51 protein-coding genes, 2 pseudogenes and 1 riboswitch (1 of these 54 running past the window's edge) are annotated in these 57,170 nt (G+C 62.8%); of the genes and pseudogenes, 18 read left to right on the top strand and 35 right to left on the bottom strand.

Translation table 11 applies throughout. The annotated features are described in order from the left end of the window. The 4 genes from HV770_RS33880 to HV770_RS33865 form a co-directional block, all read right to left on the bottom strand. A protein-coding gene (locus tag HV770_RS33880; RefSeq protein ID WP_175165833.1) for a two-partner secretion domain-containing protein crosses the window boundary here: on the bottom strand, positions 1-1,972 show its 5' portion. It extends 515 nt beyond the left edge of the window; only the first 1,972 of its 2,487 coding nucleotides appear in the window; the start codon lies at positions 1,970-1,972; the stop codon falls past the left edge of the window. A gap of 355 nt (positions 1,973-2,327) precedes the next feature. Then, entirely contained in the window at positions 2,328-2,564 is a 237-nt protein-coding gene (locus HV770_RS33875; RefSeq protein ID WP_175165832.1) for a hypothetical protein, read from the bottom strand. A 272-nt stretch (positions 2,565-2,836) separates the two neighbouring features. Further along, positions 2,837-3,595 (bottom strand): SDR family oxidoreductase, encoded by a 759-nt coding sequence (locus tag HV770_RS33870; RefSeq protein ID WP_175165831.1) that lies wholly within the window; start codon positions 3,593-3,595, stop codon positions 2,837-2,839. A gap of 84 nt (positions 3,596-3,679) precedes the next feature. Beyond that, the gene (locus HV770_RS33865) at positions 3,680-4,429 is read right to left on the bottom strand and encodes an SDR family oxidoreductase (RefSeq protein ID WP_175165830.1); all 750 of its coding nucleotides are present in this window, start codon (positions 4,427-4,429) and stop codon (positions 3,680-3,682) included. A 93-nt stretch (positions 4,430-4,522) separates the two neighbouring features. On the opposite strand from HV770_RS33865, the gene HV770_RS33860 reads away from it, so the two are divergent. Then, complete coding sequence (locus HV770_RS33860; protein ID WP_175165829.1) at positions 4,523-5,440, top strand: AraC family transcriptional regulator; 918 nt, start codon at positions 4,523-4,525, stop codon at positions 5,438-5,440. Positions 5,441-5,557: 117 nt separating this feature from the next. On the opposite strand, the pseudogene HV770_RS33855 reads toward HV770_RS33860, so the two are convergent. Further along, a pseudogene (locus tag HV770_RS33855) lies at positions 5,558-5,980 on the bottom strand (LysR family transcriptional regulator); the annotation flags it as partial. Between the two features lie 16 nt (positions 5,981-5,996). Further along, a complete protein-coding gene (locus HV770_RS33850) occupies positions 5,997-6,890 on the bottom strand; it encodes a LysR family transcriptional regulator (RefSeq protein ID WP_175165856.1) in 894 nt (297 codons plus the stop codon). A 248-nt stretch (positions 6,891-7,138) separates the two neighbouring features. On the opposite strand from HV770_RS33850, the gene HV770_RS33845 reads away from it, so the two are divergent. Continuing rightward, positions 7,139-7,903, top strand: coding sequence for an SDR family NAD(P)-dependent oxidoreductase (locus HV770_RS33845; RefSeq protein WP_175165828.1), 765 nt, complete (start codon positions 7,139-7,141; stop codon positions 7,901-7,903). Between the two features lie 480 nt (positions 7,904-8,383). Here HV770_RS33845 and HV770_RS33840 read toward each other — a convergent pair whose 3' ends face one another. The 4 genes from HV770_RS33840 to HV770_RS33825 all read right to left on the bottom strand — a co-directional run bounded on the left by HV770_RS33840 (position 8,384) and on the right by HV770_RS33825 (position 12,122). Beyond that, entirely contained in the window at positions 8,384-9,616 is a 1,233-nt protein-coding gene (locus HV770_RS33840) for a YncE family protein (protein ID WP_175165827.1), read from the bottom strand. 444 nt (positions 9,617-10,060) lie between these two features. After that, the gene (locus HV770_RS33835) at positions 10,061-10,327 is read right to left on the bottom strand and encodes a hypothetical protein (protein ID WP_175165826.1); all 267 of its coding nucleotides are present in this window, start codon (positions 10,325-10,327) and stop codon (positions 10,061-10,063) included. 549 nt (positions 10,328-10,876) lie between these two features. Then, a complete protein-coding gene (locus HV770_RS39495; RefSeq protein ID WP_175165825.1) occupies positions 10,877-11,179 on the bottom strand; it encodes a VF_A0006 family four-cysteine protein in 303 nt (100 codons plus the stop codon). Between the two features lie 235 nt (positions 11,180-11,414). Then, the gene (locus HV770_RS33825) at positions 11,415-12,122 is read right to left on the bottom strand and encodes a LysR family transcriptional regulator (RefSeq protein ID WP_175165824.1); all 708 of its coding nucleotides are present in this window, start codon (positions 12,120-12,122) and stop codon (positions 11,415-11,417) included. A gap of 146 nt (positions 12,123-12,268) precedes the next feature. Here HV770_RS33825 and HV770_RS33820 point away from each other — a divergent pair, with 146 nt between their 5' ends. Further along, positions 12,269-13,723 carry an amidase gene (locus HV770_RS33820; protein WP_175165823.1) on the top strand — a complete coding sequence of 485 codons (1,455 nt, stop codon included), beginning with the start codon at positions 12,269-12,271 and terminating at the stop codon, positions 13,721-13,723. Between the two features lie 746 nt (positions 13,724-14,469). Here HV770_RS33820 and HV770_RS33815 read toward each other — a convergent pair. Continuing rightward, the gene (locus HV770_RS33815) at positions 14,470-14,895 is read right to left on the bottom strand and encodes an OsmC family protein (protein ID WP_175165822.1); all 426 of its coding nucleotides are present in this window, start codon (positions 14,893-14,895) and stop codon (positions 14,470-14,472) included. 375 nt (positions 14,896-15,270) lie between these two features. Between HV770_RS33815 and HV770_RS33810 the strand changes: the two genes are divergently transcribed. After that, entirely contained in the window at positions 15,271-15,573 is a 303-nt protein-coding gene (locus HV770_RS33810) for a DUF4148 domain-containing protein (RefSeq protein WP_175165821.1), read from the top strand. A gap of 147 nt (positions 15,574-15,720) precedes the next feature. On the opposite strand, the gene HV770_RS33805 is transcribed toward HV770_RS33810, so the two are convergent. The 5 genes from HV770_RS33805 to HV770_RS33785 all read right to left on the bottom strand — a co-directional run bounded on the left by HV770_RS33805 (position 15,721) and on the right by HV770_RS33785 (position 20,737). After that, the gene (locus tag HV770_RS33805) at positions 15,721-16,275 is read right to left on the bottom strand and encodes a carboxymuconolactone decarboxylase family protein (protein ID WP_121322791.1); all 555 of its coding nucleotides are present in this window, start codon (positions 16,273-16,275) and stop codon (positions 15,721-15,723) included. A gap of 35 nt (positions 16,276-16,310) precedes the next feature. After that, entirely contained in the window at positions 16,311-17,639 is a 1,329-nt protein-coding gene (locus tag HV770_RS33800) for an aspartate aminotransferase family protein (RefSeq protein WP_175165820.1), read from the bottom strand. Between the two features lie 5 nt (positions 17,640-17,644). Continuing rightward, positions 17,645-18,694 (bottom strand): C45 family autoproteolytic acyltransferase/hydrolase, encoded by a 1,050-nt coding sequence (locus tag HV770_RS33795; protein ID WP_246291453.1) that lies wholly within the window; start codon positions 18,692-18,694, stop codon positions 17,645-17,647. A 132-nt stretch (positions 18,695-18,826) separates the two neighbouring features. After that, complete coding sequence (locus HV770_RS33790) at positions 18,827-19,681, bottom strand: MurR/RpiR family transcriptional regulator (RefSeq protein WP_175165819.1); 855 nt, start codon at positions 19,679-19,681, stop codon at positions 18,827-18,829. Between the two features lie 351 nt (positions 19,682-20,032). Beyond that, positions 20,033-20,737, bottom strand: coding sequence for a DUF2968 domain-containing protein (locus HV770_RS33785; RefSeq protein WP_175165818.1), 705 nt, complete (start codon positions 20,735-20,737; stop codon positions 20,033-20,035). 444 nt (positions 20,738-21,181) lie between these two features. On the opposite strand from HV770_RS33785, the gene HV770_RS33780 reads away from it, so the two are divergent. Further along, positions 21,182-21,475, top strand: coding sequence for a hypothetical protein (locus HV770_RS33780; protein ID WP_217468672.1), 294 nt, complete (start codon positions 21,182-21,184; stop codon positions 21,473-21,475). Between the two features lie 87 nt (positions 21,476-21,562). Here the strand turns inward: HV770_RS33780 and HV770_RS33775 are convergent, their stop codons facing one another. The 9 genes from HV770_RS33775 to HV770_RS33735 form a co-directional block, all read right to left on the bottom strand. Continuing rightward, entirely contained in the window at positions 21,563-22,387 is an 825-nt protein-coding gene (locus HV770_RS33775) for an ABC transporter ATP-binding protein (RefSeq protein ID WP_246291451.1), read from the bottom strand. An 8-nt stretch (positions 22,388-22,395) separates the two neighbouring features. Next, complete coding sequence (locus HV770_RS33770) at positions 22,396-23,253, bottom strand: ABC transporter permease (RefSeq protein ID WP_121322863.1); 858 nt, start codon at positions 23,251-23,253, stop codon at positions 22,396-22,398. 58 nt (positions 23,254-23,311) lie between these two features. Further along, positions 23,312-24,190, bottom strand: coding sequence for a hypothetical protein (locus HV770_RS33765; RefSeq protein ID WP_175165815.1), 879 nt, complete (start codon positions 24,188-24,190; stop codon positions 23,312-23,314). Next, the gene (locus tag HV770_RS33760) at positions 24,178-24,960 is read right to left on the bottom strand and encodes an N-acyl homoserine lactonase family protein (protein ID WP_168664265.1); all 783 of its coding nucleotides are present in this window, start codon (positions 24,958-24,960) and stop codon (positions 24,178-24,180) included. Before HV770_RS33760 ends, HV770_RS33765 begins: the two co-directional genes overlap by 13 nt. A gap of 35 nt (positions 24,961-24,995) precedes the next feature. Next, positions 24,996-25,778 (bottom strand): creatininase, encoded by a 783-nt coding sequence (locus HV770_RS33755; protein WP_175165814.1) that lies wholly within the window; start codon positions 25,776-25,778, stop codon positions 24,996-24,998. A gap of 75 nt (positions 25,779-25,853) precedes the next feature. After that, a complete protein-coding gene (locus HV770_RS33750) occupies positions 25,854-26,606 on the bottom strand; it encodes an SDR family NAD(P)-dependent oxidoreductase (protein ID WP_175165813.1) in 753 nt (250 codons plus the stop codon). A 10-nt stretch (positions 26,607-26,616) separates the two neighbouring features. Further along, positions 26,617-27,627, bottom strand: a complete 1,011-nt coding sequence (locus HV770_RS33745) for a fatty acid desaturase family protein (protein ID WP_217468671.1) — start codon at positions 27,625-27,627, stop codon at positions 26,617-26,619. A 5-nt stretch (positions 27,628-27,632) separates the two neighbouring features. Then, positions 27,633-28,637, bottom strand: a complete 1,005-nt coding sequence (locus HV770_RS33740) for an ABC transporter substrate-binding protein (protein ID WP_217468670.1) — start codon at positions 28,635-28,637, stop codon at positions 27,633-27,635. A 54-nt stretch (positions 28,638-28,691) separates the two neighbouring features. Then, a riboswitch (guanidine-I (ykkC/yxkD leader) is annotated at positions 28,692-28,802 on the bottom strand. Positions 28,803-28,985: 183 nt separating this feature from the next. Further along, positions 28,986-29,543: a MarR family winged helix-turn-helix transcriptional regulator gene (locus HV770_RS33735; protein ID WP_175165811.1), complete on the bottom strand. Its 558-nt coding sequence runs from the start codon at positions 29,541-29,543 to the stop codon at positions 28,986-28,988. Between the two features lie 332 nt (positions 29,544-29,875). On the opposite strand from HV770_RS33735, the gene HV770_RS33730 reads away from it, so the two are divergent. Genes HV770_RS33730 through HV770_RS33705 form a run of 6 tightly spaced genes read left to right on the top strand, consistent with a single transcriptional unit; the run spans position 29,876 to position 36,907 of the window. After that, a complete protein-coding gene (locus HV770_RS33730; protein ID WP_175165810.1) occupies positions 29,876-31,138 on the top strand; it encodes an amidohydrolase/deacetylase family metallohydrolase in 1,263 nt (420 codons plus the stop codon). A 22-nt stretch (positions 31,139-31,160) separates the two neighbouring features. After that, positions 31,161-33,560, top strand: coding sequence for a xanthine dehydrogenase family protein molybdopterin-binding subunit (locus HV770_RS33725; protein ID WP_175165809.1), 2,400 nt, complete (start codon positions 31,161-31,163; stop codon positions 33,558-33,560). Continuing rightward, positions 33,557-34,384: an FAD binding domain-containing protein gene (locus HV770_RS33720; RefSeq protein WP_175165808.1), complete on the top strand. Its 828-nt coding sequence runs from the start codon at positions 33,557-33,559 to the stop codon at positions 34,382-34,384. Before HV770_RS33725 ends, HV770_RS33720 begins: the two co-directional genes overlap by 4 nt. After that, positions 34,381-34,908: a (2Fe-2S)-binding protein gene (locus HV770_RS33715; RefSeq protein ID WP_246291449.1), complete on the top strand. Its 528-nt coding sequence runs from the start codon at positions 34,381-34,383 to the stop codon at positions 34,906-34,908. Before HV770_RS33720 ends, HV770_RS33715 begins: the two co-directional genes overlap by 4 nt. 35 nt (positions 34,909-34,943) lie before the next feature. Next, complete coding sequence (locus tag HV770_RS33710) at positions 34,944-35,735, top strand: SRPBCC domain-containing protein (RefSeq protein ID WP_175165807.1); 792 nt, start codon at positions 34,944-34,946, stop codon at positions 35,733-35,735. Further along, a complete protein-coding gene (locus tag HV770_RS33705; RefSeq protein WP_175165806.1) occupies positions 35,732-36,907 on the top strand; it encodes an oxamate carbamoyltransferase subunit AllG family protein in 1,176 nt (391 codons plus the stop codon). Before HV770_RS33710 ends, HV770_RS33705 begins: the two co-directional genes overlap by 4 nt. A 132-nt stretch (positions 36,908-37,039) precedes the next feature. Here HV770_RS33705 and HV770_RS33700 read toward each other — a convergent pair whose 3' ends face one another. Both HV770_RS33700 and HV770_RS33695 read right to left on the bottom strand, forming a co-directional pair. Beyond that, a complete protein-coding gene (locus HV770_RS33700) occupies positions 37,040-37,588 on the bottom strand; it encodes a MarR family winged helix-turn-helix transcriptional regulator (protein ID WP_175165805.1) in 549 nt (182 codons plus the stop codon). A 40-nt stretch (positions 37,589-37,628) separates the two neighbouring features. Beyond that, entirely contained in the window at positions 37,629-38,255 is a 627-nt protein-coding gene (locus HV770_RS33695) for a DUF1989 domain-containing protein (protein ID WP_175165804.1), read from the bottom strand. A gap of 436 nt (positions 38,256-38,691) precedes the next feature. Here HV770_RS33695 and HV770_RS33690 point away from each other — a divergent pair, with 436 nt between their 5' ends. From HV770_RS33690 to HV770_RS33675, 4 genes are read left to right on the top strand one after another with little or no spacing between them, the layout of a single operon-like run. Continuing rightward, entirely contained in the window at positions 38,692-39,573 is an 882-nt protein-coding gene (locus HV770_RS33690) for a transporter substrate-binding domain-containing protein (protein ID WP_175165803.1), read from the top strand. Between the two features lie 21 nt (positions 39,574-39,594). Continuing rightward, positions 39,595-40,239: an amino acid ABC transporter permease gene (locus HV770_RS33685; protein WP_175165802.1), complete on the top strand. Its 645-nt coding sequence runs from the start codon at positions 39,595-39,597 to the stop codon at positions 40,237-40,239. Further along, on the top strand, positions 40,236-40,895 hold the full coding sequence (locus HV770_RS33680; RefSeq protein ID WP_175165801.1) for an amino acid ABC transporter permease: 660 nt from the start codon (positions 40,236-40,238) through the stop codon (positions 40,893-40,895). Before HV770_RS33685 ends, HV770_RS33680 begins: the two co-directional genes overlap by 4 nt. Positions 40,896-40,903: 8 nt before the next feature. Then, a complete protein-coding gene (locus HV770_RS33675; protein ID WP_281366292.1) occupies positions 40,904-41,737 on the top strand; it encodes an amino acid ABC transporter ATP-binding protein in 834 nt (277 codons plus the stop codon). Positions 41,738-41,811: 74 nt separating this feature from the next. On the opposite strand, the gene HV770_RS33670 is transcribed toward HV770_RS33675, so the two are convergent. The 3 genes from HV770_RS33670 to gltA form a co-directional block, all read right to left on the bottom strand. After that, entirely contained in the window at positions 41,812-43,086 is a 1,275-nt protein-coding gene (locus HV770_RS33670; protein ID WP_175165800.1) for a hypothetical protein, read from the bottom strand. Between the two features lie 584 nt (positions 43,087-43,670). Further along, a complete protein-coding gene (locus HV770_RS33665) occupies positions 43,671-45,950 on the bottom strand; it encodes an amylo-alpha-1,6-glucosidase (protein WP_175165799.1) in 2,280 nt (759 codons plus the stop codon). 317 nt (positions 45,951-46,267) lie between these two features. Then, entirely contained in the window at positions 46,268-47,566 is a 1,299-nt protein-coding gene (gene gltA, locus HV770_RS33660; protein WP_175165798.1) for a citrate synthase, read from the bottom strand. Between the two features lie 419 nt (positions 47,567-47,985). On the opposite strand from gltA, the gene HV770_RS33655 reads away from it, so the two are divergent. After that, positions 47,986-48,387: a hypothetical protein gene (locus tag HV770_RS33655; protein WP_175165797.1), complete on the top strand. Its 402-nt coding sequence runs from the start codon at positions 47,986-47,988 to the stop codon at positions 48,385-48,387. A 102-nt stretch (positions 48,388-48,489) separates the two neighbouring features. Here the strand turns inward: HV770_RS33655 and HV770_RS33650 are convergent, their stop codons facing one another. The 3 genes from HV770_RS33650 to HV770_RS33640 form a co-directional block, all read right to left on the bottom strand. Next, positions 48,490-49,278, bottom strand: a complete 789-nt coding sequence (locus HV770_RS33650; protein ID WP_175165852.1) for an alpha/beta fold hydrolase — start codon at positions 49,276-49,278, stop codon at positions 48,490-48,492. 319 nt (positions 49,279-49,597) lie between these two features. Further along, positions 49,598-50,650 (bottom strand): rod shape-determining protein, encoded by a 1,053-nt coding sequence (gene mreB / locus HV770_RS33645; RefSeq protein WP_175165796.1) that lies wholly within the window; start codon positions 50,648-50,650, stop codon positions 49,598-49,600. 189 nt (positions 50,651-50,839) lie between these two features. Beyond that, on the bottom strand, positions 50,840-51,499 hold the full coding sequence (locus HV770_RS33640; RefSeq protein WP_175165795.1) for an alpha/beta hydrolase: 660 nt from the start codon (positions 51,497-51,499) through the stop codon (positions 50,840-50,842). A 331-nt stretch (positions 51,500-51,830) separates the two neighbouring features. On the opposite strand from HV770_RS33640, the gene HV770_RS33635 reads away from it, so the two are divergent. Continuing rightward, the gene (locus tag HV770_RS33635; protein ID WP_175165794.1) at positions 51,831-53,408 is read left to right on the top strand and encodes a DHA2 family efflux MFS transporter permease subunit; all 1,578 of its coding nucleotides are present in this window, start codon (positions 51,831-51,833) and stop codon (positions 53,406-53,408) included. A 109-nt stretch (positions 53,409-53,517) separates the two neighbouring features. Here HV770_RS33635 and HV770_RS33630 read toward each other — a convergent pair whose 3' ends face one another. Both HV770_RS33630 and HV770_RS33625 read right to left on the bottom strand, forming a co-directional pair. Next, on the bottom strand, positions 53,518-54,267 hold the full coding sequence (locus tag HV770_RS33630; protein ID WP_175165793.1) for an AraC family transcriptional regulator: 750 nt from the start codon (positions 54,265-54,267) through the stop codon (positions 53,518-53,520). A gap of 158 nt (positions 54,268-54,425) precedes the next feature. Next, positions 54,426-55,295, bottom strand: coding sequence for an NmrA family NAD(P)-binding protein (locus HV770_RS33625; RefSeq protein WP_175165792.1), 870 nt, complete (start codon positions 55,293-55,295; stop codon positions 54,426-54,428). A gap of 1,296 nt (positions 55,296-56,591) precedes the next feature. On the opposite strand from HV770_RS33625, the pseudogene HV770_RS33620 reads away from it, so the two are divergent. Continuing rightward, positions 56,592-57,170, top strand: a pseudogene (locus HV770_RS33620) (hypothetical protein); the annotation flags it as partial.

Genomic DNA, 57,170 nt, shown 5'->3' with positions numbered 1-57,170 from the left:
CGAGTTCGTTATCGCCGACGAGTCCCCCGGGCAAGCCTTCTGCATAAACGCCGACGCTGCTTGACGAGCGCGCGACCGTGCCGAGGTTCATTCCCACGAGTCCGCCGGACGATGCATCGTAAGCGCTACCGACCAGGCTGATCGAACCTGAACTGGCACCGCGCACGATGGTCCCTTCATTCACGCCAGCAAGGATGCCGAAGCCGCCATATGTGCCATATGAGTTGATTGAGCCATTCACTGCGATGTTGCGCACGACACCAGCGCTGCCGATCACACCGAATAGGCCTTCTGCCTGCAACGTAAAGGGGGGCTGGCTAACGCCCCCGTCCACGGACTGCGCGAGCCTGAGCGACTGGATCTGGTGCCCTCGCCCGTCGAACTGCCCCGAAAACGGCGTGCTGTAATTGCCCAAGGGGACGAACCCGCTGTTCGTGCTGGCGCTCGCGTCGATGTCCTTGCCGATCGCATAGTTGCCCGCAAGATCAGCCGACACGCTTTGAAGATCGGTCAGCGAATTGACGAGCCGATAAGCTGTAATCTGGGTGACGAGGCCGCTATTTGGCGGGACCGACCATGCGGCGTTACTGAGGAGCGTGCCCGGCGTAAAGCTCCCGCCGTATGCGCCCATATCGTAGAGCGCGGTCACGATGCCTGTGCTTTTGGACCAGTCGACGGTCCCAAGATTGGTCACGCTGCCGCCGTTGCCGAGCGCCAATGCATCGCCGTTCAACGTGAGGTTGCCACCGCCGCTGTTGCTGAGGGTCGTATTCGGGGCAATTGTGAGGTTGTGATAAGCGGCCAGCGACAGCGATGCCGGGCCTTGCCAGTGGATATTCGACGCGACGTTCAGATCGCCGCTACTACCATGAGCGCCGGTAGTCGCCAGATCGATTGAAGTGCCGGCATTCAGGCTGCGCGACATTGCACCGGAAGCGGCGTCGTTGACCGTGAAAGTCGCGGCGGAAATGTTCCACAGAGCCGCCGTGACGAACGGTTTGTGAAAGTAGCCGCTTCTGTCGCCGTTACCGAACGATACGTTTTGCGCGGTCGTGTCGACCGTGCCGCCTTGACCGTCGGCATTGGTGGCGCGAATGGCACCAGACTGGGTGACGGTCCCGCTGTCGGCAACCAGCCAGACGTGTCCGTCGCGCGTCGCAGTGCCGCTCGCGCGGATCACGTTATGCTTGCCCGCCAACGCATAGACGTTCCCGTCCGCGGCCTGCAGACTGATCTGCGCGGCGGTTATTTCCCCCTTGTTGACGACCCTGCCTTGACTGCCCGTCTGCACGAATACCTGCCTGCTGCCGGCCGAGTCCTGCAGTAGCATCTGTTCGCCCGCGGCCAGTTCCGCGGTGCCATTGGGCACTGCCACGGTACCGGCGTTGATGACTGCGTGTCGCGCAATCAGAAACACGTCGCCGCCGCTCGAACTGATCTTGCCAAGATTGATCACCGCTGCGTTCGAGCTGCCCGACAGCGTCAGCGAGCCGCTACCCTGCATGAACGCGTCGTTGCAGATGTCGAGCGTTGACGCGACGAAACGACCGCTGGTTGTAATAGTGCCCGATGGCCCGACGACGATGCCCTGCGGATTGATCACGTACAGGCTGCCCGTTGCACTGAGGCTGCCGAGGATGGCAGATGGTGAACCACCCGTCACCCGGTTCAGCGTCGCGCCGGCGCCGTTGTTGAAGGTCACGCTGTTGGTTTTACCGATCGAAAAGCTGTTCCACTCGATCACTCCGCGCGTCGCCCCAGGTTGGGTAATCACGAGGCCGTTGCCCTGGCTTGCTATCGTGCCGGTGCCGGTCACGTATGTGCCGCCTCGTGGAAGGAGGCCAGCCGCGAGCGTCACGGTTGTCAGGGAAAGTCCAGTCAGCGAAATACCGATGGCCAGCAAGAAGCCTGCGTTTGATTGCTGACGTCGCAGTGCGCGTCGCGCAGGCTGAGGTAGTTTGGGACGTGACATACACCCCCCTTTTCCGCGTGCATGCCGAAGGGCTGCCGATGACCAGCAGAGTCGAGCGCAAATGCAATGGTCGCAGCGTCTGAAGAATAGCTGTTGGCCCCTGCGTATGCCTGCCGATGTCTCTGCGTTTTGCGCCTTATTGTTCTGTGCGGTTGCGACCGCTGTTTGTGTGGCGCCCTCACCTGATGCGTCCAGGAAATCAATGTGAAACTGTTAAAGGTCGCGAAAGGCCCGGGACCGGTTACAGTGCGGAGCCGACGTCTGAACGTCTGTCCAAGGGGAGGGGTGAACGACGCTTGATGGCCGGGAGTCGCCTCAGCCGGATCTTGAGGCATGTGCCGCGCCTCACAGCGATCTAGCGCTTCTGTCTGAGTAAGTCAAATTGGCGCTGTTGTCTCAGCGAATCCAGTTCGCGCTGTTGTTTCAGTAATTGGAGTTGTTCGTTCTGGAGTTCGATCTGTTGCTTCTGGGCTTCCAATTGCGCTCGATAGGCCCCCATGCTTTGATCAGCCAGCGCTCCCTGCGGGTAAGTTTGCGCGTAGGTGACGGAACAGCCAGCCGCCAATGTCGCAGCAACGATAAGTGCTTTCATGATGCCCTTCGCACGGATCTCCTTTGAAATATCTTAGGCCGGAAAAGCCGGGCATCGGCGGGACCAGCGTGGCTATCGGCGTCGTGCCTGGATCGGTGATTGCGTATGTCGAGCGAGCGGCGTGCTTTTCGCAGTGGCAACGAGAGGCCGGATCCGCCAGCGGAAACCTGCCGCACCAAGATCACGCTCAAGAGGCCGTTGATGGCCGCGAACGGCCGATTTGCGTTCGCCCTGGCCTAATCCATCAATCCCTTCGATCGCCCGCGACTCCTTCACCACGGGATCGTTTCATTCTCCCAGCGCGTGAACGTCCCTGTTGGGCTGTCCGGGCCCAGCAGCGCGACGCGCACCGCTTCGCGAGCGCCTTCCTCGACGGTCTCGGTGCCCGAATAGCCGTTGAGGTTCGTTTTGGTAAAGCCCGGGGAGACAGCGTTGACCTTGATCCCGTCCGGTTCCAGCTCGATCGACATGGCGACCGTCAAGGCGTTGAGAGCCGTTTTGGACGCAGGATAGACGGGGCCGAAGATCGCACGGTAGGCGAAGGCCGGGTCCGAGTTCGTCGTTAGCGACCCAAGGCCGCTCGACACGTTGACGATGCGAGCGCCCGGCGTCGCGCGCAGAAGCGGCAGCATCGCCTGATAAACGGCGAGCACGCCGAACACGTTGGTGTCCCACACCGCGCGCATCTCATCGAGGGACACGTTGCTCGGGCGGGTCGTCTTCGCGTACTCCTCGACGGACTGACCGGACCGCTTTTTCGTGTTCGAAATGGCGGCGTTCTGGATGAGCACGTCGAGGCGGCCGAACTCGTTGCTTACGCGCTCCGCCGCGGCTGTGACCGAAGCCTGGTCTGTCACGTCGAGCTGGAGCGCGTGGCCGTGCGGCCCCAACTCCTTGGCCGCGGCCTCGCCGCGCTCGAGATTGCGCGACCCGACCAGCACAGTGAAACCGTGTGCCGCGAGATCCTTGGCGATCTGAAGGCCGATGCCTTGATTGGCCCCGGTGACCAGGGCGACGGGTTTGTCCTGCATGGCAATCTCCTTGTGGTGTTGCGCTGTAGCGCGCAAAAGCCAGTTCCGTTTTTCAGTTCAGCTCAGGGCGATGCCGCTGGCTGGTTAGTGAGCATCGGCCGCCCAGGCTTCGGCGTCGGCGCCGGCCGGAATGCGCATCGGCGCTGACGGGTCGGTCGCCGCGCGCCACACCGCTTCGGCGACGTCCTGTGCCCGGGTGATCGGGGCAGACGTATCCCCCAGCCGCGCGAAGACCTCCTTGACGAGATCGGCATAGGCTTCGTGGTCGAGGCCGTGCATGTGGGCGCGCGCGTTGTCTCCGAAGCGGGTGTCGGGCGCACGCCCCGGCAGTACCAGGCGCACCCGTACGTCGAACTGCTCAAGTTCCAGCGCCATCGACTCCGTAAACGCGTTCACGGCCGCCTTGCTCGCACGGTACGCGGCAATCAGGGGCAGGGCCCTCAGCGTCACGCTCGATGTGACGTTCACGATCACGCCGGCCCTGCGCTGGCGAAACTGGGGCAGCACCGCTTGCGCCACCGCGATCGTGCCGAAGGTGTTGGTTTCGAAGATTTCGCGCACAGTTGCGACCGGGACGAACTCCGCCGGTGACGCCGCGCCGAACCCCGCGTTGTTGACGAGGACGTCGATCGGGCCTGCGGCCTCGACGGTCTCGCGAATGCTGTCCGGATTCGTGACGTCGAGCGCCAACACGCGCAGACGATCGGAAGGCGGCAGCGCGTCGGCACGTGGCGTGCGCATCGTGGCGACGACCTGCCAGTCGCGCGCCAGGAAGTAGCGCGCGATCTCGAGGCCGAATCCGGAAGAGCAACCGGTGATCAACACGGTTTTCATAGGAACTCCTGTGGGCATGTGTCCGTACGATAGAGCGCCGGGGTCGTACTTGCTACAATCCACAATCCGAATTTCATTTGCAGGAGTCCGGCGATGATCGATCCGTTGGCCGAAGTCGTGACACTGCTGCAGCCGGGAGCCCGGTTCTCGAAGCTCGTCCACGGCGCTAGCCCTTGGCGCGTCAGCCGCTCGGACGCCGGCCAGCCGTTCTATTGCGTGATCCTCGCGGGCGGGTGTCGAATCGCGATCGACGGACATGAGCCCATCGAACTCCTGTCAGGTGACTTCGTCCTGATTCCTGCGGCCTACGGTGTCGCGATGTCGAGCCTCGAACCGCCACCGCCGGGTGTCGAGACGCTCGCCCCCAACGCGCTGGGCAACGGTGAATTCAGAATCGGCGACCCTGATAGCCCCATCGACACGCGCATGGTGGCCGGCCACTGCAGCTTCGGCTCACCGGACGCGTCCCTGCTGATCTCACTGCTGCCGCAGATCGTGCACGTCCGCGGCGAACAGCGGCTGGCCACGCTCGTGCAACTGGTGCGAGAGGAAACACGCGAGCAGCGGCCTGCGCGCGAGGTCGTGCTGTCACGACTGCTGGAAGTGCTGCTGATCGAAGCGCTGCGGTCCGCGCCACAGACCAATGCGTCGCCGGGCCTGGTGCGCGGCCTTTCCGACGTCCGCCTCGCGGCCGCGATCCGCGGGATGCACGAACACCTGACACGCGCATGGACCGTTGCTGAGCTTGCGAAGGAGGCCGCGCTCTCGCGCTCGACCTTTTTCGAGCGCTTCAGTCGCACGGTCGGCATCTCGCCGATGGAATATCTGCTCGCCTGGCGCATGGCACTCGCGAAGGACCTACTGCGTCGCAATGAAGTCCGCATCGCTGAGATTGCGCAGCGCGTCGGCTACAGTTCAGCCAGCACCTTCAGCGTGGCCTTCACCCGGCACGTCGGTCGGCCGCCCACGCAGTATGCGCGCGAGGTGCAGGCGGTTGCGAACGGCGCATGAGGCGGCTCAAATAGGCTGCTCTCAGATCTGGACGCGCGTCCCTATGCGGATCCGCACCCAAGAATGTCCGTTATCGAGACCGCTACAGCCATTGAATATCTGGCGTCTACGGCCGATGAAGCGCTCAGCCACAATGTCGGTCAGTCCCGGCTCGATCGCCACCTCGATGTTGATCTGGGGATACTTCCGTTGAAACTTGGACAGCTTGGGCCAAAGGATCGTGTTCACCGCGAAATCAGGGGCCGTGATGCGTACCCTTCCAGCAGGTTTGTCGCGTAGCTCATCGAAAGCCGCCAGTTCCTCGGCGATCGCTTCGAATCGAGGGGCTACCTTCTGGATCACGCGCTCTCCCGCCTCCGTCGGCGCGACGCTTCGCGTCGTGCGTGTCAATAAACGCAGCCCCAGCCGCGTTTCCAGTGCTCGAATGGTATGGCTGAGCGCTGACTGAGAGACGCCCAACCGAGCGGCTGCAAGGGTAAAGCTACGTTCCCGTGCAACTTCGAGAAAAGCCCGGATGTCGCTAATGTGGTCGCCAGACATGCGAGGTACTCCGCTGTTAGGGTCTGTAGCGCAAGGCTTCGACAAGCAAGGTCATCGCGCGTGAAGTCTGTCGCCGGTTCGGATAGTAGAGGTGGAGTCCGGGCCACAGCGGGCACCAGTCCTCCAGTACTGAGACGAGCTGCCCATTCGAGACCCACGATCGGACCATATCCTCTGGCAGGTAGGCCAGCCCGAAGCCCGCCTTGGCCGCCTCGAAGATGTCATAGGCGTTGTTGAATGTGACCGTTCCCTCCACCCGCGCTTTCATCCTGCGCTTTCCCTTGGAGAACTCCCACTCGTAGAGGCCACCATAGGTGGACGTGCGCAGATTAATGCAGGCGTGCTCTGTGAGATCGCCGGGTGTCCTGGGTCGCGGCCGCCCTGCCAAGTAGGACTTCGATCCCACCACCACGTTGCGAACGTCCGGGCCGATCTGCACTGAAATCATGTCCTGTGCCAGTTCCTGGCCGAACCGCACACCGGCGTCGTAACCGCGCGCGACAATATCGACACGCTCATATTCGTTGACCAATTCAACCTTGATCCTGGGAAATCTTGGGAGGAACGTCGCCAGCCTGGGCCAAAGCGTGCTCCTGATGGCGTAGTCGATGGCGGTGATCCGGATCGTGCCCATGGGCTCGTCCCGAAGGTCCGCAAGTGATTGGATCTCGGCCTCGATCTCGTCGAATTCGGGAGCCAGACGATTCAGGAGGCGTTGACCTGCCTCGGTCGGCGAGACGCCGCGCGTACTCCGGATGAGTAGACTAACGCCCAGCCTTTCTTCCAACGCCCGAATCGTGTAGCTCAAGGCTGGTTGCGACACTCGAAGCTGGGCCGCCGCACGCGTAAAGCTGCGCGCCCGGGCAACGGCGATGAAGGCCACAAGATCGCTGAATTTGTCGCGCGGCATTGGTGAGACGCCTTTATAGAGCTTCACGGATTTTACGGATCTCGATCAGCTTACTGCAATTCATGAATCGATTTTATGGCGCCATGCGGATTCTGCCGTCTACTTCATATTGAAGCGGCCATCTAAAGTCCTCGATATGCCGGGTACGGCAAATCATCTGCCCATAGCCTCCCAAGCAAGGTTCCAAAAATGGGCCTTACAGTGGACCTCGGCATCAAGACTATTTTTTCCACCAGGGAAATGACATCATGAAAATCTTCTTCGAGAACCAGGTCGCGCTGGTGACAGGCGCCGCGTCCGGCATTGGCCTGGCGACTGCCAAGGCATTCGCGCAGGCCGGGGCTGCAGTCGCTTTGGCGGATGTGAACAAAGACGGCGCGCGCGCAGCCGCCGATGAGATCGTCGCCGCCGGATACAAGGCCATCGGTATGGGTTGCAACGTGGCAGATCTTGAACAGGTCGAGGCGATGGTCAAGGAAACGGTGTTCGCGTTCGGTCGCCTTGATCTTGCATTCAACAACGCTGGTATCCAGAATGCCCTCGCGGAAACCGCTGACGCCACGCCCGAAGATTTCGACCGCGTGAACTCCGTCAATCTGCGCGGTGTCTGGGCCTGTATGAAGCACGAGCTGATACAGATGCGTCAGCAGGGAAGCGGCGCCATCGTCAATTGCTCTTCGCTCGGCGGGCTGGTGGGCGGTGCGCAACGAGGCACTTATCACGCAGCCAAGCATGGCGTTCTCGGTCTGACCAAGAGTGCCGCGCTTGAGTACGCTACGCGGGGCATTCGGGTCAACGCCGTGTGCCCTGGCCTGATCTGGACCCCGATGGTGCAACAAATGGCCGACTCCGGCCAGAAGGGGGAACTGGACGCAATGGTGGAAGGCATCCCGATGCACCGACATGGTCGGCCGGATGAAATTGCCGACGCCGTGCTGTGGCTGTGCAGCTCGGCGGCAAGCTATGTGACGGGGCAATCGATATCGGTGGATGGGGGGCTCATCATGCGCTGAAGCGCGCAGGCGTCGGGCTGATGTCTAACCCTTCTGGAACGGATCAAGCAGGTGGTCACTGACCAAACCGTGGCCTCGCCGACTTTTTGCGTCGCGGACGCTTGAACGTCGGCTATAGAGTGCACGGCGGCCTGTCAGACGTCGCGCAGTCAACGTCAACGAACGGCAATCTCGCCAGGCTGCCATCGGCAGCACGCGACATATAACCGACGGCGAGCTCCAGCATCGCCGTCAGGCATTCATTTACGTCGACGAGAAAAGCTCAGGGTGCATATCGCGACGCGTAGCTCGCAGCACGCGCAGCCACCTGTGCTTGTCGTTCCGCCGCAGTAACCTACTTTGTCGCCGTGGGGAGAACAGTCCGAACGTACGCGTATTCGTCGAGTGGGCAATCGAACTTCTCAGGGCAAGCGAACCCGCCTGATTCTTCGCGTCGTTACGCTTCGCGCGGCGTCGGCCTGGTCGACGCGGATCTGCGCCTCACTTAGCGGCGAATACCGACACCCCACCGTTGACGAACCCGTTTGCCGCGCAACTCGGACACCCCGCCGGCGATGTCGCCGAAGAGTATGGAACGAAGATGAGTCCGGTCGCCGGGTCGACCGCAACCGAATGTGCGTTATTCCCCGTGTTCAGGCGGGTAACGACACTGCGGTTGCTGGCGTCGACGATAGTCAACACGGGTGTGCATGCAGATGCCGCCGAGCAGGCACCGTTCGTCGACGCATTGCCAGAAGACGTCCAACGACTCGCCGCGTTGTAATAGCGATTGGTGGACGGATCATATTCGAGTTGATCGCCGCCGCCTGCGTTCAGGGACGCCAGAAGCGCGCCGTTCGAACGGTCAAGAATCTGCATGAGCAAGGGCGCGCCAGTCGTGCCTTCCCTGCAGCCAACCGCGATATCGTTTCCCGGTCCGAGTGCCAGCCCAGTAGGATCGCAATTGCCTTCGGGGTACATCGCGACGCCCGCAAGGGTCGTGTAGTTCTGCGTGCCGGCGTTCGGTATCGCGCGAATGGATGCCCCGGGCAATTTCACCAGTTCGCCATGAGGATTCGCGGTGCTTCCGTCGACGTTCACATAGAAGTTGTCGCTGGCGGCATCGTACCGGCAGGCTTCGAGGCCCGCGGTGGGCTTGCCCGCGCTGTCGGTGAACGTCACTTTGGCGACGACGGCCTGCGTCGCTGTGTTGATGAATGTGGCGAACGGGGGCGTCTCTTCGGGGCTCGATATCATAAAGATGCCGTGCGTAGGATCCAGACACCCTTCATCTGCGCGCACGCCCGTCGTGCTGACCGTGATTTTGCTCGTCACGACGCCAGCAGCGGGATCGACCACCTTCACCGAGTTCACGTCGCCCGCGTAGATGAGGTTGCCCACAGGAGTCGCGCCGTCCGGACCGGCCTGCGAGTTCGGCCCGGGTCCAAGCCCCGTGAACGCGAGAGGACCGCTTCCCTGGATGGTCTTGACGAAGGTCTTCGACGGTATGTCGATTTCATCCAGAGATGCGTTATTCCTGTCGGTGAAAAAGTATCGGCTGCCCGAAACGGCACCGATATCGAATGAGAAGTTGACGCCTGCCGCGATGTTCGGGACGGCGATGTCCGCTACGTGATGCGCACCGCTAACGTCGAGATGATCTCCACCACCACAACCTGCAATCGCGATAGCCGCAGATGTCGCCAATGCATTCGTCCACATGTGTCTTGGCATCGTACACCTCCCCTCATCGTCGTCGGAATAGACCTACCTCGAGCGCGTGCCGGAAGAAATAATGGACACTGCTATAGCTTAGGCATTTCGTTAAACAGTGATCCTTATCGTTTTCCCAGGTAGCAGTTGTCGTTCTTCAGATTTCCATAAGATTCGACAGTGGAAGCATCCTCATCTACGCGGAAATGCACAGCATCTCTAACGTAGGTTCCTGGCAGCCAACCGCTGCCTTTTTGAAAATTCACAGTAACGCGAACGAATTGCAACGCGATCATGCCAGCCTCGGACTGCATGGGCAGAACTGCGCTACAGCCAGCAAGCCATGTACCCGGCCGATCCATTCCCGAAACGGCACGAAGGCGCCCTGTGGCCATTGCTGATCACCCTGCAAGCCACAACTGCGCGTCGCGACGAGCCGTCCCCGGTCTGACGTTTAATCGCACGTTATGGCCTTCGCGTCGGCACGTTGCCGGGCACGCCTCGATTGTCTGGCTGTGACTGGACTCCCGGACGGTTTGCCCCACGATCCTGGCGCGCACTGTTGTCGCCCGAAGCGTTCTTCTTCGTCGGCGCGCTCTCCGATGCGAGACGATTCAAGGTTTGCAATTGCAGCAGCTTTAAAGCCCGGTCGTTTGTTGCTGCATTGCCCGTACCGGCCAGGCCGCATCCACATACCAAGCCAATCGTCAGCGTCCATCTGATCAGAGTCATTGTCCTCTCCATCGGTCCAATACTGGAGGCCCACATTACGTGTGGTTCGATGCCTCTTCCTGTCTCGATGCTGCAGACGCAGCAATAAAGCGGGCCGGTCCGTGGGCAAATATCTACCGCTGGGCTATCTAAAGTTACTTGCGATGTCCGCCCCGAGAGCGAATATCGCCAATCGTCTGACCAGCAGTTTCACCTCCAACCTGTTAGAGAGATAAGGAAAGGCCTTTGTTCAACACTGGGGCGGCGCACTGTAGCGAGGCATCGGTGCCAAAGGCTCCGAAGTGCGAAGTCGCGGACTGGATTCGGGAGCATTCAGCGACTGAGGCATGCCGTCACCTGAACGTCGGATCTGTGGCGCCGGCGAGCGGCGCTTCGTGGGCGATCACTGCGGAATTGCAATCGGCCGTGCCGACCCTCGGAGGACCGTGGCATTTTCAGGAAGCAGCCGCTCGTGCCAAGGTCGCCCGGCCTCGGAGGACGACGACAATCAACGCAATCGAAAGTAAATTTTGCAAACGTGGGGCTCTGCAACCATCAGCCGGGGCCGTCCTACATCGGGTTTTGACGTCGGCATGCATGAAGTATCTCGTTGACCGCAAACGCTCCTCTCACGGTCTGCACATTTTGCAGGACGCACAGGTGATACGCTCTTTCGCGCGGTAAAAGCATTTCACCATTTCTATAAAGCGCGTCGCACGAGTCGCTAAGTGCGCGAGCCGCAAAACTGCTCTGACTGTATTGCAACGACTGCAGGATGCACTGATCGTAGCTTGGATTATGACCACCGTATGCCAAGGCCGAGACGGGGATGGCGAGCGTGATCCAGAGGAACAGATGGGCGAGTTTGGGCATTATTGTGACCAAGACCTACGGATATAACAGCGGCAGTCGCCGATTGTCAGCGATCCAGGCGTCGGTGTCGAGAGACCGGTTGTGGCCGCTGAGAGTCCCACGCCGACGGTCGGCCGCTTTTTTCGGGAGCGCTCTGCCACGCGAAAGACGCGGCTCGACCCGAATCGGCCAGTCAACTAAACGTACTTCCGAGGTCTGGTATTGGCGGTACAGGAGCCATTCGTCAAAATGTCTGTCACCCCATATCGCCGAAACGCAATTGTGTTTTGAGGTAGTTCAGAAAAGCTTGCAGCTTGGGCGACGGAACCCGTTCTCGCGGGAACAGTGCGTTCAAATCCTGCGGTGGACCTATCCATTCGGGCAGCACTCTCAGTAAGCGCCCTGCCTCGACTTCGGGAGCCACGCTGGCATCCATAGCCAGCAACAAGCCTTTGCCGGCGCGAACGGCGTCAAGAATAAGTGCGGGGTCACTGGCGACGATCACCGGTTCCAGCGAATAGTGCGTCGCCTTGCGTCCCAGCTTGTGCAGAGGCCAGGTGTAACCGCGGTCGCTGCGGGCCTGATGAAGTGCGAGCGTAGGATGGAGCCGCAGTTCGTTGGGAACGGCTGGCGAGCCGTGCCGTTCGACATATGCGGGACTCGCATAGACCGACGTCGAAAAGGTCCCAAGCCGCCGTGCCACAAGACTGGAATCGGGAAGGACTCCAAGACGCAGAGCGACGTCCACTTCGTCATCGAAAAGATCTATTGGCACATGCGTCGCCAGAATATCGAGCCGCACATTGGTCCGGTGCAACAGTCGCGAACCGAGGTGCGCCTCGAGTTCCCGTACTCGCCGGCTAACCGTCGTCTTGGGAATCTGCAACGCGATCGCTGCCGCAGTAAAGCTGCCCGATTGCACGACGCGATGAAAGATGAGCGTGTCGTTGAGATCCCTGGTCATCGACGCATATATCCCGGCTGAGCGTTGTGGATGACTTGAGCCTAGCATAGAGATTGTGCCGCCGATGGTTTAATCCTTGCCGGCAACCTGGGCTAATCGCCAGCACCCTCCTGCAATATCTTGTCGCCTTCAACCAGGAGGCGCATATGAATCTCAGCGAATATACAAGTCACGATGCAATTGGGCTCGCAAAACGCGTGTCAGACCGCGAAGTTACGCCTGCGGAGCTTGCCGAGCTCGCCCGTTCGGCGATCGAAGCAGTCAATCCGGCGATCAACGCAGTTATCGAACACTGGCCGGCCAGCGAAAGCGGAGGCTACCCGGACCACTGCACTGGTCCGCTCGCTGGCGTACCGTTTCTGATCAAGGATCTCGCGGTTGCGATGAGCGGTAAGCGGCTGGAGCTTGGGAGCCGGCTCTCCAGCGGCGTCGTCGCCCCGGCCGATTCATGGCTCATGTCGCGGTTCCGCGCAGCCGGACTCGTCACGATCGGCCGCACGACTACACCCGAAATGGCGTTCAGCACGACCACTGAATCCACGCTCCAGGGCGCGACGCGCAATCCCTGGCAGCCGGATTCGAGCGCCGGCGGTTCTAGCGGCGGAGCCGCAGCTGCAGTCGCAGCCGGCGCCGTCCCGCTCGCGCATGCCACCGATGCAGCCGGCTCTATCCGGGTGCCGGCAAGCTTCAACGGCTTGTTCGGACTCAAGCCGACGCGAGGGCGCAGTTCGAACGGGCCCGCCCTCGACGAAGTCTTTGCAGGCTTCGGCGTGCAACTGGGCGTGAGCCGGAGCGTGCGGGACAGCGCCGCGCTACTCGATGCGATCCAGGGGCACGCGATCGGCGAGCCTTACCTCACCGCCGCGCCAGAGCACAGCTTCCTGTCGCAGGTCGCCCGCGAACCAGGCAAACTCAGGATCGGCATGATGACCGATCCGTGGAGTGCGGATCGAACCGACCCAGCAATCGCGGCAGCAGCGGCATCGACGGCGCGGCTCCTGGAGGACCTCGGTCACACGGTCTACGAAGTGCGGCCGTCCCTTGGCGTGTCGTGGGACGCGTTCGTGCGGATGAATGCGACGATCTGGACGGCGACGCTGGTCGACTGGATCGAAGGCCTGGCTGCGGCGACCGGGCGACCGATCGATGAGACGACGCTTGAGCACGCCACATTGGCCTGTTATCGCTATGGCAAGGAAGAGAAGGCGTCCGCATTCGCCGCCGCGCTGGCGATGCGCAACGTTGTGACGCGGGCTGTCGGGTATTGGTTCGAAGACTTCGATGTTCTGCTCACGCCAACGCTGCCGCAAATGCCACCGCGCATTGGAGAATACGGCGAGGGCGCGGAATCGATGAACGGCCTCGAATGGACCCAGCGAGTATTCCAGCATTCGCCTCTAACCCCGCCGTTCAATGTCGCCGGTGTTCCCGCGATGTCAGTCCCGCTAGAAAGTCATCCCGAAACAGGTGTGCCCATCGGAATGCAATTCGCGGGAGCATTCGCGCGAGAAGATATATTGCTGCGACTCGGAGGGCAGCTCGAACGCGCACGGCCGTGGATCAATCGGCGGCCCGCAATTTGGGCGGGGCATCAGGCGTAACAGCAACGGGCCGCGTATTTCATGCGGGCGGCTCGGTTCGCCCGTTTTCCCCCGCTCTCACCCGACGGCACTAGCTTGGCGTCAGCGGAGGACAAATGCCGATATCCGGGTGATGCCGCCACTGAATGGCTCCATGGAGAGCATATCTTCACGGGCTTTCAATCCGAAGTCTCATTAAAGCCAATTCCTTCGCTTGCCTTGAATGTGTAGAGGATGACTTCAGCCGCTACGGTATCGCTTACTGGCGCACGTATCATCAATTACCCGGAATTGAACATTGCATCAAACACTTCACGCCACTTGTCTCGCAATGCCAAGCATGCGGAACGCTTATTCGCTTGGACCAGAATTCGCTGCCGTCGCTGATTTGTGCTTCATGCGGATCGCGGCTGGCTACTCGCCGAACTACGGACTATCCAGTTCCATACTGGAAAGTTCTAGGGATTTTAAGAACCTTGTTCGATGGTGAGTTGCAGGCAAAATCTGGCAAATAATACGGATTTGTTCTGCGAGGCATGACGATTCGATTTCGTTTCCTGAAACGTTTGCTACTTATCCGGCTAAAAACCGTTACGAAAATCCAGCAACCCTCGTTTTTCAGGTTAAATGATCACGGACAGCGGCGCTAAGGGAGATCCCGGCCGGCACGTAAAAAAGCCGGCAGTGGGGCTTGGCCCGCTCGCCGGCTTCGTCACGCGCCGCCTGCCAAAAAGCGGGCAGAAGCGGGCAGAACGGGCGGGAAAAACTCAGGTTTCGAGCTTCGCGTCCATCGTGATCGTCGCGTTCAACACCTTGGACACAGGACAACCCGCCTTCGCATCCGCGGTCGCCTTGTCGAACGCGGACTTGTCGCCACCGGGGATCTTCACCGCCACGTCGAGATGCACCGCGGTGATCGTAAAGCCGCCGCCGTCCTTGTCGAGCGTGACGGTCGCCGTGGTGCCGATGCGTTCCGGTGTGATGCCGGCCTTGCCCAGTTCCGCCGACAACGCCATCGAGAAACAACCCGCATGCGCAGCCGCGATCAGCTCTTCCGGATTCGTGCCGATGCCGTCCGCGAAGCGCGTCGAAAACGAGTACTGAGTCTCCTTGAGGACGCCGCTGTCGGTGGAAATCGAGCCTTTGCCGTCTTGCAGGCCGCCTTGCCAGACTGCCGATGCCTTGCGCTTCATTGCTCTCTCCTGTTGGGTGCCCTGCTGCGCGCGTGTGTCGACCGAAGATGATGCCCCCGCCGCGACGGTCTCGCCCGGATGTTTCGCGGCTCAGGCATCGGTCGTCTCCTAGGAGACTTCCTTCGGACGTGTCGCGCGACGCTGCAGGCGCGGGCGTGGACCGAACTTCATCATAGGCGCTACGTGTGCCAGCGTCGTGACGATCCAGCGGTCGGGCGCATGGCGGCTATTTTCGAAATTACATCAAAAACAGTAACAATCTTTCATCGCAACGGCGCTTTTTTGCAGACCTCGCAGGAAATAGACTTGTTTCAACGGACCAGGACTGGTGATTCAAACCTGATCCCTCAACAATCGAAAATCTTGGAGGTCATCATGAAATCGCTTCTTTCCGCAGTGGTCATTGCGTCCGCTCTCGTCGTCCCGGCTGTTTCGTTCGCCCAGCAGGCCGACGGTCCGGTAACGCGCGCTCAGGTGCGCAGCGAATTGGTCGCGGCGCAAAAAGCGGGCCTCGTGTATCAGAACGACACCGAATACCCGAAGACGGTGCCGCAAGCAGCAACGCTTGCCTCGACGCAAGGTTCGAAGGACATCGGCGGTGTGAGCAGCGGTTCGTCGGCGGCCGGCGCGCCGGCTTCGGTGCAGCAACGTCTGTTTTCGACGTATCGCGGGCAGTAAGGCGTAGAGCCGCACGGTCGGAGGCATCACGCAGTGGCGCGGCAGGTGAGGTTGTAGCGGTAGACGGAGAAACGCCCCGGTTTGCGAAGTTCGCAGCCGGGGCGTTTCGTATTATGCGTTGCGCGGCGTGCTGCGCCCAGCCGCCTCCTACTCGGCGAACGGCAAACTCTCCTGCCCCAGTGCTCGCATGCCGAACACGTTCAGCGTCATCGCCACCAGCGCGTAGTAGCCGAGCAGGCCCACCAGGTTGATCACCACCTGATGCCCGAATCTGTCGACCGCCTTCGCATAGGTCGCATCCGACACCCGCTTCGTGTCGTACAGCTCGCTCGCGAAGTCGTGAATCAGGGCGTCGTCGGCGTCAGCGAAATCCGGGCGGCGTCCTTGACGGATCGCTTCGGCGTCCGCTTCGCCCACGCCCGCTTCGAGCGCGATCGGATAGTGGATATACCACTCGGCCTGCGCCTGCCAACGCGCGGCGGTCACCAGAATCGCCAGTTCCGACAGACGCAACGGCAAGCCGGTCCGGTAGCGGCAGAACGCGCCAAGGCGCTGCGCCTGCTGCGCGAGTTCCGGGCTATGGATCCAGCCGAGAAACGGCCCGTTCAGATTGCCGCGCGGGCCGGACAGAATGTCGTCCAGCACGCTCTTCTGTTCGGGCGTGGCGGTGGACAGGTCGAAGTGAGGCAAACGTTCGGTCATTATCGTTCTCGCGGGTGGCGGTGTAGTCAAAGGGCTCAGACGGCGGACAATGCGCCGTCGATCGCGTCGGTCAGCCGGCTGACGATCTCGTCGATCTCGCGCTCGGTGCAGATGAACGGCGGCGCCAACAGCACATGATCGCCGATCTTGCCGTCGACGGTGCCGCCCATCGGATACACCATCAACCCACGCGCGAACGCTTCACGCCGGATCGCCGCGTGCAGTTTCAACCCGGCGTCGAACGGCGCTTTGCTCGTGCGGTCCCTGACCAGTTCGACGCCGACGAAGAGCCCTCGCCCGCGTACGTCGCCGATATGCGCATGCTGCGCGTAGTGCTCGCGCAGCCGGCCGCGCAACTGCTCGCCGCGCGCCTGCACGTTGGACAGCAGCCCGTCTTCGGCAATCACGCGCTGCACTTCGAGCGCCGCCGCGCACGCGGTGGCGTGGCCGATATACGTGTGACCATGCTGAAAGAAGCCCGAGCCGCCGACGATCGTCTGATAGATCCGCTCGCTCACGAGCGTCGCGCCGATCGGCTGATAGCCCGCGCCGAGCCCCTTCGCGATGGTCAGCAGATCCGGCGCGACACCGTCCTCTTCGCACGCGTACAGAACGCCGGTGCGACCCATGCCCGACATGATCTCGTCGAGAATCAACAGGACCCCGTAACGATCGCACACCGCACGAATCTTGCGGAAGTACTCGCGCACCGGCGGCACCGCGCCGGCCGTCGCGCCCACCACCGTTTCCGCGACGAACGCGGCCACCGTATCGGCGCCGAGTTCGAGAATCTTCTGCTCGAGTTCGTCGGCGAGCCGTTGGGCGAAGGCCTCTTCGGTTTCGCCTGCGTGCTGCTCGCGGTACGCATAGCACGGACTCACGTGATGCGCTTCGATCAGGATCGGCAGAAAGGGCTCGCGGCGCCATGCATTGCCGCCGATCGCGAGCGCCCCCAGCGTATTGCCGTGATAGCTCTGGCGCCGCGCGATGAAATGGCGGCGCTGCGTTTCGCCCTTCTCGACGAAATACTGGCGCGCCAGTTTCAGCGCCGCCTCGATCGCCTCCGACCCGCCCGACACGAAGTACACGTGTTCGAGCCCGGCCGGTGCGCGCGCCACCAGATAGTCGGCAAGCTCCTCGGCGGGCTCGGTGGTGAAGAACGACGTGTGTGCGTACGGCAGCTGTTGTGACTGGCGTTTGATCGCGTCGATCACCCGCTGATTGCTGTGGCCGAGACATGACACGGCCGCGCCGCCCGACGCGTCGATATAACGCTTGCCGGTCGAATCGACGATTTCGATGCCGTCGCCCGCGACAGCGACCGGCAGAGATTGCTTCGGTGAACGATGAAAGACGGTTGACATGATTTTTAGTTCCTCGTGATTGCGCGAGCGATGAAGGTGTCGAGTGCGCAGTGTCCCTGCCGATAGACTTTCATCGACACACCGGCGTCACCGATCTCGAAGAGCGCGGTGGCAAGCGTGTTTTCGTCGTCGGGATCGAGCGGGTCGTCGCGATAAATCGGCAAGCCCGATGGCGCGCGATCGTGCAGTACGTCGAGCAACGCAGCGGGTTGCACTGGCGTGACGAGCGTCGGCAGCAAAGCATCGACACGCAATTGTCTGTCACGCGATGATTCCGTGACGATTTGCGCTTCGGCTTCGCAGCCCGGATGAATCATGTGATTTGCGTGGCCAGCGAGTCCGGACACACTTCGTACGGAGCAACGCCGCGCACTGGCTTCGGCGCTGAAGAGCCGCGCGTCGCCCGCACAACCTAGCGTGTGATGAAAACCGCTCGCCGCCGGCACGGTGCGCAGCAGGTGCAACGCTTCGTCGAGCGAGCCGGCGTCGAGCACGGCTCGGGCGAGGATCATCCGGGGCACGCCGGCGGTGGGCTCGCGAATGCGCAGATTATTGATTGCCTGCGCGATACCGGCGCGGCTCGCGGCGAAGGTGTGTCCCGGCAGCGACCCCGGGTAATAGAAGCTCACGAAGCCGGGCTTGCCGACAGGTCGAACCTCGACCAGTGCACAGCGCTCGCGCAGAAACGGGTCGCCATCTTCGTTATGCGCGATGAAGCGCTGGTCGCCCGCCACAGCCGCCAGCGTGGTGCAACCATCCGGCGCGTGATGGATCAGTTCGCCGCGGCAGTTCCAGAGAAACACGTCTTCGGCGGGCCAACCCAGCGCGGCCGCCATGCCGTCGAGTTCGGCCAGCAACGCGGGATAGTGCGAGCGGGCCGCATCACGCAGCGTCTGCACGAACGGCTCGCCGCGCCAGCGCCGGACCGCGCGCCACGCACGACTCTGCGCCATGTACTCGGCGAACACCGGCCTCGCGATTTCACCCAACCGGTAGCCGATGTCATACGGCTCCCCGCTCACCTGAAAAAGACCCACCCCCTGTTTCGACGCCACGGCTCGCACTCATTCAACAATCGGTACGCATTTATACTTCCAAACAACATATGTTGTCAAACAGGGCGATACTGATTCAGATGAAGAGATCTTGCGCCGCGCAGACACCGGGTTCGCTTAGAACGGAAATGCTCAAGGCACGTACGCGCCCTTCGCGTGCAGGGACTGCTCGGCGATCGCGAGCTGTTCGACGGCGCCCGCGCCTTCGAGCGCGAGCAGGTGCGCGACCAGCGATTCCGTAATCGCGGTAGCCGCCACCAGCGACGGAAAAAACGACGGGCTCTCGTGCGAAAAGATCAGCGCCTTGTCGGCGTTCAGCGCGATCGGCGAAACGGCGCTGTCGGTGATCGCAATCAGCTTGCTGCCTTTTTCCAGTGCGGCCTCGGCCACGCGCGCCGCTTCGACCGAATACGGCGCGAAACTGATGACGATGGTCGCACTGTCGCGCTCGATCGTGCGCAGTTGCATTTCGAGCGTGCCGCCCTCGCCGTTGAGCAGCGACACCGATGACCGGAACAACCGGTAGCCGTACACCAGGCCGAAGGCCACCGCGTAACAGGAACGAAAGCCCGCCACGTGCACGTGCGGCGCGCGCCGCAACAACCGCGCGGCTTCGACGATCACGCGGCCGTTATGCGCGGCGGTGACATCGAGATTGTGCTGTTGCGCGATCAGCAGATCGTTCGCCAGCGCATCTTTCGATTTGACCAGCGAACGCGCGCGGCTCGTGAGCGGCTCGGGCCGCGTGCGCACACGCGCGACGAATAGATTACGCAATTCGTTCCAACCGGGGAAACCGAGTTGCTGCGACAGGCGCACGAGCGAAGCCGGTTGCACCTGGGCGCGCTCGGCCACTTTGCGCATCGACGAGACCGCGACTTCGTCCGGATGATCGAGCAGAAAACCTGCTCCCATCTGGAACTGTGGACTCAGTTCGGAGAAGCGCGCCCGGATCAGGGCGGCGAGCTGGTCGAAACTGTCTGGCATGCGTTGATCGGGCGAGCCGCCGGTAGGGATAACAACAAATGTTACCACTGGGGCCGGGGATTCAACAGGGCTGTCTTCGGGGGCGCTGGTGCATGGCGAACGATATCGGTTCTGCCGCAGACAATATTTGGTTTCGACGGTTCTGCGCGAACAAAACTGCCCCCAGAAAGTCGACTGCCGCGCTCGACTCCTTCGCAAAGGGATTACGGGCCGCTTTTGTCCGGCATGATTGGATCGACTTTATGATTTTGCGCTTTTTACCCAACCCACAGGCACCTTGCAACAACCCCATCCAGACAAAGCCTTGAGAATCCGTCGATCAGCGACGTCCGGTTCATGCCGAGTATGTTTCTAGTCAGGAGCAGCGGTAGTTCGAATTTGACGGATCGGCTGACGTGGAAAGCGTTCATTGCCGGCCAGATCAAGCTGATGGATCTGGCGCCGCAGCCGATTCAACTGAGCCTGGGCGGCCACACGCTGCGCCTCGAGCTGCGCAATCTCCCGGCGCGCCTGCTGTTGCCGTTGGGCAACCAGCTGTGCCTGGGCGGCATGGCTCTCCAGATCTATGCGTAGCCGTTCGGACTGGGTCTGCGCCTGTTCAATCAGACGGATCAACTGGTCGTTTTGTGCTTCGAGGAGCGTTCGGCGCATATCCTCCTCAGACAGATGCGTGGCTTGCTGCGTGAAGTGGCGGAACGCGGTCTCTGCGCTTTCCAGCTCGCCCATCGTCAGGACACGCCACAACGCGCCGTCCTGATGGAGTGTCGCGTAATACACCAGATCAGCTCGATGTAAAAGCAGGCTTGCTGCATAGCTGAAACTCCGAAATACACGACACACTGTAAGCGCACCGGTGGCCTCCAGATGTTCGACCTCGGCGAGGGTGACCTTCCGGATATCCTGTCCGCCGGATCGAGATGGCGGCAGGGTAGCTGAGCACAGCGGATTCACAGAATGAGGCGCGCCCACCGCCAGACGCTCACCATCCTGCCCGACCTGATCGGAGCCAGTGGCGTTCGCAACAAACGGAGCGCGCAGGTCAAAATGTTTTTTCAAGAGAGTCTTGCAGATTCGGTTGTATGCAACGTGGCGGGAGTGCATAGCGGTACTGTAGAACAGACCACCCGACTCAACTGTCAGCAATTGTGACTCAGCATGTATCCCGGTGCTCATGCATTGCATGTCTTGCCTCAGGTCGTGACCAGTCACCACGGCCCGCCATCCAGACGGCCTTGTCGAGCGATGGGTTGAGCGACGTATTCAAGCGAACAACTCGCCGTATGAATTGCAGGCGACGTTCACTCCGTATGGCCGCTCAGAATAGAGGACATACCGCTTTTCTCATCGACATGTTGGTCTCGGCGCCAGCAAGACTCCAATGTGTTCGTCCGAACCCAACATCTCACCCTCCCTCCTTGCGTTCGATGCAGGCAGCGGCGGCGCAAACCCCCGCCTTACGGGCAGTTCGCGCCAATCGCCCCGGTCGGCATGGACGTTGCATTGAGCAATGCATTCGAGGAGACAGTCATGACATGCCGCTTTTCCGACACAGCCGAAACGAAGTCGGTTGGAACCAGCGCAATCATTGCCGTTGCCGCTGTTGCTCTGGTGGCTCTATGCCTGACCGGTATCGCGGCATTTGCAGGGCTCCTGCCGGACTCGGACAGGGTGGCCATAGCAATGACCGCAACACCGATCGTCGACATACAGGTCGACGTTCGGCGAAACGATGCGGAGCCGCGCCTTGAGCCGCAGCTAGAAGATGGGAATCCTGGCGCGTCAACAAACTACTAGTTGGGTCAAGCCGTCGGAAGCGAATAGCCCAAGCTTCTCCGAATAATCGAAACTCGCACGTCCGCTATACCGGGGCATGGCGAGCCATCATTGGCGCGTCAACTGCTCCAGCCTCTCCAGATCCGTTTTCATGCCGGACGTCTCCCGTATCCGCGCAAGGATCTCACGCTTAAGCGCGATGAACTCCGGCGACAGCTTCATCTCCGGATCGCGCCTCGCGGACAACCGCACGTCGTAGATCGAATCGATACGTCCGGGCCGCGGCGCCATCAGCACCACCCGGTGCCCGAGATAGATCGCTTCCTCGACGTCGTGTGTAACGAACACGAGCGTCGTTTTCTCGAGCGCATGAACGTGCAGGATCAGGTCGTGCATGACTTCACGCGTCTGCGCGTCGAGCGCGCCGAACGGCTCGTCCATCAGCAGGATCGAGGGCTTGCCCATCAGCGCGCGTGCAATCGCGACGCGTTGCTGCATGCCGCCCGACAACTGGTTCGGATAGGCCTCGGCGACGTGCGCCAAGCCCATCGAGTGCAGCAGCGCATCGGCGCGTCCGCTCGCCGTTTCGACCTCCGCCTGCGTCCGGTTGCGCCCGTTGACCTTCAACAGGCGTGAAAAGCGGATGTTCTGCCTGACCGTCAGCCATGCGTAAAGGCTGTAGTTCTGAAAGACCATCGCGCGATCGACCCCCGGCCCTTCGATCTCGCGATCGTCGACGCGTATCGAGCCGCTGTCGATCGTTTCCAGCCCGCCCAGAATGCGCAGCAGTGTCGACTTGCCGCAACCCGACGCGCCGACCAGCGTGACGAACTCGTTTTCGCGGACAGTCAGGTCGATATCGGCGAGCGCCTGCACCTGGTTCGCAGCGCGCCCGAACTGCTTGCACAGCCCTTCGACGACGATCTTTTTCATGGGGGATTTCATCGTTTGGCCATCCATTTGCTGAACAGCAGGCGGTGTGAAAGCCGAAACGCCTGGTCGATCACGAGACCGATCAGCCCGATCAGCAGAATGCCCGCGAAGATCTTGTCGGTCTGCAGATAGCGCTGGGCCTTGAGGATGGAATACCCGAGCCCCGTGTTCGCCGCCACCAGTTCGGCGACAACCAGATACGTCCATGCCCAGCCCATCGTGATACGCAGCGTATCGAGCACCGCCGGCTTCGCCGACGGGAAGATCACGAGCCGCACCAGTTCCTCGCGTGAAGCGCCCATCGTCTGCGCGGCCTCGACCTGCGCAAGCGGCACGAACCGCACGTTCTCCGCGATCATCAACACCATCTGAAAGAATGTGCCGATAAAAATGATCGCGATTTTCGAACCTTCGTCGATGCCGACCCACAACATCACGAGCGGAATGAACGCGACTGCGGGCATATAACGGATGAAGTCGGTCAGCGGTTCGAGCAACGCCTGCATTGGCTTGAACGTGCCGATCAGCAGGCCGAGCGGCACCGCGACGAGCGCCGAAAGCGCCCACCCGGCGCAGACGCGATACATGCTGATGCCGATGTCGGTCAGCAGGCCGTCGTCGGTCCACCAGATCGACAGCCGATGAACGACATCGAGCGGCCCCGGCATGAACACCTTCGCGACCAGCCCGGCCGACGCCAGCGCCCACCACGAGAGTAACGGCACCAGCAGGCCCGCGAGCGCGAACATCAGATAAGCGGAGCGGCTGATCTCGCCGCGCACAGCCCATAACGAAGGTGGCCTGCGCTTCTGCGGCCTCTCTGCCGCCGGCATTTTCCGGTTCAGCACGTGTTCGGTGGTGGACATCGTAGCTCCTGTCTGGCCGTGTTGAGTAGTGCGTGATGCGTCAGGTCTAACCGGCGCCCTACCCGGGCGTTGCCTGAAGCCGATCGAGGGCCGCGCTGACGGCGTCGGCGAATGCAGGCTGACCTTCGCGCCAGGGCAACGTCGAAAGTTCGATCGTCCAGCGCGCGCCGTCATTGCCACGTACGCGCCCGAGCGAGATTTCAAAATCGAGCAAAGCCCGTACATGGTCGATATCGAGCGCCGGGTCGCGCACGGCTTCGGCGAGGCGCTTGCCCCGGTATGACGCCAGCACGGCCTGCGCGCGCGGCGAACGGCTGCGCGCGAGCATGAAAAAATCGCCGCATCGCGCGATGAATACCGACGGCGCATCGTCGCGCGCCGCGCCATCCAGATCGTCGGCCAGCAAACCCGCCGCATGCGCGGCTTCGCGCGACAGCCGCACCGCCCACGTCAACCCAAGCGAAGCCGGATCGCGCTCCCAGCGTTCGTGATACACGGCTTCGATGCCGTCTTCGAGCACGACATGTGGCGTCTCGAAGCGCATGGTCCCCAGATCGCGCGCGTCGCTCGGCGGGCTGAAGTCGATCTGCCGATGCCACGTGCAGCGGTCGAGCCGGCCGTCAGCGGGATCGACCACAACGGCTGCCTCGTCAACTGTCGTCATGCCCGCGAAGCCCATTTGCGCGGCCAGGTCGATCAATTGCTCACGCGTCAGCGCCGCAAGGGCCGATGCTGCGCCGAACGTGCCGCGTGCGGCGGGCACCCGGATATCGATGTGCAAACGCTCGGTCTGCATCCAGAACACGCGTGTTTCGCGATCGATCCGTCCGTCTCCCGTCGTCAGCAGCGTGCGGCGCCATAGTCCGCGATAGGCCTGCGGCACAGGCGGCGCGGTAGCGCGCTGATCGTCATACGGCAGCGAAGTCATGCGTGCCATGCGGTTCCTCTGCTCAGCGTTCGCCAGAACGCAATGTCGTGGTTCGGCCAGATGGCGGCATCCGTTTCGCGTGCGAGCGCCTTGAGCTTGCGGATGCTGGCGAGCGCCATGTCTTCACGGTCGTTCCAGCACAGCCCGGGCGCAATCTCGTCGTCGATGTTTTCGGTTAGGTCGGCGGCATCGCCCGCGAGCACGATGGGCTTGCCCTGCGGGAGTTCGATCCACAGCGACATATGTCCCGCAGTGTGTCCCGGCGTGTTGATCGCACGCACGCCAGGCGCGAGCTCGTACTCGTCCCGTTGCACGCGCCAGCGATAGTCGCCCGCGAAGTCGTCCTGGAAGTAGCCGAGGTCCGCCTGCGCGCGCGCCGCTTCGAGTTCATCCGCGTGCACGTGAATGTCCGAGCCGCACACGTCGCACAGGCCCCCCGCGTGATCGAAGTGCAGATGGCCGATCATGACGACGTCGACATCCGAAGGCAGCAGGCCGAGCCGCGCCAGATGGCCCGGAATGCGCTGCTCGTCGGTCATCTGCGGCACGGGCAGCGGCCTTGCCCGTTGCGTGTAGTAACGCTCGCGCAACGCGGGATCCGCGATCTTGCGATAGTCGCAGCCGACGTCGTACAGGATGCGCCCCTGCCGTGTCTCGATCAGATACGCGAGGATCGGTGCGTCGATATCGGTGCCTGCGCCGCGATTGCGCGTCGATACCGATTTGTCGTACCGGTGCATCGCGGTGAGCAAGGGCCACACTCTCAAAACTTGCGTCATTTGCCTGTGTCTCCGTTGACGATATGCGTTCGATGCTACGCGTCGTTGAATTCGGCCTTCAGGGCGGCCGCGATTCGGCTCGACACTTCGTCGGCGAGCCACGCGCCCTTCTGCGCGCTCGCCCCCCGTGCCGACGACAATACACCCGAGAGCGGAACCCATGACGTGCGCGTCGGATAGCTGTCGTAGTCGGGAAAATCCGCCGGTGCTTCGTCGGGTATGTCGTCGAGCGAGACCAGGTCCGCGTGATAGTGCAGCATCATCGACGTCTCCATGACGGCCGCGTGTTCGAGCGCATAGCCTGGAAAGCCATCGGGGAATACCTTCGCCAGCGTGGGCCCGGTGCAGAAATCCCAGTACTCGAGGCGGACCACGCGCAGCGCCGGTGTGCGCGTCCCGTTGAGCGACAGATCGCGCATCGCCAGTTCGATCCCTTCGGTGAGAAACCACTGGTTCTCATAGTGGCCGTCGATCAGCGCGAGACGGCGCACGCCGTGCCGCGAGAATTCGCGCACGACGTCGCGCGTCATCTGAGACAGGTTGTTGCCATCCACGCTCGTCGTGCCGCAAAAATGCTGGCCCCCGCCGCACTTCGGCTGCGACTTGTAGCCGTAGTTGAAAGCCGGTGCGACGATGCCGCCGAGCTGGCGCGCCACGTCGGTCGCAACCGCCGTCGACAGCAACGCATCGGTGCCGAGCGGCAGATGCGGACCATGCTGTTCGAGCGCGCCGCACGGCAACAACACGACCGCCTGGTCGTTCAGCACGCGGTTGCGATAGTTCACCCAGCTCAAGCGCTGCATCAGGACTTCATTCATTGATGACTTCTCCGCAATCTGTCGGCCACCGGCGCGCGTTTTTTCAGGCGAATCGCGCGAGGCGGTCAGGTGAGTTCAGCCCATCCACGCTCCGCCATTCGGACTGATCGTCTGCCCGTGGTAGAACGATGCATGGTCGGAAGCAAGGAACACGATCGTGGCGGCGATTTCGTTGGGCGAGCCGACGCGGCCCGCCGGAATCGCCGCTTCGAGCGCCAGCGCTTCGGCGCTCATGTGGTCCGCGGACAGCATCGCGGTCGCCACCGGGCCGGGCGCGACCGCATTGATGCGCACGGTCGGCGCAAACTCGCGCGCGAGCGAACGTGTCAGTGCAATGACGCCGGCCTTCGCCGCGCAGTAAGGTGCAAAGTGCGCGCGGCCGAGCATGCCGAGTTCGGAAGCGATATTGACGATCACGCCTTGCCGCGCATTCAGCATAGACGGCAGCACGGCACGGCAACCGATGAACACGCCCGTCAGATCGATATCGACCACGCGACGCCAGTCGGCCTCCGAGGTCTCGAGAAACGGCTTGTCGAGCAGCACGCCCGCGTTGTTCACGAGCACGTCGATGCGGCCCCAGCGTTCGCCGAGTTCCGCCACCGCCGCCTGAAACGCCGCGCTGTCCGTCACGTCGAAGTCGTACGCATGCGCGATGCCGCCCGCCGCTTCGATATCGCGGCACGCCTCGCTCGCCGCTTCATGCTGATTGAAGTGTCCCACCGCGACCCGCGCACCGGCCGAAGCCAGCATGCAAGCCGTCGCGCGTCCAATGCCCGTGGCCGCGCCGGTGACGAGCGCAACCTTGCCATCGAGAGCGATCTGCATATCGGTGCACCTATACCGCGGTTAGAAACGACACGCCGACCGCGCCATAGAAGTCGTCGGCCTGCTTCTTCGTGATGTCCATCACGCCGTAGTCGCTCGCGAGAATCCGTTTGACACGATGCCGATGAAAACTCGTCAGAAGGCGTGCCATCGGAATGACCTGGCTGTCGTCGTCGCCGTAAAGCCTGGCATGCGCGGCGGGCAGCCGATACCACGGCTCGACCGGCCGGTCGTGATGGGCGTTGTGATACGAGAAATTGAGCAGCAGCAGGTTGAGCGCGGGATAGCGGACCGAGACGAGGTTCGAATACGTGTTGCGTTGCTCGTACGCGTGGTCCCTGATCTTGTCGGCGGGGATCGCGCCACCCTCCTCCAGCACGGCGAACGCGTCATAGGTGTGCTGATAGGCATCGGCAAAGCGCAACACGATCAGGCAGACGAGCCATGCCACCAGATACAGCGCGGCCGCCTGCCATGAGAGCCACGCCAGCCACGCGAACAGCGCGGCCCGGACGACCAGCACCGTCGCCACGCGCCGGCGCTGCGAACGTTTGCCCGCGCGCATGAATGGCATCGCGATCACATAGCCATGCATGATCAGCTCGACCGCCGGAAAATACGCCCATTCGAGCGCCAGCACGACTCTGCGCACCCATCGCGGCCTGCCCAGCAGGAACGCCTTCGCGTCGAACGTCAGCACGTCCGCGCGATCGACATGGTGCCGCATGTGCTTGCGTCTGAGATCCGCGAACGACGCATAGCAACTGCCGTTGATCCACGCGAGCGCCGCGCCGAGCCGTGCATTCGCTTCGGCGGTGCGAAACACCGCGCCGTGCGCGGCGTCATGCAGCAGATAGGCGCTGACGATCATCGCGTGCGCGAGCAGCAGCGTACCTGGCACGGTGAGCCATGGTTTCGCCGTCAGCAGCATCGCAATGCTCGACGCGAAGCCGCCGAACGAATAAGCGATCGTCAGCGTGTTCGGGACCGCACCGTCGCGGTATCGATAGAAGCTGCGCATGGCGGTCACTTCACGAGTTGATTGACGAATTGCGCGTCGATCGTCGTTTCGATCGCCGGTGGCGCGCTGATCTGCCCTTTCTTTTGCAGCAGACCACCGATCACCGCGCCGCTCGTGAAGTACGAACGCGTCGTCGGTCCCTTCGTGAAGCTCTGCGGCATTTCCTTCGTCGGAATGTTGTACACGCCATCGAGCTGGCTTTTCACTTCGTCCGCCGATATGCCGAGCGCCTTGCCGATGATCCTGTTCGCCTCGTCCGGATGACTCTTCATATAGGCCATGCCGTCCGCGTAAGCCTGAAGAATGCCTTTCACCTCGGCCGGATGGGCGTCGATATACGGCTGCTCGAACACCAGCACATCGGCGATCAGACCGGGCGCGTTGCGCGACGAATACACCACATGGAACTTGCTCTTGTCCGCCGACAGGATCTGCGAAACGTTAGGCTCATACGTGACGCCGACCGGCAGACTGCCCGACACCATGGCGCCGGGAATCGCCTCCGGCGTCATGTTGACGGCCGTGATGTCCTTGTCGCTCAAGCCATTGGTTTGCAATGCGTAGGCCAGCAGGAAGTCGGACGGCGAAAGCGGATTGAACGCAATCTTCTTGCCCTTGAAGTCGGCGACTTTCCTGACATCGGACGTCGCCACGATTGCATCGCCGCCGTTCGAGAAGTCGATCGGCATGACGACCTTCTGCTTCATGCCCTTCGCGTCCGAGCCGATCACCTGGTCATAGGTCAGCATCGCGCCGTCGACCGAATGGCTCGCCAGCGCAGCGGGCAGCAGGCCGGGGTCGTTGAAGAACTGGAGTTTGACCGACAGCCCGTACTTCTTGTAGAGATCGAGGGCTTCCGCGACATAGAACGGACCATAGCCGATCCAGACGACGGTGCCGATCTTCAAGGGCTGGGCAGCCTGTGCGGCGGGAGTGGAGAACGACAGGCAAGCAAGCATGCTTGCAGCGAGCGACAACGTGCGCAACGTCTTCATCGGTGAGAACGGCATACGGAAGGCTCCAGAACTGAGGGAAGAAAATGTACGGGAGAGCGCTTCATGCGCATCTCCCGGGCTTTTATCCCTCCGTGGAGCCCCGAACGTAACCGGAGCCGGAATGCTCTCGGACCAGACATCCGCATCACACCGCGGACCGGAACCCTAGCTTTCCTATCAGTTGCTGAGCTTCACGCTCATCCCGTGACGCACCGTTCTAAGCACAAAGCCTGCCAACCGTGCACTTTCTTTCGCAGCTTCATGCGCGACGGCGCTTTGCGCAAAGCTAACGGCGATGGCGCGTTCGGCGTCGCGACGTATGATCGGGCACGTCTGCCCAGACGCAGTGCAGCAGCAACCGTTTTAGGGCGTGTCATCATCGCCATCGCTTGCCGTCGCCTCGGGCAATCGCAACGGCACGACGGTCCGTTCATTGTTGGCCTCGACGAGACGGATCATCTGCAACATGAAAACGTCACGCTCGGCGGGCGATAGATGTTCGATGGTTCGATCGTGCGCGCGCTGCACCGCAGGCGCCATCTTCGCCACCAGCCGCCGGCCTTGTGCGGACAGCCTGACGAGCCGCAGGCGCTTGTCGTGTGCGGCTTGCTTGCGATTGACGAGACCGCGGGCATGCAGTCGCGGGATGACTTCGGCGACGCTGGAGCGTTCAAGGCCGATCTCCACGGCGAGCGTGTTCTGATCGATCTCGCCGAGTGTTTCGAGCGTCGTCAGCAGGCTGTATTGCACGGGCGTGATATTGAACTCGCTCGTCTCTTCCGCGAATAGCGAGCCATGAATCTGATGCAGGCGCCGGATCAGAAAACCGGGGCGCTCGAACAAAGGTGATCTCGCCTGCAAGCGTTCGAGTTCGGCGCGGGTCGGGTGGAGGTCCGTTTCCGGCGGGGTCAAGGTCGACATGGGCTGCCTTCGAGAGAGCGGGAAAACACGGGCTGATACGGGATGAATGGCTGAATTCTATGCGATCCGTCGGGCTTGCGGAAATTGCGTGGCATACCATGCAATTCACCACCGCGAAGCATTGGGCCGGCTTTCGGTGCAGCATCGAGCGGAACTCGTCATGTTGGTGCGGAGTTGACGGCGCAAATCCGTGGTACGGCACGCATCTATTTTATGAAGACATTGCAAGTACTTGATACGAAGGCGTTTCCCAGACTTTTGAAGCAACGCCTTCAAACCGGCACACTATTTGCGGTACACCACGCATCTCGTCCCCGGAACTGCACAGGAACATGTCCCAGCTTCTTCTCCAAGGCGGCCGCGTGATCGATCCGGCTGCCGGCCTCGACGCCACGCTCGACATTCTCGTGGAAGGTCAATTGATTGCCGCGATCGGCCCGGCACTTTCGGCCATGGCGCCGACGGCCCAGGTGGTCGATTGCCGTGACATGCTGGTGCTGCCCGGCCTCATCGACACGCACGGCCACGTCTATCAATACGTGACGGGCCGCTTTGGCCTGAACGCGGATCAGTGCGGCGTGCGCTCCGGCGTGACGACCATCGTCGACCAGGGCGGTGCAAGCTGCATCACGATTCCGGGTTTTCGCCATTTCGTCGCCGAGCCCGCGGCAACCCGCGTGTTCGCCTATATTTCGGCCTACCTCGTGGGCGGCCTCGAAGGCCATTACTACCCCGACCTCTATCGCCCGGACTGCCTCGATGCCGCTGCGACGGTGAAGTCCGCGCTCGCCAATGCGGATCTCGTCAAGGGCGTGAAGGCGCACGCAGAGATCGGCGGCTTTGCTCGCTGGGGGCTCGACGTCATGAAGATAGCGTCGAAGATCGGACGCGATGCGATCCTGCCCGTCTATATCCACTTCGGGCAACTATGGCCGAAGCCCGAAAGCGGCGGGCGGGCCGTGAATCCGGATTCGATCTTCAATCAGGTGGTCGACACGCTGAAGCCGGGCGACATCCTCGCCCATCCGTTCAGCCGGCACCCCGGCGGCTTTGTCGAAGAAAACGGCAAGCTGCATCCGCTCGTGCACGAAGCGGTCGCGCGCGGGTTGAAGATCGATGTCGGCCATGGCTCGCACTTCAGCTTCAAGACGGCGCGCGTGGTGCTCGACAGTGGCGTGATACCTGATACGCTCGGCGCGGACATGCACGGCTACAACACTCATGTGCCCTCGCCTGCGGGCACGCCTGACAGTCATCCTGACGAAGAGCATTCGTTTCTCGGCCGCACGCAGTTCAGCCTCGTCAGCGCCATGACGAGCATGCTGGCGCTCGGCCTGCCGCTCCATCATGTCGTTGCGATGGCCACCAGCAACGCCGCGAAGATGATCGGCATGGAAGGCGAACTCGGCACGTTGAAGGCCGGCGGTGTCGCCGACATCACCGTGCTGGACGACAAGCGCGGCCGCTGGGTGCTCGAAGACAACGAAGGCACTCAGGTCGTCACCGAGCGCATGCTCGCGCCGCGCTTCTGTCTGCGCGACGGCGTGCGCTACGACGCCGATGCGCCGCAACTGCCGCTGGCGCGCGCCGCCTGACGCGCCCTTCACAGGAGACACGATGAAACGTGCAGCCACCATAAAGTCGCCGCAGCGGCCGCAAGGCATCGGCGCGTCGCTGCCGCGCAAGGAAGACGACCGCTTCATGCACGGACGCGGCGAGTATGTCGGCAACATCCGGATGGTCGGCATGGTCGATGTCGCGTTCGTGCGCAGTCCGATTGCGCACGGCCATATCGTTGGAATCGAAAAGCCCGCTGGTCTGGAGAAGTTCGTCTACACGCTCGCCGATCTGGACGGCGTGAAGCCGATCGTCGCGAATTCGGGGCTGCCGGGCTTCAAGCCGTCCGAACAGCCCGTGCTGGCGCGCGCCAAGGTGCGCCAGGTCGGTGAGATGATCGCCATGTGCGTGGCCGCGAGCCGCGCTGCCGCTGAAGATATCGCCGCGCAGGTGTTCGTCGATTTCGAAGAGTTGCCGGCCGTCGTCGATATGCTCGATGCGCGCCGCGACGGGTCGGCGCTCGTTCACGAAGAATGGGGCGACAACGTCTTTCTCGAAACCTTTGTCGACGCGAAGCCGGATGTCGATCTCGACGCGATCCGCCGCGACGCGCCGATCAAGGTGCACCGCAAGCTGCGCACCGCGCGCCAGAGCATGGCGCCGATGGAAGGCCGCGGCGTGGTCGCGCATTGGGACCGGCGTCTGTCGCAACTGATCGTCCACACCTCGGCACAGATGCCGCACATCACGCGCACGGGCCTCGCGCACTGTCTCGGTCTCGACGAAGGCCAGGTGCGCGTGATCGCGCCGGACGTCGGCGGCGGCTTCGGCTACAAGGGCATCTTGCTGCCCGAGGAAGTGTGCTGCGGCTGGCTCGCGATGCATCTGGACAAACCTGTGCGCTGGATCGAGGACCGCCGCGAACAACTGACCGCCAACGCGAACTGCCGGGAACACGACTACGACATTACAGCCTATGCCGCCCGCGACGGACGCCTGCTCGCGGTCGATTGCGAAGCCAGCGTCGATTCGGGCGCGTACTCGTCGTATCCGTTCTCGGCTTGCCTCGAAGCGGCCCAGGTCGGCAGCATTCTGCCCGGCCCGTACAAGATGGACCGCTACCGCTGCCGGACCTGGTCGGTGGCGACGAACAAGCCGCCGATCCTGCCCTATCGTGGCGTCGCGCGCACGGGCGTGTGCTACGCGATCGAATCGATCATGGACGCGATCGCCGTCGAAGCCGGCATGGAGCCGTACGAGGTGCGCCTGCGCAACCTCGTCGAGCCGCACGAGATGCCCTACGACAACATCACGAACAAGCACTTCGATAGCGGCGACTATCCGCAAGCCGTGCGGCGCGCGATTGCCGCGATCGATCTGCCCGCGGTCCGCGCGCGTCAGCAGCGTGGCGAGCCGGATGGCCGGCGGCTCGGCTTCGGCATGGCGGTATTCTGCGAGCAGGGCGCGCACGGCACGTCGGTGTACCACGGCTGGGGCATTCCGATGGTGCCGGGCTACGAGCCGGCCGTGATCCGCCTCACGCCCGACGGCATTCTCGAAGTGCGCGCGGGCGTGCATTCGCATGGCCAGGGCATGGAGACGACGCTCGCGCAGATCGCGCACGAAGTGCTCGGCATCGATACGGAGCACGTGCGCATCGTGCTCGGCGACACCGGCGTCACGCCCTACTCGACGGGCACATGGGGCTCACGCTCGATCGTGATGGCGGGTGGCGCATTGGGCCAGGCCGCGAAGGAACTCAAACAGCGCCTGCTGAAAATCGGCGCGTGGCTGCTGAAGGAGCCGCTCGAAGCCGTGCGTTGGGAAAACGGCGCGGTGTGCGGTGCCGGCACGCGCCGCACGATCGCGGAAATCGCGCGCACCTGGTATCTCGCCCCGCAACTGCTGCCGCCCGACGTCGATCCGCGCGGCCTCGAAGTGTCGACGTCGTATCAGGCGAAGCGCGACACGGGCACGTTCAGTTACGCATGCCACGCGGTCGTCGTCGCGGTCGATACGCAACTCGGCAAGACCGACATTCTCGATTACGTGATCGTCGAAGACGGCGGCGTGCTGATCAATCCGATGGTCGTCGACGGACAGGTGTACGGCGGGGCCGCGCAGGGCATCGGCACGGCGCTCTATGAAGCGATGCCGTACAGCGAAGACGGTCAACCGCTCGCCTCGACGCTCGCCGACTATCTGTTGCCGGGCGCGACCGAAGTGCCAGCGATCCGTATCGAACATATGGAAACGCCCGCGCCGTACACCGAATTCGGTCAGAAAGGCATCGGCGAAAGCGGCGCGATCGGCTCGCCCGCTGCGATTGCGAATGCCGTCAACGATGCGCTGCGCCCGCTCGGCGTGCAGGTCAATCAGCTGCCGATCGCGCCGCGCGTGATCGTCGACGCGTTGCGAGCGGCGACCCAGGTCCGCGCGACGAAGGAAATGCCCGCATGAAAGCCGCCATTTACGACTACGCCAAGCCCGCGACGTGCGACAGCGCGGTCGCTATCGTCAGTCCGACCGAAGGCATGGCCAAGTTCGTCGCCGGCGGCCAGTCGCTGGGTCCGATGATGAACCTGCGCCTCGCGCAGCCCGACATGCTGGTCGACCTGCGCGGCATTGCCGCGTTGCGCGAATGCCGGATCGAAGGCGGCACGACCTTCTTCGGTGCATGCATCACGCACGCCGAGATCGAGGACCGCAAATGGGACGACGGCACACAGGGATTGATGCCCTACGTGGCGCGCGGCATTGCGTATCGTGCCGTGCGCAATCGCGGCACGCTCGGCGGCAGTCTCGCCCATGCGGACCCCGCTGCCGACTGGATCAACACGATGGTCGCGCTCGACGCCGAACTGCTCATCGCGGGCCCTGACGGGTCGCGCTCGCTCGCGGCCGGCGACTGGATGAGCGGCGCGTTCACCACCGCACTCGAGCCCGACGAGATTCTCACCGGCGTGCGCGTGCGGCGTCTGTCATCGGCAGCACGCTGGGCATACTACAAGTTCAACCGCAAGCCAGGCGAGTTCGCCGAGGCCATTGCGATCGTCCTCGACGATGCGCCGGCGGGCATCTGCCGCGCGGTGATCGGTGCTGTCGAAGGCCCGCCGTATCTGATCGCAAACGCGCGAGCGTTGCTCGATAGCGCGCACGCCGCTTTGCTCGATCCGCATCTCGAGGCAGCCGGCCTCGAAGCGGGAAGCTACGAATACCAGGTGCATCGCGTGGCGCTCGAACGGGCGATCGCGATGGTCCGCGACAACAGGAAGCAGACATGACCGATCTCGTCACTTGCGTCACCCAGCGCATCGCGCTGCGGGTCAATCGCGAAGACGTGTCGGCGGCCGTGGAGCCGCGCACGAGCCTCGCCGATTTTCTGCGCGAGCAGCAGATGCTGTGCGGCACCAACATCGGCTGCGAACAGGGCGTGTGCGGAGCCTGCACGCTGCTGGTCGACGGCATGCCGACGCGCTCGTGCATTACGTCGGCGGTGTCGTGCGCGGGCGCGGAGGTCCAGAGCATCGAAGGCTTCGACGACGACGCCGTGATGAACGCGCTGCGCGCCGCCTTCACGGCCGAACACGCGCTGCAATGCGGCTACTGCACGCCGGGCATGCTGATGAGCGCACGCGACATCGTCACGCGCCTGCCCGATGCCGACGACGAACGGGTGCGGCTCGAACTGTCGGGCAATCTATGCCGCTGCACAGGCTACGTCGGCATCGTGCGCGCGATCCGCCGCGTGCTGGACGCGCGCCGCGCGAGCCAGACCGCGCCGCTCGCTGCGGCTGCTGCCGTCTGATTCCGATTCCACGCGTCGAACCAACGGACATCTTCATGGAAATAGAGCAAAGCTTTACCGTGCCGTACCCGCGTGACGTGGTGTGGGCTTCCTTTCACGACACAGCGGGCATCGTCGCGTGTCTGCCGGGCGCGTCGCTGAGCGCGCCGCCGGATGAAGGGCGGCTGAAACTCGCGATGACCGTGAAGCTCGGGCCGATCGTTGCGAGTTTTGCCGGCGACGGCGAGATGAAACTCGACGATGCCGCCTGGCGCGGCAGTGTCACCGGCGGCGGAGTGGATCGCAAAAGCGCATCGCGGGTGAAGGGCGAAGCCGCGTTTTCGCTCGACGACTCGACACCTGGCGAAACTCGCGTCGATGTCAAAGTGGACTATTCGATTGCCGGCAGCCTCGCGCAGTTCTCGCGCGGCGGGATCGTCAAGGAACTCGCGACACGGATGACCGAAGCGTTTGCCGCGAATTTGAAGAAGCGGCTGGATGACTCGATTGCGCAGGCCGCACTCGTCGAGCGGGATGCGCAAACGGCCACGGCCGCTATGGCGGAAGCAGAACCTCTGGCGACGACGATGGCCGGGTCTGTGGATACGCCGCTCGATAACGGCGCCGTTGAGCCGCCAATCCGGTCCGCCGATCAGCCTGTAAATCAGCCTGTAAATCAGCCCGTCAATCAGCCCGCCGGTGCGCCCGCGCCGCCGACCACCCCCGGCGCAGGGCCGCTTCATCGTGCGAACCCGCCTGCCGCCGCACCGCTGAATCTCGGCAACATGGTCTGGAAGATCCTGTGGTCGCGGCTATGCGGCGTGTTCGGCTTCGGGGCACGCCGATGACCTCTGCGGCCAACGATGCCGCCCTGCAACGCCTGTATGCCGTCCGCCCGCAATGGCGCGCCGTTCGCCGCGCACGCGACGCCGTCGGCTTGCCCGATTTCACATTGCTGCATGCAGGCCCGCCCTACGCGAACCCCTGCAAGCCGCCTGCGCCGGTGTTGTCCTCGGCGGTGCTGTGCTGCCTGTACGAAGGCTGGGCGACGAGCGAGCAGGACGCCGAGCGGCTGATTGCCAGCGGCCGCGTGACGCTCGTTCCGGCGCAATCATATGGCGTGGTGACGCCGCTTGCCGCCGTGATTTCCGGCAGCACGGCGCTGGTCGAAGTTGCCGATCGGACAGGCGCTGCATGGTCGCTGCTGGGCAGCGGCGCGGGGCCGCAACTGCGCTTCGGTTCACGCGACCCCGCCATTCTCGAACGCATGACATGGCGCGACACGGTGCTCGCGCCAGTGCTCAGCCACGCGCTGTCGGGCGAGCACGTCGATCTGATCGCCCTCGCCCGTCACGGCCTCGACAACGGCGACGATCTGCATACCCGGACCACGGCCGCGAGCGCGGCGCTTTACGCGTTACTGTCGCCCCGGCTCACGGATGCATCGGTCCATGCGATGCTCCAGCAGACGCCGCTGTTTTTTCTCACGCTCTGGATGGCGGCCTGTTGCCTGATGACGTCGGCGGCCGCGCAGGGTGCGGAGCCTGCATCGACGCTAGTCGTCGCGCTCGGCGGTAATGGCGTCGATGTCGGCATCCGGCTGGCGGGTCGCCCATCGCACTGGACCACCGCACGCGCGGCCGCGCCGCAAGGACCGCGCATGAATCCCGCACTCGACGTAGCCGCCGCGCCGCTGACCGGCGATAGCGGCGTGATCGACGCCGCCGGCTTCGGCGCGCAGGCGCTCGGGCACGCGCCCGAACCGGCGGCCGCCTTCGCGCCGTGGCTTTCCCCCGGCTGGCAGCCCGAGCAGGCCCAGTTGTACGCGGGGACACACCCAGCCTTTGCCGATCTACACGCCGGTCTCGATGCCGCACGCGTGATCCGGCGCGGCGTCGCACCGCTCGCGGCAATCGCGATGGTCGGTGCGGACGGCCGCGCGGGACTGCTCGGCCGGGGGCTCTTCGCCGCGCACGTCGGCCTGTTTGCCGCGGCGCTCCAGGACCTCAAGGATGCATGACGCGCGCAAATCGCTCGCAGCGGGATTGAACGGGCGCGTTCGTCGCGCTGCCTTTTTCAATCGCACCGAAAGACGACGCGCGCGGTTCACGCGGCAATATCAACATGCCAAGCACGATGAGAAACAACGACGTTACGCGTCTTCGTCGCTCTTTTTCGCGCCACCTCCGACGGGCGTTCTGCTGAGGTCGTTATTCGTTTCGACGAGCAAGGCCAGATACGCCATGAAGCGCTTGCGATCGTCCGGTGCGAGCGCGGCAAGCGTTCGCTCATGCGCGCGCGCGACGCCTTCTTCGAGACGCCCTAGCAGCGCCCGCCCGACATCGGTGAGTTCCGCCACCTTCTTGCGCTTATCGGTCTTCGATACGCGGCGTTGAATGAAGCGCCGCTCGACCAGCCTTCCGATCACATCGGCCGTATTCGCACGATCGAGCCCGACCGCACGCGACAGTGCGATCTGCTCGGACGGCCCCATCTGTTCGAGCGCTGTGAGAATGCTGTACTGCACGGGTGTGATGCCCTCCGGCGCACACTCTTCGACGAACAGTGCTACGTGAATCTGATGCAGCCGGCGGATCAGGAAGCCGGGGCGCGCGTCCAGCGCGGTATGACGCCAGTCCGTGAGCGTGTCGGCGCTCCCGGGCTCCTTGGCAGGTTTTACTTTTTTCGGGCTCGCGGCCATGAAGTGCTCTTGTCGGTTTCTGGTGTTGGCGTGCGGAGGGTCAGGCGCGCCACACCGTTACTTCAATCGGCGTAGGCCTGAAGCCCGAGGAAGGATTGTTCTGCTGCGGACAGTTCGACAGCATAGCGATCACCGGCATCTCCGCGCGCAGCACCACGTAATCTCCCGCTTTCGACGAACCTGGCGCGATTTCGATTTCGCCTTGCTCGCCGACCGTCACGCGCATGAAGAAGTTGATGTTCGAGACGATCTCGGACGGACCGAGCGACCATTTGGCCAGCTCGTGCACGAAGTTATGGCGGCAGCTGAGCGTGTTGTGCACGCCATAGCGCAGCAGATCCATCTCGTGGCTGCAGCAGCCTGCCAGGGTGTCGTGAAAGCCGCAGGAGTCTTCGAGCACCGAGAACATTTTCCGCGCCCGATCGGACCAGATCGTCGAGCCCTTGCTCACATACAACGAGCGGTTGAGCTTCACCGTGTTCGGCACGTTCAGCCGGTCAAGCGGCATCTCGCCGCCATAGCAAAGGAAATCGACTGCCTGCTGACCTTCCAGATCGACGATACGCAACTGGTCGCCGGTTTCGAGCCTTTTCGACCAGCGGCCACCCGGCTCGATGACTTCGCGTGAAGCCGGTTCCCGCGTGGCGAGTTCGTTATGCTGTTCCATGGCGTCAAGCCTCCTTGTTTGGGCGTGCAGATCCGATATTTTCCACGATTCGTTAGTACACATCGTATCAGCAAAATAAACGCTTGCCGCGTTATCTGGCGCTCCACATCGGGTCCGTCATCGCTGCGCGATAAGCCCCTGCTCGCACAGCGCGTGACGCGGTCCAAAAAAGTGCATCGATGGCGCTTTACATGGGCTTTGGGTGTTGGTTTGGTGCGCTCTTCGCCCGCTGCCGGCGCATCTCGTCGGTCACGGAAACCGCCGACGCCCGAGTCAACGGGCATTCCACAGACTGGCATGCAATTTGCGATTGATATGCAAACTTGTAAGTGTGCATACGAATTTCGCTTCGCACATGAACGAGGCGGCCGTCCGGCCAAGAAAGCGCGCTCTCCGCGCGACAACCGCGTCACACCAGCTAAAAGAGGGGTACTCAATGTCGTCTCTCATCATCCAGCGCGCCGAAGCGGGCGCCACCCGCCGTTCCGGCCTCCGCCGTCTCGCGCAGAACTCGTTGCGCACGCTGTTCGCGATCGCCGCGTTTGCAGGTGCCGCGCACGTCGCGAATGCAGCAAGCGCGGATGAAATCAAGTCGCGTGGCTATATTTCGGTGGTGACGGAAGACGATTTCAAGCCGTTCGAATTCGTGGACAACGGCACGCCCACCGGCTACGACAACGAAATGCTCGCGCTCGTGAAAAAGAAGCTGCCCGTGCAGATTCGTCAGCAGATCATGCCGTGGTCGGGCATCCTGCCCGGCGTGACAACCGGCAAATACGACATGGCGGTGACTGCGGTGCTCGTCACGCCGGAACGCAAAGGCACGTTCGACTTCACCGCGCCGCTCGCGGAATCGACGACGTTCTATGCGGTCAAGAAAGGCTCGCCAATCAAATCGGCTGACGATCTGGTCGGCAAGATCATCGGCGTGCAGACCGGCAGCGCGATGCTGGCCGACGTCAAGGCATTCGACGAACAGCTGAAAAAGACCCATGGCGGCAAGGGCCTCAAGCAGATCGTCGAGTATCAGTCGTACCCGGAGATCTATCAGGACCTGGCGCTGGGCCGGCTCGACGTCGCGGCAAATACGCAGATCAACCTGAATTCGCTGATCAGGACGCGCCCCGATACATTCGTGATCGGCGAGAAGATCGGCAGCCCTGTGTATATCGCATGGGCAGTCAAGAAGGGTGACACGGCCGCGCTGCAAATGGTGAACGGCGCCCTGCTCGATCTGCGCAAGAGCGGCGAGATGTACCAGATGCAGAAGAAGTGGTTTGGCGCGAGCTTCGAATCGATGCCGCAATCCATTAACTGATCCCGCTGCCGAGCCCGCCTGATGACCGCTTACGACTACTGGAGCATTACACAAGGTGCGCTGGCGACCATATCGTTATCGCTCATCAGCATCGTACTCGGCGTGCCGCTCGGGCTCGGGCTCGCACTGATCCGCTGGGCGAAAGTGCCGGTGCTCGGGCGTATCGTGTATTCGTACGTGAGCATCGTGCGTTCGTGCCCGACCGTCACGCTGACCTTGCTGGTGTTCTTCGCGCTGCCGCAACTCGGATTGTCGCTCGATCCGGTTCCCGCTGCGATCGCCGCGTTGACCATCAGCACGTCGGCGTTCAACTGCGAGATCTGGCGCAGTGCGTTCGTCGAGTTTCCGCGCGACCAGTATGATGCGGCGCTGTCATTCGCGATGCCCCGCTTCACGCGCATCCGGCGCATCGTCTTGCCGCAGGTCTATCGCGCGAGCCTGCCCGGACTCGTCAACGAAATGACGCTGCAGATCAAGTCGACGCCCGCCGTCGCGGTGATCGGCATTGTCGAGATCACGCGCGCCGCGCTGCGGGTCGGCTCGAATACCTATGAGCCGCTGCCTCCCTTCATTTTCGCGCTCGTGCTGTACGGCCTGATCGTGTTCGCGCTGATCCGGTTGAAACGCATGGTCGAGAAACGTCTTCGCACCGGAGGCCTCGCTTGATCGCCAACTTTCTGATCATCTGGCAGCAGCGCGACGCCGTACTCGCGGGGCTGCTCAACACGGTGATCCTGCTCGCCGTCTCGGGCGTGGCGTCGCTCCTGCTCGGTGCGCTGCTCATGCCGATGCTGATGTCGCAGAACAAGGCAGTGAGGCGTGTGGCCGCCGTCTATGTCGACGCGATGCGCTGTGCGCCGTTCCTGCTGTTCGTCTACCTGATCTACTTTGGTCTGCCGACGCTCGGCATGCGCATGTCGAACTGGTCCGCGGGCGCCCTCGCGCTGATTCTCTATAACGCGGCCTACATGGGCGAGCTGTTGCGCGGCGCATGGGTCGAACTGCCCGCGTCGCTGATCGAATCAGGTAAGGCGTTCGGCTTTCGCGGCTTCACCCTCCTGCGGCGCATCATCCTGCCGCCCGTCATGCTGCGCGCGACGCCGCTCGTGGGCAACCAGTTGGTCCAGATCGTCAAGGACAGCGCGTTCCTGACGGTCATCGCGGTCGGTGAACTGACGCACGAAATGACGGGCATCCAGGCCACCTACTTCATTCCGTTCGCGGCCTTCGTCGCGGCGGTTCTCCTTTACTGGTGCATCTGCCTCGCGATCGAAGCAGGCACCGGCATGCTGAACAAATTCGCCGAGGAGCGTCGAGCGTGACTGCTGCCATGCCTTTAACCCTGCCGGAAACTGGGCCGGCCGATGCCGTGACCCCGCGCGCCAACGTGCTGAATCTCGTCGGCATCTCGAAGTCGTTCGGCGACAATCAGGTGCTGCGCGATGTGTCGCTGAAGGTCGCCCAAGGCGAGACGGTCTGTCTGCTTGGCCCGTCCGGCTGCGGCAAGTCGACCTTGCTACGCTGCATCAACTGGCTCGAAGTGCCCGACGCGGGCAGCGTGCATGTGTCCGGCCAGCGCATGGGCGTGCGCGACAACACGCGTATCCGCATGAGCGACGCCGACCTCGCGAAAATACGCGCGAAGATCGGCATGGTCTTTCAGCATTTCGCCCTATGGCCGCATCTGAGCGTGATTGACAATGTGATGGAGGCGCCGCTGCACGTGCTCAAACGCGATCGCGCGACGGTGCGGGCGGAAGCGATCGAACTGCTCGATCGCGTGGGCCTCGCCGACAAGCATGACCAGTTTCCGTCGCGCCTGTCGGGCGGCCAGAAGCAACGCGTCGGCATTGCACGCGCGCTCGCCATGAAACCCGATGTGCTGCTATTCGACGAGCCAACCAGCGCGCTCGATCCGATGCTGGTCGGCGAAGTGCTCAGCGTGATGCGCTCGCTGGCGAACGAAGGCGCGACGATGGTGATCGTCACGCACGAAATGGAGTTCGCGCGCCAGGTCGCCGATCGCATCGTGTTCATGGATGGCGGGCAGGTTGTCGAAACCGCGCCGCCGCAGAAGTTTTTCGGCAGCCCGGAGTCGCTGCGCGCACGGCAGTTTCTTGCCCGCTTTCACGGCCATGGCGGCGCCGGCATTCCGGCTAGCTAGGTAGTCGATAAACGGCCTCAGTACTCCGAAGAACTACACAGCGGACGATCACGCGCCCGCCGTGTCCCGGCCGATCACTTCGGTTCGTACCACGAATAGGTGGCGAGCGTGCTAACCGGCGTGCCAATCTGCAAAGTGATGTCGCGCAGCGAGGTCAACTCGATGTTGCGCAGATCGCCCATGTAGCGCCGCGAGTCGCCATTGTCGTTGATGTAGGCGACGACGTTCCCAGTCACACCGGCCACGTTCGTGCTGCTAAGCGGCTGGCCCCAGATATCGAAGAACTGGCCAAGCGTGAAGGTCTTGAAAGTCGGCGTTTCGATATGGATGATGCCGGTCTGGTCGTGGGTGTGCATTTCATAGTTGCACTGGGGCAGAATGCCGACGAGGGCGGGTATCGCAAGCCACTGGCCGTCCTTGAAAATAGCGAGGTGTGCATGGACGTGATACAGCTCGCTCATGTTGGCTGCGCAGATCAGACCGTCCACGTTCGAACCCTTGCCCCCGGTCGCGGTGTTACCGGACGGCCAGAAGTTGTTCCCCACCACACCGAGGTACACGAGCGTGATCGGGTTTGGATCGAATGGCGGCGGATCGGTCCATGCGTACGTCGGGATCTGGGTCAAAGGCGTGCCGATTTCAATCGTCACCTCGCCATGCGCGGGCAGCACGAGGCTCGCAGGATCGCCTGTGTATTGCGTGAGCGCGCCGCCATCGTTCACGTAGATGGTGATGGGCGAGCCGCTCACGCCGGCGACGCTGGAAGCGTCGATCGTTTGCCCCCAGATCGAGAAAAACTGCCCCAAGGTGTATGACACGTGGGTGCTCGCGTCCATGTGGATTTTGCCGGTTGAATCCACCGTGTGCAGCGGATATGCACAGCCAGTCTGCGCTGCCATGGTCGGCTCGACCATGCCGACATTAGCCGGCAGCGCAAGCAGGCGCCCGTTCTGATAGATGGACAGATGCGCGTAAGTGTAGGCGCTGCTGCGCACGGTGCAGTTGAGGCTGCCCACCGCTTGACCCCGTCCACCTGATGACGTGGAGCCCGTGGGCCAGAAGGCGTCGCCGAGCGTCGTGCCGTCGATCACCGATGTGGCGGCGGCCAGCGTCGGCGTCGTCGCGCTGGGGGTCGATGCACCTGAGGCGGGGGTGGCTGCTGCCGGAGTGCTGGCGGAAGTAGGCGCACTGGCAGCGCCCGGAGCACTGGCAGCGCCTGGAGAACTGGCCGCGCCGCCCGCATTGCTTGAGGCACCCGTCGAGCCCTCTCCCCCTCCGCCTCCGCCACAACCGGTCAGTGCCAGGAAGACGCCAATCGCGAGCAATCGTGAACTCGATCCTGTCAACATGTCGTACTCCGCCCAGGTCGTTACAAGAGGAATTGGGTACAGCAGATCACTTCAGGAGCAAGCGTCTCGCTAGAACGTATCGATTGATCGAGACTGCGCGCAACAGCGAGTCCCGCGAATGCACGACGCGTGCAAATCGCCGGACCCGATGCCAGTACATGTTTAAGACCTTACTTCACATTACTTAAAATTACGTGTTTCATGCCGATTGAGCGTAACAGATGTCATCAGAAAGCGAACCAAATGAACCACAGCGTTTTGCGCCTTTTCGTGTCGTATTTGTGCGAGTCGGCGCGCATCCGTGGCGGTGAGAAATCCGAACATGGCCGGCGGACAGACGCTCGTCGGGCGTCTGGCGGCATTGGATGAGAAGGCGCGCTTCCGCGGTCATCCGGTCGTGGAAGCGCCCTTTCGTGTGGAGGACTATCTATCTGGCCACCCTCATCATGCAAAAGCATCGAGGATGGTCCGAGGTGGCAATTACGTTGGTCAAAGTGAGCGACGGGAAAGTGACCCACCCTTTCACGACATCCTTCAATCCCCGACCGGTATGTCGGCCATGAGGCAGGCAGACGCGCTCCCGGCTAAAGCAACGCCACCACCCTGACATCGCCCTGCTCGGCCGACGCCACCACCTTCTCGCCGATGCGGCGGAACGTGATCGACACCGACGAATCGCCGACGCGCAGATCGCCGATTTCAAGCCAGTCGATGCCTTCGGGCAGCATCGGCTGCTCGATCACCACTTCGCGCCGCTCGGCGTCGATCATGATGCCCAGACAGGCTTCGAGCATCATGAACGGCGAACCGGCCGCCCACGCCTGCGGCAGACACGCAACCGGGTACGCGGTGGGCGGCTCGCCGCGCCGCCGTGGAAAACCGCAGAACAGCTCGGGCAGACGCATGTCGAAATTGACCGCCGCCTGGAACAGCGCCTGCAACAGGCGCACGGCCGCCGCCTTGCCGCCGTAATGCGACAGGCCGCGCGCGCACAATGCGTTGTCGTGCGGCCAGACCGAGCCATTGTGATAAGCCATCGGGTTGAAGCGCGCCTGGCTCGCGGCCAGCGTGCGCACGCCCCAGCCGGTGTGAAACAGCGTGGAGTCGAGGGCGCGCACCACCGCTTCGCCGCGCTCGCGCGTCGGCAGCCCGAAGGCCAGCAGGTGGCCCGCATTCGACGCCATCACACGGCACAGTTCGCCATGGCCGTCGAGCGCGATACCGTAGAAGCCGGACTCTTCCATCCAGTACTTCTCTTCGACACATTGACGGATTTTCTTCGCGCGCTCGCTGTATTGCGCAGCCGGTTCGCGCAGGCCGCGCAGTTTTGCGAAGCGCGCCATCGTGTCGAACGCGGCGCTCGCATACGCCTGCACTTCGACGAGTGCGATCGGCCCGTCGGGAAAGCGGCCGTCGGCATGGAACACCGAGTCGTGACTGTCTTTCCAGCCCTGGTTCGCGAGGCCGCCGTCCGACTCGCGCTGATAGTCGAGCAGGCCGTAGCGGTTCTTGTCGCACACGCCCGCGACCCATTGCGCGGCACGTTCTAGCGCCGGCCACAATTCGTCGATCAGCGCGAGGTCGCCGGTGCGCGCCGCATAGGCGCCGGCCAGCACGATGAACAGCGGCGTGGTGTCGACGCCGCCGTAGTACAGCGCGAATGGCACCTCGCCGGCGGCGGCCATTTCGCCCTTGCGCATCTCGTGCATGATCTTGCCGGGCGCGGCGTCGCGAAACGGCGAATTCTCGCGCGCCTGATGCTCGGCAAGAAAGCGCAGCACGCCCGCGGCCAGTTGCGGTTGCAGCCACAGCGTCTGCAACGACGTGATGACAGCGTCGCGGCCGAACGGCGTCGAGAACCACGGGATGCCCGCATAGGGATACGGGCCGGTTGCGAGATCGGTGGTTAGCAGGCCGAGGTCGGCGAACGAGCGATCGATCCATGCATTGAAAAGCGGATTGCTCGAGCGCACGCGCGCGGTCGTGCGGCGGCGTTCGCGCATCACGAGGTGGGCATCGACCAATGCGGCGCGCACCGCCGCGCGGCCAACGCGCGGACGCTCCGCATCGATTTGTGACAGATGGCTTTCGCTCAGCGCATGCACGGGTTGCGAGACGTCGGCGCCCGCCTTGTCCGACTGTGCGACGACCTGCACCGCGACCGACAGATAAATCGACACGCACGCTTGCGCTGGCAGTTTGACGGTGTAGTCGGCGCGGTCGTCGAACAGATTGTCCGGCTCCGGCGCGAACGCGATCTGCACATTACGCGCGACGTCGTCGAGACCGATATAGCCGAGCAGCACTTGACGATTCTCCACGCGCGCCGATTCGATACGGCCTTGCTTGTCGCGCTTCAGGCCGCGCACTTCGAACATGTCGCGAAAGTCGCTCGCGAACGAAATGGACAGCGGCACCACCGCGTCGCGCGTGCCGTAGTTGGTGAGTTCGATGGCTTCGTTGAGCACGGTGCCCGACAGCACGCGCACGCGCTCGACGTGGATCACGCCTTCGGGCGTGCTGTCGCCGCCGAGCGGCGGCAACGGACGATTGGTCAGATGCGCGGTGAACGAGGTGTTGTCGCTGCTGACGCTGCCCGACAGCAGCGACGGCGCACGGCCGCCGAATGTCAGGCGCAGTTGCGAAAGAACGCGAGTGTCGTTGACGAACAGGCCGTCGTCGTGGCCCGTAATATCGCCGAGCGGGTCGTTGACGATGAAGGTGTCGCCCGACTTCAGTACGTGCTGGGTGGCACTCGCGACATTGAGGTTTTCCGTCGGGATGAATACGCCGTCCGGCTCGGGCTCGCGGTGATCGACGCCGCCCGAGAGGGACACACCACCGAGGGTTTCTGGCTGCTGCATCAGGGTCACTCCTATGGGTTCGCTTCTGCTTTCAGTTTCACATTCGGTCGCCGCTTCGTGCCGGCCGGTCGCTTCCGATTGTAGAGGGTCTGTCCGCGTCAGACGAACTTATCGCAGGGGAGTTTCGGTTTTTTTGCGAGGTTTGTTGCGTGGTTTTTTCGTGGCACAGGACGTGCAGAGGGTTTGGCTTTGAGGCGACGCGAGCGGGGTCGGTCTTTTTCGCGGGAGGATGCCGTCAGCATGCGCCTTCAATCAGGATTTCAGCGCAAAAAAAAAGGCCGTCGCGCAGTCATCGGACTGCCGACGGCCCCGACACATTAACGCTGCGTCACCGGTTTGGCTTCGCGCTGCGTCTCACCCACGAACAACTGGCGCGGGCGGCCGATCTTCTGCTCAGGATCGGCAATCATTTCGTTCCACTGCGCAATCCAGCCAACCGTGCGCGCCATCGCGAAGATGCACGTGAACATCGCGGTCGGAATGCCCAGTGCGCGTTGCACGATGCCCGAGTAGAAGTCGACGTTCGGGTACAGCTTGCGTGACACGAAGTAATCGTCTTCGAGCGCGATCTTTTCCAGCGCCATGGCGAGCTTGAACAGCGGATCGTCGTGCAGGCCCAGCTCTTCCAGCACCTCGTGGCAGGTCTCGCGCATCAGCTTCGCGCGCGGATCGTAATTCTTGTAGACGCGGTGACCGAAGCCCATCAGCTTCACACCCGAGTTCTTGTCCTTCACCTTCGCGATGAATTCGGGGATGTTGTCGACCGAGCCGATTTCTTCCAGCATGTTCAGCGCGGCTTCGTTCGCGCCGCCGTGCGCCGGGCCCCACAGACATGCAATGCCCGCCGCGATACACGCGAACGGATTTGCGCCCGAGGAACCGGCGAGACGCACGGTCGAGGTCGATGCGTTCTGTTCGTGGTCCGCGTGAAGGATCAGGATGCGGTCAAGCGCGCGCACCAGCACGTCGTTGACCTCGTACTCTTGCGCCGGATTGGCGAACATCATGCGCATGATGTTCGCGCTGTAGGACAGGTCGTTCTTCGGATAAACGAATGGTTGACCCACGGTGTACTTGTACGCCATCGCGACGAGCGTCGGCAGCTTTGCGATCATGCGGATCGCGGAGACCTCGCGGTGCTGCGCGTTATTGATGTCGAGCGAGTCGTGATAGAACGCCGACAGCGCGCCGACTGCGGCAACCAGAATCGCCATCGGGTGCGCGTCGCGACGGAAACCGCGGAAGAAGAAGTGCATCTGCTCATGCACCATCGTGTGCTTCGTGACGGTGTTCACGAACTCTTCTTTCTGCTGCGCGTTCGGCAGTTCGCCCTTGAGCAGCAGATGACAGGTTTCGAGAAAGTCGGCGTTTTGCGCGAGGTTGTCGATCGGGTAGCCGCGGTACAGCAACTCGCCCTTGTCGCCGTCGATATACGTGATTTCGGAATTGCATGCCGCCGTCGACATGAAGCCCGGGTCGTACGTGAACTTGCCGGTCTGGCCGTACAGCTTACGAATGTCGATCACGTCCGGCCCGAGCGAGCCTTGATAGATCGGTAGTTCAATCGTCTGGTCGCTGTCGGAAAAGCTCAGCGTTGCGTGTGTCTTCGAGTTCATCTACACGTTCCTTATACTTTTACATCGCACACGTGCCGGCATGCCCGACCTTCGTTTCTTCCGGACGCGTTGGCATGCTCAGGCTCCGCCTCGCATTCTACGGGCCAGGGGGGCGTCGATTGCGACGATTGACGGCAACAATCCATCTCGGCTCACGCAACATTCGTTGCCGGTGAAGCCGATGTGAACCACGCGCATACACGGCGTGAAAGATTCTCCACGCGCTGCACGACACTGCCAGCCAAATGAAAGTTAGCGCGCTCGGCGCAACAATGTTTTGCTCCAGTCGGACTGCGCAGGGGGCAGCGCATCTGCGATACTGGATTCGTGTTTTGCTTCCCCTGCTAACACATCGCTGTCTTTGGCCCGCCACGTCACGGCGGGCTTTTTTAATCAGCCAGAAGAACAGGAAGGACCCGATGAACGCCTCTCTCGAAACGCTATTTCCGGATCATGTTCACACGGAAGAGAACAGCGTCACCGCGCTGAATCATCAGGACATCGTCGTTGCGTTATCAGCGGCGCTGAAAGCGCAGGACGTGGCAGTGCTGCACATGCTTTATCCGCGTACCGACGCACGCACGCATCGCAGTCTCGATACGCTCGTGAATGTATTGCACGGCCACGGCCTGCATGAAGTGGCGGACCTGATCGCTGAGGAAGCGCACTATCTGCTGTTCAAAGACCCTGTGAAAGCGTGGAAAGCCTTCCACGAAATTCGCAACGATTCGCTCGCGATCGGCGTGCATCTCTATTACCACGGCCTCGTCGGCGAAGCGGCGGAACGCGCGCTCGATAAAGACGCGCATCGCAAGGTTTGAGGATGATTGTCTGATTGGAAAGCCGGGCCGGGCTGCCGCGCGTGAAGCGCCGCAAGCAGCCCGGCACGGTGGCGAAATGGCCGCACTACGCGCCCATATCGCTCACTGCACGCCCATCGCGCGAATGAACTCGTCGACGTAGCGATTGAACGCGCCGGGATGCGCGAGGTTCATTCCATGCGAGGCGCCACGCACCGTCTCGCGGCGCGCATCGGGCAGCCACGATTGCAACGCGGCGGCGGTACGCCGGAACATCTCGGGGCTCTTCTCGCCGTCGATCAGCAACACCGGGCAGCGCACTTCGGCCGCATCTTCGGGCACGTAGGCCGGCAACGGATCCTGGAATTGCCGCGCGAGCGTGTGCGCGTTATCGGTGGCCATCCTGCGAAAGCCGGGCGTGCTCATCGCCCAGAAACCGGGCCGGCTCACCGAGTCGACGAACAGCTGCAAGCCCGCTTCCACTTCCCCGCCTTCGATCAGTTGCGCCGCTTTCGCACGCAACGCGTTGACGGTCTCCGGCAAACGCGCAGGCAGACGCCCGGCGATCTGCAGCGGACCGCCCGGATCGGCGAGCGTCAACGTGCGTACGCGTTCGGGATGACGCCGCGCGCAATGAAACGCCACACAGCCGCCGCGTGAATGCCCCACCACGTGCGCCGGTCCCGCACCGAAACGGTCGATGAATTCGGCGACTTCGTCCGCATGCCTGCTCCAGCTGAACGGCAGACCAGGCTCGCTATCGGTCATCGGCCAGTAATGCGTGAGACTCACCGCAACACAGCGATACTGCTTCGAAAGACCGGCGAGTTGCGGTTGCCAGTAGCGGTAATCGCACAGCGAGCCGTGCACGAACAGCAGCAGTTCGCCCTCGCCCGCTTCCACGTAGGGCATGCGCAGACCGCTTTGCAGTTCGATGAAAGATGGCGAAGACGACGAAGCGGAAACAGATTGATTCACGGATGATTCACAGACAGCGCGGCAGCACGCCAATTCAGCGGCGCCGGCGAGAAATGGAATGGGGAAAAAGCCTCAACACCCTGAAACTGGGACGCGGACGCGTATTGTCACATAGCTGCCCGCAGCATGCGGTCGCTCGCTCGCGATGCGGCATTGGCTCGACGGACAAGCAGGACTCGTACGCCCGAACCGTCAGCGGGGGCGCGTTAAAACACCCCACCGGCAAGCCCCTGCCTCTTCCCGCGACCCGCCCTCATTCGTAGCCGGCTTCGTCGAGCAAACCGGACGCGGCAGCCGCACCAGCCCCTCGCACCGCACAGGTCAGCGGTTCATCGGCCACCCGCACTTCGAGCCCGAGTTCACGGGTCAGGCGGCGCCCCAAGTTGGCGAGCAGCGCGCCGCCGCCGGTCAACACGACGCCGTTGTGCGCGATGTCCGTCACCAGTTCGGCGGGCGCGCTTTCGAGCCCGCGCTTGACCGCACCGATCACCTGACGCAACGGCCCTTCGATCGCCTCGGCGATATCGTGATTGCTCAACTGCACCGTGCGCGGCAAGCCGTCGTCGACGCTGCGGCCGGTCGCGTTCATCTGCTCGAACGGCACCTCACGCACCGCCGAACCGATGTTCTTCTTCACGTGCTCGGCGGTTTGCTCGCCAAGCAGCACGCCGTACAGATTGCGCACATAGCTCACGATCGCCGCGTCGAAGTTGTCGCCGCCCACGCGCACCGAGCCGCTATACGCGGTGCCGCCGAGCGCGATCACGCCCACTTCGGTGGTGCCGCCGCCGATATCGACCACCATCGATCCGGTCGCGTCCCCCACCGGCATGCCCGCGCCGAGCGCCGACGCCAGCGACTCGCCGATCAGGCTGACCTTCCAGGCGCCGGCCGCAACCGCCGCTTCCTTGATCGCGCGCCGCTCGACCTGGGTCGCGCCCGCCGGTACGCACAGCGTGAACGCGGCGCGGCGGCTGAACAGCGGCCGTGGTCGCGCCATGTCGACGAACTGGCGAATCATGTGCTCGGCGGCGGAGAAATTGGCGATCACGCCGTGGCGCATCGGCCGCACCGTTTCGAGATTGCGCGGCGTGCGGCCGAGCAACTGGCGGGCTTCCGTGCCCACCGCGGCGACGCGCTTGGATCCGGCCGCAGGCTCTTTCTGGAAACACACGACGGACGGCTGGTTCAGCACGATGCCGCCGTCGTCGGTGTAGATAAGGGTATTGGCCGTGCCGAGGTCCACCGCCACGGAAGGGCGGAACAGTCGCTCGAAGAGCGGGTGATGCGGCGTCGGTCTGGCCATAAGAAGGCTCTGATAAGTCGTTGTCTACCCATGCTGGGCAGTTTGAAAATGCGCCCCCGGTCCCCCGAGCCGCTCGGCACGCCCCGTCCGGCATTGGGCGATCCGCGCGGCGGGGGTGATTTTCAAGCTAATGACCGTTTAACGGCAAGCAGATCAATATCTTTAGAGCCACTTTTCATCAGGGCCGTGTCAACCGCGCGACAGTGCCCCCAATGAGCGCTCCAGCGCCTCGCGGCCGAGCGCGACGCCGTCGGCGTCGATCGTGTGGCCGATGCCGGGCAGCACGTACGCGTCAACGGTGTAGCCGGCGTTGCTGAATGCGTCGGCGGCGTATTCCAGTTCGCGCACCGGGATCACTTCGTCGTTCTCGCCGTGGATCAGCGTGAGCGGCGTGCCGTTGTTCGCGACGATGGCCGACGCAAGCCGCCCCGAATAGGCGACGACGCCGGCTGCGCCTTCGGCGCTGGCCGCCACGTGATACAGCGCCATGATCGAACCTTGCGAAAAGCCAACGAGCGCAAGGCGGCCGAAAGCCACCTGCCAATGTGCGAGTTCTGCTTCGAGCACGCCGCGCAGCGCCGGATAGGCGGCGCTCACGCGCGCCTCCCGATTCGCTTCGTTGACGTCGCGCAGGCTGAACCATTGACGGCCGCCGAAGCCGCCGTCGAACGCGTCGGTGCCGTCGAGCGAGGTGAACGCGACCTCTGGCAGCGTCTCGCTCCAGATGTCCGCGAGAGGCATCAGATCGCGCGCATTGCTGCCGACGCCGTGCATCAGCACGACAAGGCCTTTGGCAGGCGCGCTCACCGGCGCGCGCCGCCAGCCGTGTTCGAATTGTTCCCAGGCCATATGCGTTTCCTTTTCTGTTGGTCGATTCGTGGTTCGTGTGCGGTGCGCGTCCACGCGGCGAGCGCCTGCCCGACGCATGCCTTGCCGGCTTGATACGCCGCAATGGCCTGCGTTGACCACGACGATGTCACGCAGGCCATCGGCAGCCCCAACCGCGAGCATACGCTGAGCGCCTTGTCCGCGCCGCCCGGCGCGCATCCGCGACGACGTCAAAATCCGAATACAGGTATGCTTTTGCGATCATTCGACGGACCCGCCGACGGGCGTCTCCCGCTCGCGGGGAATAGCCCATCCGTCCACACCGTCCGCAGCACCCGTTCCGGAGAGCCCATTGAGCCAGCCCACCGCCGCGCCCGCTTCCGCGCCGCCTGCCCCGCCACCGCCGCTCGAAGGCGGCAAACTGGTTCTCGCCACTGTCGCCGTCGCGCTCGCGACGTTCATGAACGTGCTCGACACGTCGATCGCGAACGTCGCGATTCCGACCATTTCGGGCAACCTCGGCGTCTCGGTCGATGAAGGCACGTGGGTCATCACCGTGTTCGCCGCGGCCAATGCGGTGTCGATTCCGCTGACCGGCTGGCTCACGCAGCGCATCGGTCAGGTGAAGCTGTTCGTCGGCGCGATCCTGATGTTCGTGCTGGCCTCGTGGCTGTGCGGCATTGCGCCGACGCTGCCGGTCCTGCTGCTCGCGCGGGTCTTCCAGGGCGCGGTGGCCGGCCCGCTGATTCCGCTGTCGCAGGCGATTCTGCTCGGCTCGTATCCGAAGGAGAAATCCTCGACCGCGCTCGCGCTGTGGGCGATGACCGCGACCGTCGGCCCGATTGCGGGCCCCGCGCTCGGCGGCTGGATCACGGATAGTTACAGCTGGTCGTGGATCTTCTACATCAACATTCCGGTCGGCCTGTTCGCGGCGGGCGTCACGTGGATGATCTATCGCACCCGCGAGTCGCCGACCCGCAAGCCGCCGATCGACGTGGTCGGGCTCGGCCTGCTGATCACGTGGGTCGCGTCGCTGCAGATCATGCTCGACAAGGGCAAGGACCTCGACTGGTTCTCGTCGCCGGTGATCGTGATTCTCGGCATCACCGCGCTGATCAGCTTCGCGTTCTTCCTCGTGTGGGAGCTGACCGAAGAGAATCCGATCGTCGATCTACGGCTTTTCCAGCAGCGCAACTTCCTCGGCGGCACGATTGCGATTTCGGTCGCGTACGGCGTGTTCTTCGGCAACCTCGTGCTGCTGCCGCAATGGATGCAGGAGTATCTGAACTACCGCTCCGTGGATGCCGGCCTCGTGACTGCGCCGCTCGGTATCTTCGCGGTGATACTCGCGCCGGTGATGGGCCGCGTGCTGCCGCGCTCGGACGCGAGGGTGATCTCGACGCTGGCGTTCGTCGGCTTTGCGATCGTGTTCTACATGCGCTCGAAGTACGTGATCGAAATCGACACCTGGCATCTGGTGCTGCCCACACTGCTGCAAGGCATTCCGATGGCGCTATTCTTCGTGCCGCTGACCTCGATCATTCTGTCCGGCCAGCCGCCGAGCAAGATTCCGGCAGCCGCGGGCCTGTCGAATTTCGCGCGGGTGTTTTGCGGCGCGGTGGGCACGTCGATCGCGGGTTCGGCGTGGAATAACCGCACCGTGCTCCATCATGCGCGGCTCACCGAACAGGCCAGCATCAACAACCCCGCGTTCAACCAGCAGATCGACACGACCCAGTCGCTGCTGCAGCTGAATACGCAATCGGCGCACGCGCTATTCGATTTCACCGTGAACACGCAGGCCGCAATGATGGGCCTGAACGACATTTTCTTCGTGTCGGCGATCATCTTCATCCTGATCATTCCATTGATCTGGATTACGCGGCCGGCCAAGGGCGGCGGCGGTCCGGGCGCGGCGGGCGCGCATTGAGCGAGTTGATGGGCTGTTGTATTCCGTGCGCGCGGGCGCGAGGGTTCGCTTGCTCCAGGCCTCTCGCATACGGTGACGCAGCCGGCGCTCGCGTGGCGCCGGTAGCGCGTCAGCGGAAATAGCGCGCGGGTGTGTCGCCGAACGCCTCGCGGAACACCGCGATAAACGACGACACGTCGTTGTAGCCCACGTCGAGCGCCACCTGCGTGACGCTCGCGCCGCCGCCCAGATGTTCGAGCGCGACCAGCAAGCGCAATTGCTGGCGCCATTGACCGAAAGTGTGCCCAGTTTCCTTGACGAACAGACGCGCCGCCGTGCGCGCCGTGACACCAGCGGCCGCCGCGAGCTCTTCGAGCACCGCGGGTTGCGCCGGGTCGGCGCTGAGCGCAGTGGCAATCCGTTCGATGCGCGGGTCGCCCGGCCAGTTCAGGCCCAGCGGCGCGGCGGGCAAGCCCGGCAGGCGATCGAGCAGCACCTGCATGAGACGGCTGGCGGGTTCGTCGAACGGTTGGTCGTGCGGCAGACCGGCCGCGGCGCTCAGCAATGCCTGCACGAGCGCGTCCGGCACGAGCGCGCCGCTTTGCACGGGCAAGGGCGCCGCGTCCGGGGTGGCATAGAGCGAATAGAGTTGCACGGGACGCGTCGCGTGCAGGCAGTGCAGCACGTTCGGCACGATCCAGACCGCGTGCCCGGGCGGCACGACCCAGCGGCCAGCCTCGGTACGCACGGTCAGCACGCCGTCGCTTACGTGAATCAGCCGTGCGTGACGATAGGCTCGCCACGGCTCGTCAAGCGTGTCATGGCGTTCGCCGACCACGAAGACCGTCTGGTCGACGCCGTTCGGATCGAAGGCTTCCATCTGGGGGTCCGGGTTGCCGCGTTGCTTCCACGAAGGCAGCAAGATTAGCACGGCTCGCGCGGAGGACTTTGGTGGGGACGTGAGAAGGCAATCACGGCTCCGACGGTCCACGCTCGGTGTGACGGTCGAATCTGGAGGAGAGATGACCGCCCCACCGGTTATCCCGCTCGTTCCGCCAACTCCGCCAACACCCGCTGAAAAGCCGTCGTGCCGATCACCCGCTCGTTCGCCCCGTCCTCGAAGTCGATCCACCCCGAGTTGAAGCCGTCGATCATTTCGATACGCGGCGCGGGCCATGCCGTGCCCTGCGCCTGGAATCGCGCGTCCCACTCGTCGCGCGGCACCGCCCGGGCCTCGACCCGGCGCCCCAGCACGCCGCCGAGCAGTGCGGCAATCTCGTGCTGCGTATAACGCTGCGGACCTTCGATCTCGATCACGCGCCGCCCTTGCCACGACTGCGCGAGCGTGTCCGCGATCACACGGCCGATATCCGCCGTGGCAACCATCGGATATGCACGGTCGAGCGGTTGCAGAAAGCTCGGCATTACCCCGGTTTCGCGAGCCGGCCCAATATCCCACAGCGAGTTCTCCATGAACCACGCGGGCCGCATGAACGCGGTCGGAATCGGCAGATCGACCAGCGCCCGTTCTAGTATGTGCACCTGCGTGATAAGCCCGAGGCCGGACTCGCGCTGCCCGCCGACCGACGATAGCGCCGCTACCCGCTCGGGCTTCGCCTTCGTCAACGCCTCCTTCAACACCGCGGCCGCCGCGTACGCATTCGGATAGCCGGGCTGCGGCGCGAAATTCGGCGCGATCATCACGAAAACGCCCGCCGCGCCGCGGAACGCGGCAGTGAGCGCCTCGGCGTCTTCGAACGACGCGATGGCGACCTCCGCACCCCGCTGCGTCCACTGCGCCGCCTTGCTCGCGTCGCGCAACACCGCGCGCACGGCATGCCCCGCATCCAGCAGCGCGCGCGCCGCCGCGCCGCCCACCTGCCCTGTCACACCGGTAATTGCAAACATGATCTTCGCTCCTCGATGACGGCGAATGCCGCTTTGGAACGCATTCTCGATGTTTCGGTAATATTTCGCGAGAGCATGTATGTCATTTTTTTAATGACTTTTTGTCATTCAAATGCCTTGTTTGCCGATGAAATGATCGAGCTCGCGAAGAAGTTCAACAAGTCCCCGGCACCGATCCTCACTGACAAGTACACAGTGCAGGGCCGATGATCGGATCGAACCGCTGCCGTCGCTTGAGTCCAGTGTCGCTGGGTGCTGCTCAGTGCCTTGTGTTTGCCACGATTAGCAAGCTGTACTGACGATGCCTCGACGTCGACGCCACGCAAGCCGAGATCGACCAGCGAGGAGTTCGGTTGCGACGTCCTAGGCAGATCGTGCAGTTAAATGGCGTTCTGTCGGGTGGCTCCGCCGGCGTGCGGTCGTCGTAAAAGTTGCGCGGAAACCTCCATGCACCGACGACCAGTCCTTATTGCCCCGTGCATGCGCGCCTTGGCATGACGCTGGCCGGGTGGCGCCGATTAATCATCGAGTGTGGACGAGTATGAAAGAAATCAGGACCCGTATTAGTGACCACTACTAGCCCCAAATTCCCTTGCAAATCGATATCTTTTCCGGGAGTTGTCCGACATAGCAATCTTCAGTAGCGCCAGCCAAACGCAGTTTGACGGGTTTTAGGGCGCGATTATTTCGCCCCCACTTGCCGCGCTGCCTAACGGCAGAAATTACCGACAACAATTTGACGGGCATCAGGGGAAACCCGAGAAAAAAGACGCTTCTAATATTTAGATGAATCAGGATATCCACTTAGATATGGCACTTATAACGCGTCGCCCACAGAAATAGGGCACGTACGAAGTCGCACCGGCAAATTTGAGTGAATATTCGAAAAATATCCTGCCGTGTGCGCCTTTCCGGTCGAGAGCGCGGAGTTTGCCTGCATTTTCCACCACCTTCAAATATATAGACGCCTCAAAGGGTCATATAACTTCGCTTATTAGTATTAATAATATAAAAGTATAGTCAACCGATTTATTTTGCGGCGTTACAGATTGTTACGACCGAATACTCGTTCAAAACGTTTCAGCCGCGTAACATCGCGGCTTCATTGCCTGGGCAGGGAGCGAACGTTCTAAACAAGGCAGGACCTGCGAGTTTAGTTGTCTCTCTTATACCGGGGCGCGTAGGTCGTTCCGCCTACCTTTCATCGGTGTTCAGTCGCTGTCAGGTCCCTCCAAGGGACTTCGGACGAGCGCTTGCTTGGTTCAGGACTTTCAAAAAAACTCACTTGTAGTTCAAATGAAATTTCAAACCTTACGTAATTGTTCACTCTACTTAGTACTCCCCATTATTGCAGCGTGTGGTGGTGGAGGTGATGACAAAAGCGACCCAACAGCCGTCGCCGCCAACGCTGTCGATCCGGTAGCTGTAGTCGATGTCGCGAGGCACCCGCCGTCGGTAAGCGGGACCACAATTCCACCCGCCACCTCGATCAATGATGAATGGGGTGCGGTCTGGTCGGTGAAGAAGGGCGTGGTCTATCGGGCGGGCCAGACAATTGGGTCGACGGCAAACGTCAAGCTGCTGCTCTGGTATGCCGGCAAAATGTATGCGCAAAACACCGGCAACAACTGGTGGGTGTGGCAAAAGAACAGTTGGGTGGTGTCTGCCGATCCGCGCCCTGCTGCCAGCGCTCCGGCCACTGCGTCCACGACTACCGCCACCACTACGACCACGTCGGCAGCCGCAACTCCCGCTGCCGCGCCAGCGATCCCGTTCTTCGGCGTCAATGAGCATTACAACTACGGCGGCATCTACACGTCGATCCCGCTCGCGACTCAAGCTGCAACACTGTCCGACCTGGGTCTGACCGCGAAC

The organism is Paraburkholderia fynbosensis, from assembly GCF_902859935.1.
Lineage (GTDB): Bacteria > Pseudomonadota > Gammaproteobacteria > Burkholderiales > Burkholderiaceae > Paraburkholderia > Paraburkholderia fynbosensis.
This window is presented reverse-complemented; position numbering and strand designations above follow the sequence as displayed.

Bases quoted from the DNA above. Each gene is read 5' to 3' on its own strand.
- HV770_RS33875 (WP_175165832.1), bottom strand. From the start codon at position 2,564: ATGAAAGCACTTATCGTTGCTGCGACATTGGCGGCTGGCTGTTCCGTC.
- HV770_RS33870 (WP_175165831.1), bottom strand. From the start codon at position 3,595: ATGCAGGACAAACCCGTCGCCCTGGTCACCGGGGCCAATCAAGGCATC.
- HV770_RS33865 (WP_175165830.1), bottom strand. From the start codon at position 4,429: ATGAAAACCGTGTTGATCACCGGTTGCTCTTCCGGATTCGGCCTCGAG.
- HV770_RS33860 (WP_175165829.1), top strand. From the start codon at position 4,523: ATGATCGATCCGTTGGCCGAAGTCGTGACACTGCTGCAGCCGGGAGCC.
- HV770_RS33850 (WP_175165856.1), bottom strand. From the start codon at position 6,890: ATGCCGCGCGACAAATTCAGCGATCTTGTGGCCTTCATCGCCGTTGCC.
- HV770_RS33845 (WP_175165828.1), top strand. From the start codon at position 7,139: ATGAAAATCTTCTTCGAGAACCAGGTCGCGCTGGTGACAGGCGCCGCG.
- HV770_RS33840 (WP_175165827.1), bottom strand. From the start codon at position 9,616: ATGCCAAGACACATGTGGACGAATGCATTGGCGACATCTGCGGCTATC.
- HV770_RS33835 (WP_175165826.1), bottom strand. From the start codon at position 10,327: ATGACTCTGATCAGATGGACGCTGACGATTGGCTTGGTATGTGGATGC.
- HV770_RS39495 (WP_175165825.1), bottom strand. From the start codon at position 11,179: ATGCCCAAACTCGCCCATCTGTTCCTCTGGATCACGCTCGCCATCCCC.
- HV770_RS33825 (WP_175165824.1), bottom strand. From the start codon at position 12,122: ATGACCAGGGATCTCAACGACACGCTCATCTTTCATCGCGTCGTGCAA.
- HV770_RS33820 (WP_175165823.1), top strand. From the start codon at position 12,269: ATGAATCTCAGCGAATATACAAGTCACGATGCAATTGGGCTCGCAAAA.
- HV770_RS33815 (WP_175165822.1), bottom strand. From the start codon at position 14,895: ATGAAGCGCAAGGCATCGGCAGTCTGGCAAGGCGGCCTGCAAGACGGC.
- HV770_RS33810 (WP_175165821.1), top strand. From the start codon at position 15,271: ATGAAATCGCTTCTTTCCGCAGTGGTCATTGCGTCCGCTCTCGTCGTC.
- HV770_RS33805 (WP_121322791.1), bottom strand. From the start codon at position 16,275: ATGACCGAACGTTTGCCTCACTTCGACCTGTCCACCGCCACGCCCGAA.
- HV770_RS33800 (WP_175165820.1), bottom strand. From the start codon at position 17,639: ATGTCAACCGTCTTTCATCGTTCACCGAAGCAATCTCTGCCGGTCGCT.
- HV770_RS33790 (WP_175165819.1), bottom strand. From the start codon at position 19,681: ATGCCAGACAGTTTCGACCAGCTCGCCGCCCTGATCCGGGCGCGCTTC.
- HV770_RS33775 (WP_246291451.1), bottom strand. From the start codon at position 22,387: ATGAAAAAGATCGTCGTCGAAGGGCTGTGCAAGCAGTTCGGGCGCGCT.
- HV770_RS33770 (WP_121322863.1), bottom strand. From the start codon at position 23,253: ATGTCCACCACCGAACACGTGCTGAACCGGAAAATGCCGGCGGCAGAG.
- HV770_RS33765 (WP_175165815.1), bottom strand. From the start codon at position 24,190: ATGGCACGCATGACTTCGCTGCCGTATGACGATCAGCGCGCTACCGCG.
- HV770_RS33760 (WP_168664265.1), bottom strand. From the start codon at position 24,960: ATGACGCAAGTTTTGAGAGTGTGGCCCTTGCTCACCGCGATGCACCGG.
- HV770_RS33755 (WP_175165814.1), bottom strand. From the start codon at position 25,778: ATGAATGAAGTCCTGATGCAGCGCTTGAGCTGGGTGAACTATCGCAAC.
- HV770_RS33750 (WP_175165813.1), bottom strand. From the start codon at position 26,606: ATGCAGATCGCTCTCGATGGCAAGGTTGCGCTCGTCACCGGCGCGGCC.
- HV770_RS33745 (WP_217468671.1), bottom strand. From the start codon at position 27,627: ATGCGCAGCTTCTATCGATACCGCGACGGTGCGGTCCCGAACACGCTG.
- HV770_RS33740 (WP_217468670.1), bottom strand. From the start codon at position 28,637: ATGCCGTTCTCACCGATGAAGACGTTGCGCACGTTGTCGCTCGCTGCA.
- HV770_RS33735 (WP_175165811.1), bottom strand. From the start codon at position 29,543: ATGTCGACCTTGACCCCGCCGGAAACGGACCTCCACCCGACCCGCGCC.
- HV770_RS33730 (WP_175165810.1), top strand. From the start codon at position 29,876: ATGTCCCAGCTTCTTCTCCAAGGCGGCCGCGTGATCGATCCGGCTGCC.
- HV770_RS33725 (WP_175165809.1), top strand. From the start codon at position 31,161: ATGAAACGTGCAGCCACCATAAAGTCGCCGCAGCGGCCGCAAGGCATC.
- HV770_RS33720 (WP_175165808.1), top strand. From the start codon at position 33,557: ATGAAAGCCGCCATTTACGACTACGCCAAGCCCGCGACGTGCGACAGC.
- HV770_RS33715 (WP_246291449.1), top strand. From the start codon at position 34,381: ATGACCGATCTCGTCACTTGCGTCACCCAGCGCATCGCGCTGCGGGTC.
- HV770_RS33710 (WP_175165807.1), top strand. From the start codon at position 34,944: ATGGAAATAGAGCAAAGCTTTACCGTGCCGTACCCGCGTGACGTGGTG.
- HV770_RS33705 (WP_175165806.1), top strand. From the start codon at position 35,732: ATGACCTCTGCGGCCAACGATGCCGCCCTGCAACGCCTGTATGCCGTC.
- HV770_RS33700 (WP_175165805.1), bottom strand. From the start codon at position 37,588: ATGGCCGCGAGCCCGAAAAAAGTAAAACCTGCCAAGGAGCCCGGGAGC.
- HV770_RS33695 (WP_175165804.1), bottom strand. From the start codon at position 38,255: ATGGAACAGCATAACGAACTCGCCACGCGGGAACCGGCTTCACGCGAA.
- HV770_RS33690 (WP_175165803.1), top strand. From the start codon at position 38,692: ATGTCGTCTCTCATCATCCAGCGCGCCGAAGCGGGCGCCACCCGCCGT.
- HV770_RS33685 (WP_175165802.1), top strand. From the start codon at position 39,595: ATGACCGCTTACGACTACTGGAGCATTACACAAGGTGCGCTGGCGACC.
- HV770_RS33675 (WP_281366292.1), top strand. From the start codon at position 40,904: ATGCCTTTAACCCTGCCGGAAACTGGGCCGGCCGATGCCGTGACCCCG.
- HV770_RS33670 (WP_175165800.1), bottom strand. From the start codon at position 43,086: ATGTTGACAGGATCGAGTTCACGATTGCTCGCGATTGGCGTCTTCCTG.
- HV770_RS33665 (WP_175165799.1), bottom strand. From the start codon at position 45,950: ATGCAGCAGCCAGAAACCCTCGGTGGTGTGTCCCTCTCGGGCGGCGTC.
- gltA (WP_175165798.1), bottom strand. From the start codon at position 47,566: ATGAACTCGAAGACACACGCAACGCTGAGCTTTTCCGACAGCGACCAG.
- HV770_RS33655 (WP_175165797.1), top strand. From the start codon at position 47,986: ATGAACGCCTCTCTCGAAACGCTATTTCCGGATCATGTTCACACGGAA.
- HV770_RS33650 (WP_175165852.1), bottom strand. From the start codon at position 49,278: ATGCCCTACGTGGAAGCGGGCGAGGGCGAACTGCTGCTGTTCGTGCAC.
- mreB (WP_175165796.1), bottom strand. From the start codon at position 50,650: ATGGCCAGACCGACGCCGCATCACCCGCTCTTCGAGCGACTGTTCCGC.
- HV770_RS33640 (WP_175165795.1), bottom strand. From the start codon at position 51,499: ATGGCCTGGGAACAATTCGAACACGGCTGGCGGCGCGCGCCGGTGAGC.
- HV770_RS33630 (WP_175165793.1), bottom strand. From the start codon at position 54,267: ATGGAAGCCTTCGATCCGAACGGCGTCGACCAGACGGTCTTCGTGGTC.
- HV770_RS33625 (WP_175165792.1), bottom strand. From the start codon at position 55,295: ATGTTTGCAATTACCGGTGTGACAGGGCAGGTGGGCGGCGCGGCGGCG.